45 protein-coding genes and 1 other RNA gene are annotated in these 57,532 nt (G+C 70.4%); 28 read left to right on the plus strand and 18 right to left on the minus strand.

What is annotated here, in order from left to right:
- Positions 1 to 183: 183 nt before the first annotated feature.
- The 7 genes from leuS to rlmH all read left to right on the plus strand — a co-directional run bounded on the left by leuS (position 184) and on the right by rlmH (position 7,608).
- Entirely contained in the window at positions 184 to 2,826 is a 2,643-nt protein-coding gene (gene leuS, locus J7357_RS16800) for a leucine--tRNA ligase (RefSeq protein WP_209248254.1), read from the plus strand.
- Positions 2,827 to 2,953: 127 nt separating this feature from the next.
- Positions 2,954 to 3,568 carry an LPS assembly lipoprotein LptE gene (lptE, locus tag J7357_RS16805; protein WP_209248256.1) on the plus strand — a complete coding sequence of 205 codons (615 nt, stop codon included), beginning with the start codon at positions 2,954 to 2,956 and terminating at the stop codon, positions 3,566 to 3,568.
- 101 nt (positions 3,569 to 3,669) lie between these two features.
- Positions 3,670 to 4,704, plus strand: coding sequence for a DNA polymerase III subunit delta (gene holA / locus J7357_RS16810; RefSeq protein ID WP_209248258.1), 1,035 nt, complete (start codon positions 3,670 to 3,672; stop codon positions 4,702 to 4,704).
- A 23-nt stretch (positions 4,705 to 4,727) separates the two neighbouring features.
- Positions 4,728 to 5,492, plus strand: coding sequence for a nicotinate-nucleotide adenylyltransferase (gene nadD / locus J7357_RS16815; protein WP_209248260.1), 765 nt, complete (start codon positions 4,728 to 4,730; stop codon positions 5,490 to 5,492).
- A gap of 56 nt (positions 5,493 to 5,548) precedes the next feature.
- Positions 5,549 to 5,965: a ribosome silencing factor gene (gene rsfS / locus J7357_RS16820; RefSeq protein ID WP_209248262.1), complete on the plus strand. Its 417-nt coding sequence runs from the start codon at positions 5,549 to 5,551 to the stop codon at positions 5,963 to 5,965.
- On the plus strand, positions 5,958 to 7,115 hold the full coding sequence (locus tag J7357_RS16825) for a J domain-containing protein (protein ID WP_244667616.1): 1,158 nt from the start codon (positions 5,958 to 5,960) through the stop codon (positions 7,113 to 7,115). The genes rsfS and J7357_RS16825 overlap by 8 nt, the downstream gene beginning before the upstream one ends.
- 22 nt (positions 7,116 to 7,137) lie before the next feature.
- Positions 7,138 to 7,608: a 23S rRNA (pseudouridine(1915)-N(3))-methyltransferase RlmH gene (gene rlmH / locus J7357_RS16830; RefSeq protein WP_010340439.1), complete on the plus strand. Its 471-nt coding sequence runs from the start codon at positions 7,138 to 7,140 to the stop codon at positions 7,606 to 7,608.
- A gap of 136 nt (positions 7,609 to 7,744) precedes the next feature.
- Here rlmH and J7357_RS16835 read toward each other — a convergent pair whose 3' ends face one another.
- Together J7357_RS16835 and J7357_RS16840 are read right to left on the minus strand one after the other, a co-directional pair.
- The gene (locus tag J7357_RS16835) at positions 7,745 to 10,510 is read right to left on the minus strand and encodes a TonB-dependent receptor (protein ID WP_209248264.1); all 2,766 of its coding nucleotides are present in this window, start codon (positions 10,508 to 10,510) and stop codon (positions 7,745 to 7,747) included.
- A 162-nt stretch (positions 10,511 to 10,672) separates the two neighbouring features.
- The gene (locus tag J7357_RS16840; RefSeq protein WP_209248266.1) at positions 10,673 to 11,350 is read right to left on the minus strand and encodes an energy transducer TonB; all 678 of its coding nucleotides are present in this window, start codon (positions 11,348 to 11,350) and stop codon (positions 10,673 to 10,675) included.
- A 107-nt stretch (positions 11,351 to 11,457) separates the two neighbouring features.
- Here J7357_RS16840 and J7357_RS16845 point away from each other — a divergent pair.
- A non-coding RNA gene (locus J7357_RS16845) (sX9 sRNA) lies at positions 11,458 to 11,533 on the plus strand.
- 198 nt (positions 11,534 to 11,731) lie between these two features.
- Here J7357_RS16845 and J7357_RS16850 read toward each other — a convergent pair.
- A complete protein-coding gene (locus J7357_RS16850; protein ID WP_209248268.1) occupies positions 11,732 to 12,469 on the minus strand; it encodes an SIMPL domain-containing protein in 738 nt (245 codons plus the stop codon).
- A 132-nt stretch (positions 12,470 to 12,601) separates the two neighbouring features.
- Here J7357_RS16850 and J7357_RS16855 point away from each other — a divergent pair, with 132 nt between their 5' ends.
- The 4 genes from J7357_RS16855 to tldD all read left to right on the plus strand — a co-directional run bounded on the left by J7357_RS16855 (position 12,602) and on the right by tldD (position 20,334).
- Positions 12,602 to 13,168 carry a Maf family nucleotide pyrophosphatase gene (locus tag J7357_RS16855; protein ID WP_209248270.1) on the plus strand — a complete coding sequence of 189 codons (567 nt, stop codon included), beginning with the start codon at positions 12,602 to 12,604 and terminating at the stop codon, positions 13,166 to 13,168.
- Complete coding sequence (rng, locus tag J7357_RS16860) at positions 13,168 to 14,658, plus strand: ribonuclease G (RefSeq protein WP_010340444.1); 1,491 nt, start codon at positions 13,168 to 13,170, stop codon at positions 14,656 to 14,658. The genes J7357_RS16855 and rng overlap by 1 nt, the downstream gene beginning before the upstream one ends.
- 157 nt (positions 14,659 to 14,815) lie before the next feature.
- A complete protein-coding gene (locus tag J7357_RS16865) occupies positions 14,816 to 18,709 on the plus strand; it encodes a YhdP family protein (protein ID WP_209248271.1) in 3,894 nt (1,297 codons plus the stop codon).
- Between the two features lie 182 nt (positions 18,710 to 18,891).
- Entirely contained in the window at positions 18,892 to 20,334 is a 1,443-nt protein-coding gene (gene tldD / locus J7357_RS16870; protein ID WP_209248273.1) for a metalloprotease TldD, read from the plus strand.
- 156 nt (positions 20,335 to 20,490) lie between these two features.
- Here tldD and yjgA read toward each other — a convergent pair whose 3' ends face one another.
- Positions 20,491 to 21,087 (minus strand): ribosome biogenesis factor YjgA, encoded by a 597-nt coding sequence (gene yjgA, locus J7357_RS16875; protein WP_209248275.1) that lies wholly within the window; start codon positions 21,085 to 21,087, stop codon positions 20,491 to 20,493.
- Positions 21,088 to 21,182: 95 nt separating this feature from the next.
- Between yjgA and pmbA the strand changes: the two genes are divergently transcribed.
- From pmbA to J7357_RS16900, 5 genes are all read left to right on the plus strand, one after another.
- Complete coding sequence (gene pmbA / locus J7357_RS16880) at positions 21,183 to 22,547, plus strand: metalloprotease PmbA (RefSeq protein ID WP_209248277.1); 1,365 nt, start codon at positions 21,183 to 21,185, stop codon at positions 22,545 to 22,547.
- 37 nt (positions 22,548 to 22,584) lie between these two features.
- On the plus strand, positions 22,585 to 22,983 hold the full coding sequence (locus tag J7357_RS16885; protein WP_209248279.1) for a DUF4870 domain-containing protein: 399 nt from the start codon (positions 22,585 to 22,587) through the stop codon (positions 22,981 to 22,983).
- A 176-nt stretch (positions 22,984 to 23,159) separates the two neighbouring features.
- Positions 23,160 to 23,537 (plus strand): DUF4870 domain-containing protein, encoded by a 378-nt coding sequence (locus J7357_RS16890; protein ID WP_010344465.1) that lies wholly within the window; start codon positions 23,160 to 23,162, stop codon positions 23,535 to 23,537.
- Positions 23,538 to 23,709: 172 nt separating this feature from the next.
- Complete coding sequence (locus tag J7357_RS16895) at positions 23,710 to 25,137, plus strand: DUF1800 domain-containing protein (protein ID WP_209248281.1); 1,428 nt, start codon at positions 23,710 to 23,712, stop codon at positions 25,135 to 25,137.
- A gap of 37 nt (positions 25,138 to 25,174) precedes the next feature.
- Positions 25,175 to 26,308 (plus strand): DUF1501 domain-containing protein, encoded by a 1,134-nt coding sequence (locus tag J7357_RS16900; protein ID WP_209248283.1) that lies wholly within the window; start codon positions 25,175 to 25,177, stop codon positions 26,306 to 26,308.
- A gap of 93 nt (positions 26,309 to 26,401) precedes the next feature.
- On the opposite strand, the gene J7357_RS16905 is transcribed toward J7357_RS16900, so the two are convergent.
- Positions 26,402 to 27,496: a M35 family metallo-endopeptidase gene (locus tag J7357_RS16905; protein WP_209248285.1), complete on the minus strand. Its 1,095-nt coding sequence runs from the start codon at positions 27,494 to 27,496 to the stop codon at positions 26,402 to 26,404.
- 257 nt (positions 27,497 to 27,753) lie between these two features.
- Here J7357_RS16905 and J7357_RS16910 point away from each other — a divergent pair, with 257 nt between their 5' ends.
- The gene (locus tag J7357_RS16910; protein ID WP_244667617.1) at positions 27,754 to 29,310 is read left to right on the plus strand and encodes a beta-xylosidase; all 1,557 of its coding nucleotides are present in this window, start codon (positions 27,754 to 27,756) and stop codon (positions 29,308 to 29,310) included.
- Positions 29,311 to 29,510: 200 nt separating this feature from the next.
- Here the strand turns inward: J7357_RS16910 and J7357_RS16915 are convergent, their stop codons facing one another.
- From J7357_RS16915 to J7357_RS16935, 5 genes are all read right to left on the minus strand, one after another.
- Positions 29,511 to 30,392 (minus strand): polyprenyl synthetase family protein, encoded by an 882-nt coding sequence (locus tag J7357_RS16915; RefSeq protein ID WP_209248287.1) that lies wholly within the window; start codon positions 30,390 to 30,392, stop codon positions 29,511 to 29,513.
- Positions 30,382 to 30,645: an exodeoxyribonuclease VII small subunit gene (locus J7357_RS16920; RefSeq protein WP_160947972.1), complete on the minus strand. Its 264-nt coding sequence runs from the start codon at positions 30,643 to 30,645 to the stop codon at positions 30,382 to 30,384. The genes J7357_RS16915 and J7357_RS16920 overlap by 11 nt, the downstream gene beginning before the upstream one ends.
- Before the next feature lie 31 nt (positions 30,646 to 30,676).
- Positions 30,677 to 31,993, minus strand: a complete 1,317-nt coding sequence (gene tilS / locus J7357_RS16925; RefSeq protein ID WP_244667618.1) for a tRNA lysidine(34) synthetase TilS — start codon at positions 31,991 to 31,993, stop codon at positions 30,677 to 30,679.
- A 460-nt stretch (positions 31,994 to 32,453) separates the two neighbouring features.
- Entirely contained in the window at positions 32,454 to 33,029 is a 576-nt protein-coding gene (locus J7357_RS16930) for a WG repeat-containing protein (RefSeq protein ID WP_343237426.1), read from the minus strand.
- Positions 33,026 to 34,732 carry an alkaline phosphatase gene (locus J7357_RS16935; RefSeq protein WP_209248291.1) on the minus strand — a complete coding sequence of 569 codons (1,707 nt, stop codon included), beginning with the start codon at positions 34,730 to 34,732 and terminating at the stop codon, positions 33,026 to 33,028. The genes J7357_RS16930 and J7357_RS16935 overlap by 4 nt, the downstream gene beginning before the upstream one ends.
- Before the next feature lie 152 nt (positions 34,733 to 34,884).
- Here J7357_RS16935 and J7357_RS16940 point away from each other — a divergent pair, with 152 nt between their 5' ends.
- Both J7357_RS16940 and J7357_RS16945 read left to right on the plus strand, forming a co-directional pair.
- Positions 34,885 to 36,225 carry a dicarboxylate/amino acid:cation symporter gene (locus tag J7357_RS16940; RefSeq protein ID WP_209248293.1) on the plus strand — a complete coding sequence of 447 codons (1,341 nt, stop codon included), beginning with the start codon at positions 34,885 to 34,887 and terminating at the stop codon, positions 36,223 to 36,225.
- Positions 36,226 to 36,232: 7 nt separating this feature from the next.
- On the plus strand, positions 36,233 to 37,069 hold the full coding sequence (locus J7357_RS16945; protein WP_209248295.1) for a class I SAM-dependent methyltransferase: 837 nt from the start codon (positions 36,233 to 36,235) through the stop codon (positions 37,067 to 37,069).
- A gap of 315 nt (positions 37,070 to 37,384) precedes the next feature.
- Here the strand turns inward: J7357_RS16945 and J7357_RS16950 are convergent, their stop codons facing one another.
- Genes J7357_RS16950 through J7357_RS16960 form a run of 3 tightly spaced genes read right to left on the minus strand, consistent with a single transcriptional unit; the run spans position 37,385 to position 41,606 of the window.
- Positions 37,385 to 38,431 carry a substrate-binding domain-containing protein gene (locus tag J7357_RS16950; protein WP_209248297.1) on the minus strand — a complete coding sequence of 349 codons (1,047 nt, stop codon included), beginning with the start codon at positions 38,429 to 38,431 and terminating at the stop codon, positions 37,385 to 37,387.
- A 5-nt stretch (positions 38,432 to 38,436) separates the two neighbouring features.
- Positions 38,437 to 39,468 (minus strand): substrate-binding domain-containing protein, encoded by a 1,032-nt coding sequence (locus J7357_RS16955; RefSeq protein ID WP_209248299.1) that lies wholly within the window; start codon positions 39,466 to 39,468, stop codon positions 38,437 to 38,439.
- 20 nt (positions 39,469 to 39,488) lie between these two features.
- A complete protein-coding gene (locus J7357_RS16960; RefSeq protein WP_209248301.1) occupies positions 39,489 to 41,606 on the minus strand; it encodes a TonB-dependent siderophore receptor in 2,118 nt (705 codons plus the stop codon).
- Positions 41,607 to 41,855: 249 nt separating this feature from the next.
- Between J7357_RS16960 and J7357_RS16965 the strand changes: the two genes are divergently transcribed.
- Positions 41,856 to 42,335, plus strand: a complete 480-nt coding sequence (locus J7357_RS16965; RefSeq protein ID WP_010341292.1) for an acyl-CoA thioesterase — start codon at positions 41,856 to 41,858, stop codon at positions 42,333 to 42,335.
- Between the two features lie 9 nt (positions 42,336 to 42,344).
- On the opposite strand, the gene J7357_RS16970 is transcribed toward J7357_RS16965, so the two are convergent.
- The 3 genes from J7357_RS16970 to J7357_RS16980 all read right to left on the minus strand — a co-directional run bounded on the left by J7357_RS16970 (position 42,345) and on the right by J7357_RS16980 (position 44,856).
- Positions 42,345 to 43,094, minus strand: a complete 750-nt coding sequence (locus tag J7357_RS16970; protein ID WP_209248303.1) for a nucleotidyltransferase domain-containing protein — start codon at positions 43,092 to 43,094, stop codon at positions 42,345 to 42,347.
- A gap of 278 nt (positions 43,095 to 43,372) precedes the next feature.
- A complete protein-coding gene (locus J7357_RS16975; protein ID WP_209248305.1) occupies positions 43,373 to 44,206 on the minus strand; it encodes a C40 family peptidase in 834 nt (277 codons plus the stop codon).
- Positions 44,207 to 44,313: 107 nt separating this feature from the next.
- Positions 44,314 to 44,856 (minus strand): C40 family peptidase, encoded by a 543-nt coding sequence (locus tag J7357_RS16980; protein WP_209248306.1) that lies wholly within the window; start codon positions 44,854 to 44,856, stop codon positions 44,314 to 44,316.
- 109 nt (positions 44,857 to 44,965) lie between these two features.
- On the opposite strand from J7357_RS16980, the gene J7357_RS16985 reads away from it, so the two are divergent.
- The 6 genes from J7357_RS16985 (at position 44,966) to J7357_RS17010 (ending at position 51,125) form a co-directional block, all read left to right on the plus strand.
- Positions 44,966 to 45,445: a peptidylprolyl isomerase gene (locus J7357_RS16985; protein WP_209248308.1), complete on the plus strand. Its 480-nt coding sequence runs from the start codon at positions 44,966 to 44,968 to the stop codon at positions 45,443 to 45,445.
- Between the two features lie 160 nt (positions 45,446 to 45,605).
- A complete protein-coding gene (locus J7357_RS16990; protein ID WP_209248360.1) occupies positions 45,606 to 46,829 on the plus strand; it encodes a DUF418 domain-containing protein in 1,224 nt (407 codons plus the stop codon).
- Positions 46,830 to 46,986: 157 nt separating this feature from the next.
- Positions 46,987 to 48,348, plus strand: a complete 1,362-nt coding sequence (gene gorA, locus J7357_RS16995; RefSeq protein WP_209248310.1) for a glutathione-disulfide reductase — start codon at positions 46,987 to 46,989, stop codon at positions 48,346 to 48,348.
- Between the two features lie 88 nt (positions 48,349 to 48,436).
- Positions 48,437 to 49,375, plus strand: coding sequence for a DMT family transporter (locus tag J7357_RS17000; protein ID WP_209248312.1), 939 nt, complete (start codon positions 48,437 to 48,439; stop codon positions 49,373 to 49,375).
- Positions 49,372 to 49,758: an MGMT family protein gene (locus J7357_RS17005; RefSeq protein ID WP_209248314.1), complete on the plus strand. Its 387-nt coding sequence runs from the start codon at positions 49,372 to 49,374 to the stop codon at positions 49,756 to 49,758. The genes J7357_RS17000 and J7357_RS17005 overlap by 4 nt, the downstream gene beginning before the upstream one ends.
- Before the next feature lie 710 nt (positions 49,759 to 50,468).
- Positions 50,469 to 51,125, plus strand: coding sequence for a rhomboid family intramembrane serine protease (locus J7357_RS17010; protein WP_209248316.1), 657 nt, complete (start codon positions 50,469 to 50,471; stop codon positions 51,123 to 51,125).
- Between the two features lie 160 nt (positions 51,126 to 51,285).
- On the opposite strand, the gene J7357_RS17015 is transcribed toward J7357_RS17010, so the two are convergent.
- Together J7357_RS17015 and J7357_RS17020 are read right to left on the minus strand one after the other, a co-directional pair.
- Positions 51,286 to 53,298: a M13 family metallopeptidase gene (locus tag J7357_RS17015; RefSeq protein ID WP_209248318.1), complete on the minus strand. Its 2,013-nt coding sequence runs from the start codon at positions 53,296 to 53,298 to the stop codon at positions 51,286 to 51,288.
- A gap of 237 nt (positions 53,299 to 53,535) precedes the next feature.
- A complete protein-coding gene (locus J7357_RS17020; RefSeq protein ID WP_209248362.1) occupies positions 53,536 to 55,635 on the minus strand; it encodes a M13-type metalloendopeptidase in 2,100 nt (699 codons plus the stop codon).
- Between the two features lie 202 nt (positions 55,636 to 55,837).
- Here J7357_RS17020 and J7357_RS17025 point away from each other — a divergent pair, with 202 nt between their 5' ends.
- Positions 55,838 to 57,430 (plus strand): NAD(P)/FAD-dependent oxidoreductase, encoded by a 1,593-nt coding sequence (locus J7357_RS17025; protein ID WP_209248320.1) that lies wholly within the window; start codon positions 55,838 to 55,840, stop codon positions 57,428 to 57,430.
- The last annotated feature ends 102 nt before the right edge of the window (positions 57,431 to 57,532 follow it).

A 57,532-nucleotide genomic window follows, 5' to 3' on the forward strand; every position in this document is an offset into this window, starting at 1 on the left:
CTGCCGTGGCCGGGGCCGCCGCGCTCGCCCGCGGCGCCGAAGCCGCTGCAGCGGCGGTTCCTGCGCCTGCCGGCACGCGCGCGGGCGTTGCGCGCCAGTGCCGTCCGTCGCCGGGATTGGAGCGGCTTGCCGCGCTACGGTACCCTTGGCCGCTTTGTTGCCGCCTGGCCCTTGCCCGTTTCCATGTCCGCCGTCGAGCCCACCGCCTACGACCCGCAGCAGGTCGAATCCTCCGCCCAGCAGTTCTGGGACGCCACCCGCGCCTTCGAGGTCGACGAGACCTCCGACAAGCCCAAGTTCTACTGCCTGTCGATGCTGCCGTACCCGTCCGGGGCGCTGCACATGGGCCACGTGCGCAACTACACCATCGGCGACGTGATCAGCCGCTACCAGCGCATGATCGGCAAGAACGTGCTGCAGCCGATGGGCTGGGACGCGTTCGGCCTGCCGGCCGAGAACGCGGCGATCAAGAACAAGACCGCGCCGGCGAAGTGGACCTACGCCAACATCGACCACATGCGCAGCCAGCTCAAGTCGCTGGGCTACGCCATCGACTGGTCGCGCGAGTTCGCCACCTGCCGGCCCGAGTACTACGTGCACGAGCAGCGCATGTTCACCCGGCTGATGCGCAAGGGCCTGGCCTACCGCCGCAACGCGGTGGTGAACTGGGACCCGATCGACCAGACCGTGCTGGCCAACGAGCAGGTCATCGACGGCCGCGGCTGGCGCTCCGGCGCGCTGGTGGAAAAGCGCGAGATCCCGCAGTGGTTCCTGCGCATCACCGATTACGCGCAGGAGCTGCTGGACGGCCTGGATCAGCTGCCGGGCTGGCCGGAATCGGTCAAGACCATGCAGCGCAACTGGATCGGCCGTTCCGAGGGCCTGGAGATCCAGTTCGACGTGCGCGACGCCGACGGCAGCGCCCTGGACCCGCTGCGCGTGTTCACCACGCGCCCGGACACGCTGATGGGCGTGACCTTCGTGTCCATCGCCAGCGAGCATCCGCTGGCGCTGCATGCTGCCAAGTCCAATCCCGAGTTGGCTGCATTGCTGGCCGAGCTGAAGCAGGGCGGCGTCTCCGAGGCCGAACTGGAAACCCAGGAAAAGCGCGGCATGGACACCGGCCTGACCGCGGTGCATCCGATCAGCGGCGAGCAGGTGCCGGTGTGGGTCGCCAACTTCGTGCTGATGGGCTACGGCACCGGCGCGGTGATGGCGGTGCCCGGCCACGACCAGCGCGATTTCGAATTCGCCAGCAAGTACGCCCTGCCGATCCGCCAGGTGATCGCGCTGAAGGCGCCGAAGAACGACGACGAGCGCCAGTACGATCCGAGCCGCTGGCAGGACTGGTATGGCGACAAGACCCGCGAACTGGAACTGGTCAATTCCGCCGAGTTCGACGGGCTGGACTTCCAGGGCGCGTTCGAGGCGCTGGCCGAGCGCTTCGAGCGCAAGGGCCAGGGCCAGCGCCGGGTCAACTACCGCCTGCGCGATTGGGGCGTCAGCCGCCAGCGCTACTGGGGTTGCCCGATCCCGGTGATCTATTGCCAGAGCTGCGGCGCGGTGCCGGTGCCGGAGGACCAGTTGCCGGTGCTGCTGCCGGAGAACGTGGCCCTGAGCGGCACCGGCTCGCCGCTGAAGACCGACCCGGAATGGCGCAAGACCACCTGCCCGCAATGCGGCGCGGCGGCCGAGCGCGAGACCGACACCTTCGACACCTTCATGGAGTCGAGCTGGTACTACGCGCGCTACACCTCGCCGGGCGCCAAGGACATGGTCGACAAGCGCGGCAACTACTGGCTGCCGGTGGACCAGTACATCGGCGGCATCGAGCACGCGATCCTGCACCTGATGTACTTCCGCTTCTTCCACAAGCTGCTGCGCGACGCGCGCCTGGTGGACAGCGACGAGCCGGCGACCAACCTGCTGACCCAGGGCATGGTGATCGCCGAGACCTTCTACCGGCAGAACCCGGATGGCTCCAAGGACTGGATCAACCCGGCCGACGTGGACGTGCAGCGCGACGACAAGGCGCGGGTGATCGGCGCGGTGCACCGCGGCGACGGCCAGCCGGTGCTGATCGGCGGCACCGAGAAGATGTCCAAGTCCAAGAACAACGGCGTGGATCCGCAGGCGATGGTCGGCAAGTACGGCGCCGACACGGTGCGCCTGTTCTCGATGTTCGCCGCGCCGCCGGAGCAGTCGCTGGAGTGGAACGAGGCCGGCGTCGACGGCATGGCGCGGTTCCTGCGCCGGCTGTGGGCGCAGGTGCACAAGCATGTCGCCGACGGCGCCGCGCCGGCGCTGGATCCGGCCGCGCTGAATGCCGAGCACAAGGCGCTGCGGCGCAAGACCCACGAGACCATCGGCAAGGTCGCCGACGACTACGGCCGCCGCCACAGCTTCAACACCGCCATCGCCGCGGTGATGGAACTGACCAACGCGCTGGCCAAGTTCGACGACGCCGGCGATCAGGGCCGCGCGGTGCGCCAGGAAGCGCTGGAAGCGGCGGTGCTGCTGCTCAACCCGATCACCCCGCACGCCAGCCACGCGCTGTGGCAGGCGCTGGGCCATCCGGCGACGCTGCTGGAAGACGTACCGTTCCCGCAGCCGGACCCGGCCGCGCTGGTGCGCGACGCGGTGACCCTGGCGGTGCAGGTCAACGGCAAGCTGCGCGGCACCATCGAGGTCGGCGCCGACACCCCGCGCGAGCAGATCGAGGCACTGGCCCAGGCCGAGCCGAATGCGGCCAAGTTCCTGGAAGGCCTGAGCATCCGCAAGATCATCATCGTGCCGGGCAAGATCGTGAACCTGGTGGCGGCGTGAGCCGGCGCACCGCGGCGGCCGCATCGCGGCCGCACGGCGTGGCATCAGGTCTCAACCCGCGTTCACGCGGCGTACGGCAGGCTAGCGGCCTGTTGCCGCGCCCAGCCGGCTCCTCCAGACTGTGTCCATGACCCGACTCCTGCTCGCTCTCGTCTTCGCGGTGTCCCTGACCGCCTGCGGTTTCCACCTGCGCAACAAGCTGACCCTGCCGGCCGACACGCCGTCGGTGAAGGTGGTGTCCTCGGCGCCGTACAGCGAGCTGGCCAAGCTGCTCGAACGCGGCCTGCGCGCGGCCGGCGCGGAGATCGCGCCGAAGGACGTCAACACCGGCGTGGCCCGCCTGGAAGTGCTGTCCGAACGCTGGGGCGACCTGCCCATCGCGCTCGACGCCGAAGGCCGCGCCCAGGAGTACAGCCTGCGCTACGCCGCGATCTTCGTGTTCCGCCGCGCCGACGGCAGCGTGCTGGTGCCGCAACAGGTGATCGAGCTCTCGCGCGACTACGTGTCGCCGCCGACCGACGCCACCGGTACCTCCACCGAGCGCGAGATCCTGGCCGACGAACTGCGCCGCGAGATGTCGGCGTCGATGCTGCGCCGGATCGACAGCGTGGTGCGCGCGCAGGTGCGCGACGGCAAGGACGTCAACGCCGCGCCGCCGTCGACCGACGGCACTCCGGTGGAAGGCAAGCCGGTCGACGGCACGCCGGCCGCAGACAAGCCGGCGACCACGCCGCAGCCTTGAGCCTCGCCCTGCTGCCTTCGCCGCCGCACGCGGCGGCCGCGCCGTTCGCCGCAGGCGCGCGGCGTTCGCCGCATCCGCCTGCAGCAGCGTAGGCTGTCGCCATGGAACTGCGTCCCGAACAACTCGCTACCCAGCCGGCGTCGCAGCCGCTGCAGCCGGTCTACCTGATCGCCGGTCCGGAAACCCTGCGCGTGCTCGAAGCCGCCGACGCGGTCCGCGCCCGCGCGCGCGCGGCCGGCATCGGCGAGCGCGAGGTGTTCGACGCCGACGGCCGCGACTTCGACTGGGGCCAGCTGTATTCCAGCTTCAACGCGCCCAGTCTGTTCAGCGCGCAACGGCTGATCGAACTGCGCCTGCCCAGCGGCAAGCCCGGCAAGGAGGGCGGCGAGGTCATCAGTGCGTTCTGCGCCGATCCGCCGCCGGACGTGGTGCTGCTGATCACCTGCAACGAATGGAGCAAGGCGCACCAGGGCAAATGGGCCGACGCGGTCGCGCGCATCGGCACCATCGCCGTGGCCTGGGCGATCAAGCCGCACGAGCTGGGCGACTGGATCGAGCGGCGCCTGCGCAGCAAGGGCCTGCGCGCCGACGCCGGCGCGGTGCAGCGCCTGGCCGAGCGGGTGGAAGGCAACCTGCTGGCGGCGGCCCAGGAGATCGACAAGCTGGCCCTGCTGGCCGACGGCCAGGGCCTGGACGTGGCGGCGATGGAGTCGCTGGTCGCCGACGCCGCCCGCTACGACGTGTTCCGCCTGGCCGAGGCGACCCTCGCCGGGCAGGCGCCGGCGGTGCGACGCATGCTCGCCGGCCTGCGTGCCGAAGGCGAAGCGGTGGCCGCGCTGCTGCCGATCCTGATCAAGGAACTGCTGCGCACGGCCGCGCTGGCCAAGGTACAGGCCGCCGGCGGCAACCTGGCCGCGGAGATGAAGGGGCAGGGCATCTGGGAGTCGCGGCAGGCCCCGTTCAAGCGCGCCCTGCAGCGCCACGCCGAACCGCGCCGCTGGGAACGCTTCGCCGCCGAGGCCGGCCGCATCGACCGCATCGCCAAGGGCCGCGCCGACGGCGACGCCTGGATCGCCCTGGAGCGCCTGCTGCTGGCGATCGCCGAGGCGCGGGCGGTGCGGCTGTTGGTGGTATGACGGCCGGGAGCCGGGAATCGGGAATGGGGAATGGGAACAGCGGTGCTGGGGTCCCGCCAGAGACCTCGCAGCCCGCGGCTGTTGCTTCTTCCCCATTCCCCATTCCCGATTCCCCACCACTGCACCTCATCTACGGCGGCACCTTCGATCCCATCCACAACGGCCATCTGGCGATCGCGCGGGCGGCGCGGGAGGCGTTCGGGGTGTCCGTGCGGCTGATGCCGGCGGCCGATCCGCCGCATCGGCCGGCGCCCGGCGCCGATGCGCAGCAGCGCTGCGCGATGCTGGCGCTGGCCATCGCCGACACGCCGGGGCTGGTGCTGGACCTGCATGAAGTGCGCCGTGCGCAGGCCCGACCCGGGGTGGCGTCCTACAGTATCGACACGGTGCGCGAGCTGCGCGCCGAGCTCGGCGCCGACGCGCCGCTGGCGCTGCTGATCGGCAGCGACAGCTTCGTCGGCTTCAACGGCTGGCGCGAGTGGCGGGCGCTGCTCGAGGCCGCGCACCTGATCGTCGCCGACCGCGCCGGCAGTGGCTGGGAGCGGGCGGTGCCGGCGGAACTGGCGCAGGCGGTGGCCGGACGCTGGGCCGATACGCCGCAGGCGCTGACCCGCTCGCCGGGCGGCCGGCTGTGGTGCCTGCGGCAGCCGCTGCGCAGCGAATCGGCCAGCCTGGTGCGGGCGCGGATCGCCGCCGGCGAGGACTGGGCGGCCTTGCTGCCGCCGGCCGTGGCCGCCTATATCCGCGACCACTGCCTGTATGCGTCCGGTGCCGCCGCCGCTGGCTGAATACGCGTCCTGCCGGGGTCGCCTATAATTCGCCCCATTCCATCGAGTTCGCCGCTTTGTCCAGTCAAGCCCACGTCATCAAGACCCAAGTCCCCAATCCGCCGCCGCCGCTGCCGGTCCTGCTCGCCCACGTCCGCGAGGCAGTCGAGGAACTCAAGGCCAAGGACGTGGCGGAAATCGACGTGCGCGGCAAGTCCAGCGTCACCGACTACCTGGTCATCGTCTCCGGCACCTCCACCCGTCACGTCAAGTCGATCGCCGACGAAGTCATCAAGTACGCCAAGCGCCTTGACGTGATGCCGCTGGGCGTGGAAGGCGAGCGCGAGGCCGAGTGGGTGCTGGTCGATCTCGGCGACGTGGTGGTGCACGTGATGCTGCCGCGGGTGCGCGAGTTCTATGCGCTGGAGCGGCTGTGGACGGTCGGCGACCAGCCGCCGGGCGACGACGACGACGACTCGGCACGCGATGCCTAAGCGGCGCAATCCCGCGCGCAGCGTCGGCAGCGAGGCGTTGCCGGTCAGCAAGCGTGTCGGCGCGACCGAATCGACACCCGCGACGCCGGCACGCAAGCGCTTCGACTCGCTGGTCAAGCGTCTGGAGCGCGCCCGTGCGCAGTTGCATGCGTGGCAGGACGCGCTGCCGCGCTGGGAGCAGCGTTTCCACGAGCAGGTCGATCCCTTGCTGCAGGAGCGCGATGCGGCGCAGGTACAGTTGGTGCGGGAACTGGACGCAGCGCATGCCACCTACAAGCTGAGCAAGCGCGATCGCGCCGATCTGTCCGAGCTCATTTGCGAGTTGGCTGCGCTGTTGATCCGGGACGGTGACAACGACGGGCTGAAGGAGATCTACGACCGCCATAGCCCGCTCGGATTCGACCAGGATCTGGCCGAATCCGAGGCATTGCTGACCTCGGTCATCGGTGAGGAATTCGGCCTGACCGAAGAGGAAATGGCGCATATCCACTCCCCCGAAGCGCTGTATGCGCAGATCCAGGAGCGGCTGCACGCGCAGCAGGCGCATGCGGCCGGGCGCGCCCAGCAGCGCGACAAGCGCCGCCGTGCCGGTGCCGGCAAGGCCGCGCAGGTCGCCGCCGATCCGCAACAGACGCGTCGCGCGCTGTACCGCAACCTAGTCGCCGCATTGCATCCGGACCGCGAACCCGATCCGCAGCAGCGCGAGCGCAAGACCGCCTTGATGCAGCGGCTCAACCAGGCGTATCAGAACGACGACCTGCTGGCACTGCTGGAACTGCAACTGGAAATCGGCCAGTTGGATCAGGCCGGCATCGCGGCGATGGCCGAGGAGCGCATCCGTGACTACAACGACCTGTTCGCCGCGCAACTGCGGCAGGTCGAGCAGACATTGGCCGGACTGGTCGATGACTTCATGGGGCGTTATGGTCTTCAAGACGAGCGCGCGCCGCAGCCGCAGCGCCTGGATGCGCTGTTGGCGCAGATCAAGCGGCAGGTGCAGGAGGAGATCCGCTCCTGCGCCGACGATCGCGCTGCGGCGCGGCAGGTCGACACGCTGAAGCAATGGTTGAAGCGGGAGCGTGCCCGGCTGGCCGAGCAGGAACTGGACGACGCGATGTACGACCCCCTGCTGCTGGGCGAGCGTTGGTGATGCGCGCCTGCCGCGCGCAGCGATGAAGGCGCGCCTCATCGCCACCGGCGAGCGCGCCCCGGCCTGGGTGGCGCAGGGTTTCGCCGAGTACCGCAAGCGGCTCTCGCACTGGCTGCCGCTGGACCTGGTCGAGATCGAACCCGGCCTGCGCGGCAAGGGCCGCGATGCGCAGCGCGCGATCGAGGACGAAGGCCGCCGGGTCCTGGCGGCGCTGCCGAAGAACGCGCTGGTGGTCGCACTGGACGTGCCCGGCAAGCAGCACAGCTCCGAGCAACTGGCGCAGCGCATGGAGCACTGGCGCGGACAGGGACGCGATCTGGCGTTCCTGATCGGCGGTCCCGAGGGCCACTCGCCGGAGGTGCTGGCGGTGGCCAGCGAATCCTGGTCGCTGGGGCCGCTGACCCTGCCGCACATGCTGGTGCGGCTGGTGGTGGCCGAGCAGTTGTACCGTGCGGCGGCGATGCTGGCCAATCATCCCTACCATCGCGCCTGATCGCTGATCGCTGATCGCTGATCGCGTGTGCGTGGCGGCAATGTGTGCGTGATGCCGAAGCTGGCGCGCCGCTCAGGCAACAAAAAAGCCCGGGCTTGCGCCCGGGCTTTTTCTTATCGCTGTGCGACGCTCGCGATCAGTTGAACGTGTACTTCGCGCCCACCGTGAAGTAGCGGCCGATCGCGCCGCTGACGTGCAGCGGGTTGTAGTTGACCGCACCGTAGGTGGTCGGATCCAGCGGGGCGATCCGGTCGAACACGTTCTCCACCGATGCGCTGAGTTCGAACGCCTCCGTGATGTTCCAGCGGCCCGACAGGTCGAAGGTGGTGAACGAGGCGATCTTCTTGACCGGCGTACCGTCGGCGTAGAACGCCTGGTACTCGCCTCCGCGGCTGTCCTTGTTCTCGATGCTGTCGATGTAGTTCAGCACGCCGCTCACGCTCCAGCTGCCCTGTTTCCAGGTGGTGCCGAAGTTGATGCGGTCCTGCGGGGTGCCGATGCAGTTGGTCACGTCGCAATTTCCATGCGTGCCCACATACTCATAGGTCGTTGTGCCTTGGGTGCTTTCGAACTTGAGCAGATGGCTCCACTGTGCGTCCAACTCCAACTGGCCAGGACCGATTTCGAAAGTCTGACGGATGTCGGTGTCGATGCCACGCACCCGCGAAGAGTTCGCGTTCACGTAGGAAGTGTTGACCGCCAGGATGGTGCCGCTGTTGGGAACGCCACCGATGTTGTTGCTGTCGCGCAAGACGTTGCCCGCGAGAATGGCGTCTCGCGTGTTGCCCTGGGCGATTTCGTTGGTGCGCTTGATCTCCCAACCGTCCACTGTTAGCGATGTCGTCGAGGTCGGCTGCAGTACGAAGCCTACCGAGTAGCTCTTGGATTCCTCGGGCTTCAGCGCCGGGTTCGGCCGGGTGATGATTGCTACCGAACGCGTCCCGCACTCGCTGGCACTGATCGCGCAGCGTACCGGATCGGCCGCATTGGAGAACGCGGCCAGGCCGCCGTTGCCGTTCTCGGCCGGGTTCGGCGCACGGAAGCCTTCGGCGTAGCTGGCACGCAGCGCAATCCATTCGGCCGGGGTCCACTTCACCCCCAATTTCGGCGTGGCCTTGCCGTCGCCGCCGTCATACTTGTCGTAGCGGAGCGCCGCCGACAGTTCCAGTTGCTCCAGTACTGGTGCCGACAGTTCGACATAGCCGGCATACACGTTCTGGGTGCCGTCGTAGGCCGAGTAACCCAGTCCGATGATGTCGCCGATGTCGGTATAGGTCTGCGGCGTCAGGCTGTTGCTGGTCTTGCGCCACTCCGCACCCAGTGCCAGGCCCAGCGGGCCACCCCTGAGGTCGGCCAGGCTGCGCGAGACGGTGAAGTCGAACATGTCCAATGCGGACTTGGCGCGCGCGCTGATGGTCGGCGAGATGTAGTCGTACAACGCCTGCGAGTTGAGATTGGCATTGTCGCCGATGCGCCAGGTGCCGGCCGGGCAGGCCGGGTTGCCCAGCACGCAGCGAACCGCGCTGTAGCGCAGGAAGCCGGTGCGCTTGCTGGTCAGATCGGTACCGGAATGCAGATAGGCGGTGTCGTAGCTCCACTCGCCCCAGTTGCCCTTGACCCCAACCAGGACGCGATTGAATTCGTTGGTGTTGTCGGTGATGCGCGGGCCCACGTCCCAGGCGCTGTAGCGCACGCGCGCATCGTATGGGAGCGGGTTGTCTGGATGGCCGGCATAGAGCACGGTGGCGCCGGCGCCGCTGTTGGCGTTGACCGGGCCGCCCGGGTAGCCCCAGCCGCCGGACACGTTGGACGGCGTATTGGAAAAGACGGTGTTCTTCTTCGAGTAGCCGATCTCTGTGTAGATTTCGCCGCCTTCGCCAAAGGCGAAGCTGGCGCGGCCGAACACGTTGACGTACTTCTCTTCGGGGGACAGGTCGCGGAACTGCTGTACCGGATCCCAAAGACAGCCCTGCGCCTGCGAGGTGGCTTCGTTCTGCCCCGGGATGGTGGTCAGGCCGGCGCAGCCGGGGAGCGCCACCAGTTGCCCGGTGGTATCGAATACAGAGCCGTTCGGACCGTTCAGGCTTCCGATGTTGGTACCGCCACTGCGGTAGGCGCCGCCGAGAAACTGCGCATCCTGCGCCGCGTAGCCCCAGCGACGGATGTCGCCAGTCCCGATCCACTTACGGTCCTTGCGGTCGCCGATCTTGATTGCGTCGGTCTTGCCCACGTCCAGGCTGAAAAACGCGTTCCAGCCGTCGCTGGAGAGGTCGCCGGTTCCGGCGGTCAGGGTCGCCTTGCGCGCATCGCCGTCGCCGTCGCCGGAAATGCCGTAGGAGCCGCGCAGGATCGCGCCCTGGAAATCGCTGCGCAGGATGATGTTGACCACGCCGGCGATGGCGTCAGAGCCGTAGATCGCCGAGGCACCGTCCTTCAGCACTTCGACCCGCTCGACCGCGTCCAGCGGAATGGTACTGAGGTCGGTAAAGACCTTCTGGCCGTCGTCGGCCAGGCCATAGGTGGCCATGCGCCGGCCGTTCAGCAGCACCAGGGTGGAACCGGCGCCCAGGCCGCGCAGCGAGATGCCGGAGCCACCGCCGGCGAACCCTTGACCGAAGCTCTTCGGCACCGCACCGGCGCCATTGGCGGTCAGCGTCTGCAGGTACTCGCCAAGCGAGGTTTTGCCGCTGCGATCGATTTCCTGGCGGCTCACCACCTGCACCGGTGCAGGTGTTTCGGTATTTGTGCGCGGGATGTTGGAGCCGGTGACGGTGATGCGGTCGAGATTGGTGGCCGCTTCCTGGGCGAAGGCGGCGGGCCCTGCGAGGGAGGCGAGAACGCCAGCGACGGAGGCACACAGCAGCGTACGGCGGGTTGCACGCCGTTGGGTCGAGATGTTCACAGTTTCTCTCCTAACTGGAAACGCAGATTGTGTCTTTCTGACGAAAGTGCCGACGTTTTGACGGTCGGCTGGTTTCCATCTAGGTGTATCTGCCGTGAACAATCGGTGAATTTTTGCCTGATGCGCACGGTCAGGTCCGCCTGGCCGTGCGCATGGCAGTCCTCAGCGGTCCATCGAAAAATCGACCGGCACCAGCCCGTACGCCTGCACCGGCGTGCCGTTCTGCAGCGCCGGCTTGAAGGCCCAGCGCTTGAGCACCTGGTCGCGGGCGGCCTGGTCCAGCACCCGGTGGCCGCTGCTCTTCTCGACGCTGACCTGCAGCGGCTGCCCGTCGGTGCCGACCAGCACCCGCAGCAGCACGCTGCCCTGCAGGCGATCGCGCAGCGCGTCGCGCGGATACGGCGGCGCCGGCGCGCGCAGGTACTGCAACTGCATGCCGTCCACCGGTGCGCTCACGCTCGCCGGCGGCAGGCTGGGCGCGGCGATGCTGGGCGTGGGGTCGACGTTGGGCGCGCTGTCCAGCGCCACCGGGCTGCTGTCGGCCGCTGGCGCTGGCGCCGGCGTCGAGGTCGGCACCGGCACCGCACTGGGCGTGCGCGGCTGCGTCGGCACCTGTTTCTCGACGGTGGGAATGGTCGGCGGCGGCGGCGTGACCTTGACCACCACCGGTTGCTGCCAGGGCGGCTGCACCTGCGCCGGTTCCGGTGGCGCGGTCACGTGCGAGAGCGGAAGCAGCAGCAACAGGGCGGCCAGCACGTGCAGGGCGATCGCGGTGCTGTAGGCCAGGACCCGGGACAGGTCGATGCGGAAGGACGGGGCGGGGAGTTGCGTGCGAACCATGGATCCACCTCTGCGATAGGAGTGTCGTGGACTGCGGTACGGCTAAGAGCGGCTAACAAACCTACTGCGCAGCCGCCAGGCGGGCGCGGACGGTGCTCGGAATCCTCATGTACCACTCGTACACTGCGGTTCCTCCGCGCCGCCCGCACCCGCCTGGCGGCTGCTCGCGACGTTTTGTCAGCCACTCTGAACGCACGGGCGCGGCGGATGGGGTCAGCGCGCCCGTCCGCGTTTCGACAGTGCGCCGGTCGCGGTGGCTTTGGCAAGAGGGGCGAGGGCCAGCGCTGGGCGCGATCGCGACGAGAGCAGGGGGCCGCCGCAGCCGGACACGACGACGGCGCCCGCAGGCGCCGTCGCGAGGTGTTGCCTGGGACAGCTCGCTTACTTGCCCAGTTCGAACACCACGTCCAGGTTGACCGAGACGCTGCTTTCGCCCGGAGCGACCGGGGTGTCGGCCTCGGCCTTCATCGCCATTGCGCGCATCATCGGCATCGGCGGACGCACCCCGCCGCTGCTGCCCTCGGAAATGCTGACGATCCGCCGCACGCGCAGGCCAAGCGCCTTGGCGTAGCTCTGCGCCCGCGCCTGCGCCTTCTTCAGCGCATCGACCCGGGCCTGGTCGTACAGCGGTTCGGGGTCGTCGATCTCGAAGGTGGGGCCGTTGATCTGGTTGGCGCCCTGCGCGGCCAGCGCGTCGAGCACCTTGCCGAGCTTGGCGATGTCGCGCACCTTCAGGTTGACCGAGTTGCTGGCCTGGTAGCCGATGATCTGCGGGGCCTGGTTCTCGGCGTACTTGTACTGCGGGTTGAGGCTGACCCCGCTGGTCTGCACGTCCTTGTCGGCGATGCCGGCGGCGCGGATCGCGGCCAGCACCTTGGTCATCTGCTCGGCGTTCTGGCGCATCGCCGCGGCGCTGTCGGTGGCCTGGGTGACCACGCCGGCCGAGATCGCGGCCACGTCGGGCGCGCGCTTGGCCTCGGCCTGCGCGGCGATGTTGAGCAGGGTGCCGTCGGCGGGCACGGCGTAGCCGGGCGCGGCGGATTGGGCGTGGGCGGTCATCGTGCCTCCTAGGGCGAGGGACAGGGCCAGCAGCAGCGGGCGGACGGACAATGCGCGCATCGGGGTTCTCCTTGAAGAATGGGGCGAGGGTGTTGCCGCGACGATGAACGCGTCGTGATCTTCACCGGGGTCGAAGCGATCGTCCCGCAATTGGCGATCGTTCAGTTAGTCGGCTCGGGTTATCCTTCGGACATGCTGTATCTCGCGTCCCGCTCCCCTCGCAGAAACGAACTGCTGACCCGCCTCGGCGTGCCGTTCCGGATCCTCGATCTCGAGGTGCCGGAAGTGCGCGCGGCCGACGAGTCGGCGCAGGCCTACGTGCGCCGCGTGGCGCTGGACAAGGCCCGCGCCGGGTGGGCGCAACTGGCCGATGCCGCCGATGCGGTGGTGCTCGGCGCCGACACCGAAGTGGTACTGGACGAGCGCGTGTTCGGCAAGCCGGCCGATGCCGGCGACGCTGCGGCAATGCTGGCGGCCCTGTCCGGACGCACCCACCAGGCGATGACCGCGGTGGCCCTGGTCGCCGCCGGCCGCGAGCAGGTGCTGCTGGTGCCGACGGCGGTGACCTTCGCCGAGTTGTCCGCGCGCGACATCGCCGACTACGTGGCCAGCGGCGAGCCGATGGGGCGGGCCGGTGCGTATGCGATCCAGGGCGGCGCCGAACGCTTCGTCAGCCGTCTCGACGGCAGCTATTCCGGGGTGATGGGCCTGCCCCTGCACCAGACCCACCACCTGCTGCGCACCTTCGGAGTGCTGTGATGTCGCAAGAGATCCTGGTCAACGTCACACCACGCGAGACCCGGGTGGCCGTCATCGAGAACGGCATGCTGCAGGAGTTGCACATCGAGCGCGGCTGGCGCCGCGGGGTGGTCGGCAACATCTACAAGGGCCGGGTGCAGCGGGTGATGCCCGGCATGCAGGCGGCCTTCGTCGAGGTCGGGCTGGAGCGCGCGGCGTTCCTGCACGCCAACGACGTGGTGCGGCCGGCGCCGGTGGGCAACGGCGACACCGAGGAGGCGACGCCGCTGCCGGTGTCGGCGGCGGTGCCGATCGTGGAACTGCTGCGCGACGGCCAGGACATCGTGGTGCAGGTGGTCAAGGACCCGATCGGCAGCAAGGGCGCGCGGCTGACCACCCAGATCAGCATCCCGTCGCGCTACCTGGTGCTGCTGCCGCAGTCGCGGGTGATCGGGGTGTCGGCGCGGATCGAGGACGAGGCCGAACGGCAGCGCCTGAAGACCCTGGTCGCCGACCTGGCCGCCAGCCACGGCGGTTTCGGCTACATCATCCGCACCAATGCCGAGGGCCAGCCGGCCGAGGCGCTGGCCGAGGACATCGCCTACCTGTCGCGGGTCTGGAACGTGGTCGAGCGGCGCGGCCGCGACGGCGCCCCGGCCAGCATCATCTACGAGGACCTGAGCCTGCCGCTGCGCGCGGTGCGCGACCTGATCCGCAAGGACGTGGAGAAGGTCAAGGTCGATTCGCACGAGACCTTCGAGCGGCTGCAGGCCTTCGTCGCCAAGTACATGCCGGTGCTGGCCGAACGCCTGGAGCTGTACACCGGCGACCGCCCGATCTTCGACCTGTACGGGGTCGAGGACGAGATTGCCCGCGCGCTGGACAAGCAGGTGCCGCTGAAGTCCGGCGGCTACCTGGTCATCGACCAGACCGAGGCGATGACCACCATCGACGTCAACACCGGCTCGTTCCTGGGCCAGCGCAACCTCGAGGAGACGGTGTTCCGCACCAATCTGGAGGCGGCGCAGGCGGTCGCGCGGCAACTGCGGCTGCGCAACCTCGGCGGCATCATCATCATCGACTTCATCGACATGGACGACGCCGAGCACCGCCGCCAGGTGCTGCGCACGCTGGAGAAGGCGCTCTCGCGCGACCATGCCAAGACCACGGTGTACGAGTTCTCGCCGCTGGGCCTGGTGGAGATGACCCGCAAGCGCACCGTGGAGAGCCTGGAGCGGCAGCTGTCCGAGCCGTGCCCGGAATGCAGCGGGCGCGGCTCGATCAAGACCGCCGAGACCGTGACCTACGAGATCTTCCGCGAGATCACCCGTGCGGTGCGCCAGTTCGACGCGGCGCGGCTGCTGGTGATCGCCTCGACCAAGGTGGTGGCGCGCATCACCGACGAGGAATCGGCGGCCGTGGCCGAGCTGGAAGAATTCCTTGGCAAGACCATCCGCTTCCAGGCCGACGAACAGTACCTGCAGGAGCAGTTCGACGTGGTGTTGTTGTGAGGCTGGGAGTGGGGAATCGGGAATGGGGAATGGGGGAAGAGCGCGCTGTCGGCGCTGACGCGTCCCTGGATTCCTTGGTCGAATTTCACGCGGCAATGAGCGGTTCGCGTGCTGCTTTTGCGATTCCCCATTCCCGATTCCCCACTCCCCGCACCTGATGCATCCCCCCCTGCGCCGCCGCCTGCGCCTGGCTCGCCGTTTCGCGTTCTACGCGGTGGCGATCGGGCTGGTGTGCGTGGCCCTGGCGGTGGGGGCGCTGAGCCAGGCGCTGCCGTTCGTGGAGCAGCATCCGCAACAGGTGGCGGCGTGGCTGAGCGAACGCGCCGGGCGGCCGATCCGCTTCGACCGGCTGGAGACCGCCTGGACCCGGCGCGGTCCGTTGTTGCGCCTGGACGGCCTGCGCATCGGCGCCGGCGAGGGCGTGCGCATCGGCCAGGCCGAGGTGCTGGTGTCGATGTACGCGGGGCTGCTGCCCGGACGCTCGTTCACCGAACTGCGCCTGCGCGGGCTGGCGCTGACCCTGCTGCGCGCCGACGACGGCAACTGGAGCGTGCAGGGCCTGCCGACCTCGGGGCAGGGCGGCGATCCGCTGGATGCGCTGCAGGGGCTCGGCGAACTGCAGGTCATCGACGGCCGCCTGCGCGTGCACGCGCCGTCGCTGGGCCTGGAAGCGCAGGTGCCCAAGATCGACCTGCGGATGCGCGTGAACGGCGAGCGCCTGCAGGTGGGCGTGCAGGGTTGGAGCGACCTGCAACAGGCGCCGCTGACCGCGGTGCTGGATCTGGACCGCCGCAGCGGCGACGGCCAGGCGTATCTGGCGGTGCGCCCGGCGGAGCTGGCCGGCTGGGCCGGCCTGCTGCATGCCGCCGGGATCGAACTGCAGGGCGGCGTCGGCGAGGTCCAGGGCTGGCTGGACCTGCAGCAGCGCCGCGTCGCCGGAGTGACCGTGCAGGCCACGCTGCGCGATCTGCGGCTGCGCGGCGCGCCGCTGGCCGACGGCCGTACCCGGCCGTCGCTGGCCTTCAGCACGTTCCGTGCGATGGCGCGCTGGCGCCAGATCGACGGCGGCTGGCGGCTGGATGCGCCGCAGCTGCAGTTCGGCCAGGCCGGACAGCCGCTGCAGCGCCTGGATGGGCTGACCGTGGCCGGCGGGCGCCGCTTCGCCCTGTTCGGCGAGCATCTCGACGTGGCGCCGCTGATCGCGGTGGCCGGACTCAGCGACCGTCTTTCGCCCAGCCTGCGCAGCTGGCTGGCGGTGGCGAAGCCGCGCCTGCAACTGACCGAAGTGGCGGTGAACGGGGTTCCGGGTGGGCCGCTGTACGGCCAGGGCCGCCTGGCCGAGCTGGCGTTCGCGCCGGCCGGCGGCGCGCCGGGTGTCAGCGGGCTGCGCGGTCGCTTCGACGGCGACGCGCAGGCCGGCGAACTGGCGCTGGAGGCCGGCAGCCCGGTCCGCGTCGACTGGCCAACCGGCTTCGGTGTGGTCCACCAGGTCCAGCTGGCCGGGCGCATCGTCGCCTTCCGCGACGGCGACGGCCTGCGCGTGGCGACCCCGGGGCTGCGCGTGCAGGGCAGCGACTACGGCGCCGACGTGCGCGGCGGGCTGCGCTTCCAGGACGACGGCTCGCGGCCGTGGATCGACCTGGCCGCCGACCTGCAGGACGCGCCGGTGGTGGCGGCCAAGACGTTCTGGGTCCATTCCAAGATGAGCAAGGCCGCCACCGACTGGCTCGACGCCGCGTTGCAGGGCGGGCGCCTGCGCGACGGCCATGCGCTGGTCTCCGGCGACCTGGACGACTGGCCGTTCGCCGACCACAACGGCCGCTTCGAGGCGACCGCGCGGCTGGAGGATGCCAAGGTGCGCTTCCAGCACGACTGGCCGGCGGTGGAGAACGTGGACGCCAGCGTCGCCTTCATCGGCAACGGCTTCGAGGTGCACGGCCGCGGCAGCATGGGCGGGGTGCCGGTGGAGCAATTGTCGGCGGCGCTGCCCGACTACAAGGAAGGCCAGCTCAGCGTGCTGGCCAGCACCCGCGCCGAGACCGGCAAGTTGCTGGCGATGCTGCGGCAGAGCCCGCTGCGCGCCCGTTACGGCGACACCCTGGATGCGCTCAGCGCCTCGGGGCCGGCGGATGTCACCTTCGACCTGCTGCAGCCGCTGCGTGCCGGTGTCGGCACCCACCACCTGCGCGGCACGGTCGACCTGCTCGGCGCGCACATCGCCGACAAGCGCTGGGACCTGGCCTTCGACGACATGCGCGGCAGCGCCGATTACAGCGATACCGGATTCGCCGCGCAGAAGCTGAGCGTGGCCTATCAGGGGCACCAGGGCGAACTGGCGCTGCGTGCCGGCGACGGCGTGCAGGATCCTCAGCAGGCCTTCGAGGCCGCGCTGAGCGCGGCGCTGGACGCCAATGAACTGCTCGACCGGGTGCCGGAAATGGCCTGGCTCAAGCCCTACGTGCAGGGCCGCTCGCGCTGGAACATCGGCGTCGGCCTGCCCAAGACGCCCGACGGCGGCGCGCAGCCGCCGACCCGGCTGCAGCTGCGCTCGGACCTGGTCGGCACCGAACTGTTGATGCCGGCGCCGATGGACAAGGCGCCGGCGACACCGCTGGCGACGTCCGTCAACGTGCCGCTGCCGGTCGGCAGCGGCCGCATCGAGGTGGCCTTCGGCAAGCTGATGGCGCTGGCCGCGCGCAGCCAGGGCGGCAAGACCGGCGTGCGCGTGGTGATGGGCAGCGACCACGTTGCCGACGAACCGCCGGCCAGCGGCCTGGTGGTGAGCGGGCGCACCGCGGCGCTGAACGCCATCGACTGGATCGGCGTGGTCAGCCGCCCCGATCCGAACGCCGCCGCGGCCAACGGCGGCGAAGACCCGATGCCGCTGCGCCGCATCGACATCCTCGCCGACCACCTGCTGTTGCTGGGCGGGGTGTTCGACAGCACCCGCCTGCGCCTGCTGCCGCAGGCCGACAGCATCGACGTGCACCTGGACGGCCCGGCCCTGGCCGGCGACCTCAGCGTGCCGACCAAGGACGGCGGCGTGCTCGGCGGGCGCCTGGCGCGGGTGCACTGGCGCTCGGCCACGGCCGCGTTGCCGGTGGCGGACGGCACGCCGACCGCGGTGGTCGCCACGCCCGCCGACAGCGGCGTGGCCGGCAGCGCCGGCCCGGTCCCGGCCGGCCCGTTCGCCGACAGCCTGGACCCGGCGGCGATCCCGGCGCTGGCGCTGGACGTGGACGACCTGCGCTTCGGCGCGATGACGCTCGGCGCGGCTTCGCTGCGTACGCGCAAGCTCGCCGACGGCATGCAGGTGGACCAGCTGCACCTGCGCTCGGACAAGCAGAAGATCGACATCAGCGGCGACTGGCGCGGCAAGGGCGCCACCGCCCGCACCCGGCTCAACGCCAGCGTCGACAGCCGCGACCTGGGCGAGTTGATGCAGAACCTGGACTTCGGCGGGCAGGTGCGCGGCGGCGAAGGCCAGCTGACGCTCAGCGCCGCCTGGCCGGGCACACCGTCCGGTCTGCAACTGGCCACGGTGCAGGGCCAGCTCGACGTGGCCGCGCGCAACGGCCAGCTGCTGGAACTGAACCCGGGCGCCGGGCGCGTGCTCGGCCTGCTCAGCGTGGCGCAACTGCCGCGGCGGCTGATGTTCGATTTCCGCGACTTCTTCTCCAAGGGGTTCGCCTTCAACCGCATCGACGGCCAGATCCGCTTCGGCGACGGCATGGCGCGCAGCGACAACCTGGTCATCGATGGTCCGGCTGCGGAGATCAAGGTGCGCGGCGAGGCCGACCTGCGCGCGCAGCAGTTCGACCAGACCATCGACGTCAATCCCAAGTCTGGCAACCTGCTGACCGTGGTCGGCGCGGTGGCCGGCGGGCCGGTCGGCGCGGCGGTCGGCGCCGCCGCCAACGCGGTGCTGGGCAAGCCGCTGGGCAACATCGGCGCGCGCACCTACCGGGTCACCGGGCCGTGGAAGGACCCCAAGGTGGACGTGATCGAGCGCGAATCGGCGAGGCCGCCGGCGCCGTCGGGTACGCCCTAGATCGCGCGCCGTCCGTAGGAGCGGCTTCAGCCGCGAGGGGCATGACCGGTAACGCCCCTCGCGGCTGAAGCCGCTCCTACGCAAGGGACGTGGTGATGACAGAGACCCACGGCGCGCTGTCCATTCCCGTGCGGTGGCGCCCGCCGCTTGCGCTGCGCGCCTTCCTCCCCCATGTTGAGCCCATGAACGATCACGCCCTGAGCCTTGCCGAAACCCGCCTGTTGCTTCCCGCCGGCCTGGATGCCACCAGCCTGGAGCGCGCCTTCGGCACGCTGCTCGGCCCCGGCATCGACTTCGGCGACCTGTATTTCCAGCATTCGCGGCGCGAGAGCTGGAGCGTGGAAGACGGCATCGTCAAGGACGGCGCCCACTCCATCGAGCAGGGCGTGGGCGTGCGCGCGATCTCCGGCGAGAAGACCGGCTTCGCCTATTCCGACGACATCCACCGCGACGCGCTGCTGGCCGCGGCGCAGTCGGCGCGGGCCATCTCCCGCGACGGCGGCGCGCAGCCGGCGCACGCGCTGCAGCGCGGCGGCGGCCGTGCGCTGTACCCGGCGCTGGACCCGGTGGACGCGATGGACAACGCGCACAAGGTGGAGCTGCTGCGGCGGCTCGACCAGTACCTGCGCGCCGCCGATCCGCGCGTGCAGCAGGTGATGGTCAGCCTGTCCGGCGGCGTGGACACGGTGCTGGTGGCGCGCAGCGACGGCGTGCTCGCCGCCGACGTGCGCCCGCTGGTGCGGCTCAACGTACAGGTGATCGTCGAACAGCAGGGCCGCCGCGAATCCGGCTATGCCGGCGGCGGCGGCCGCTACGACTACACCACGCTGTTCGCCGACGGCCGTCCGGAAGCCTTCGCCCGCGAGGCCTTGCGCCAGGCGCTGGTGAACCTGGAGGCGGTGCCGGCGCCGGCCGGGGTGATGCAGGTGGTGCTGGGCCCGGGCTGGCCCGGCGTGCTGCTGCACGAGGCGGTCGGCCATGGCCTGGAAGGCGACTTCAACCGCAAGGGCACCAGCGTCTACGCCGGCCGCATCGGCCAGCGCGTGGCCTCGCCCGGCGTCACCATCGTCGACGACGGCACCCTGGACGGCCGCCGCGGTTCGCTCAACGTCGACGACGAGGGCACCGCGACGAACTGCACCACCCTGATCGAGGACGGCGTGCTGGTCGGCTACATGCAGGACACGCTCAACGCGCGGCTGATGGGCGTGGCGCCCACCGGCAACGGCCGCCGCGAATCGTTCGCGCACCTGCCGATGCCGCGCATGACCAACACCTACATGCGCGCCGGCCAGCACGACCCGCAGGAGATGATCCGCTCGGTGAAGAAGGGCCTGTACGCGGTCAACTTCGGCGGCGGCCAGGTCGACATCACCAGCGGCAAGTACGTGTTCTCGGCCACCGAGGCCTACCTGATCGAGGACGGCAAGGTCACCGCGCCGGTGAAGGGCGCCACCCTGATCGGCAATGGCCCGGAGACCATGCAGAAGGTGCGGATGATCGGCCACGACCTGGCACTGGACGAAGGCGTCGGCGTCTGCGGCAAGGACGGGCAGAGCGTGCCGGTGGGCGTGGGCCAGCCGTCGCTGCTGATCGACGGGCTGACTGTGGGCGGGACGGCTTAGGGGCCGGTAGTGGGGATTCGGGAATTGGGAATCGGTAAAGCGGGCGCCGCGATGCGCTGCGGCAGTGCCGGCCTGGCGGGTAGGTTCATCGCGCGCCGCGCTCGCTGGGCTGGGAGTGTGGCGGAGGCCGTGCGTGGCAGCCGGCTGCCACGCGCCTCAGTCGCGCGTGTCGTCGAACGCCGCGTCTTCGTCGGCTTCTTCGGATTCCGATTCTCCATTCCCCATTGCCGACGCACCACCCAGGATCATTTCGCGCAGTTCCCGGAACAACTCGCGGTAAGCATGCGGCGGCTTGTTCTTCAGCCGTTCGTCCTTGGCGTTGCGGACCAGCTGGCGCAGCCGCTGGCGGTCGGCGTCGGGGTGTTCGGCCAGCAGCTCGGCCAGCGCGGTGTCGCCTTCGGCGAGCAGCCGTTCGCGCCAGTCCTCGACCCGGTGCATGGCCGCCACTTCGCGGCGCGCGCTGTCGCTGTTGACGTCCATCGCCTCGCGGATCGCTTCCAGCACCGCCTCGTCCTCGCGCCGCATCTGCTTGGCCAGGAACGCCAGTTGCCGCTTGTGCGCGATGTGCGAGGTGATGCGCTTGGTCTCGGCGATGTGCGGCAGCAGCGACTCGGGCACCGGCAGCTTGGCCAACTGCGCCGGGGTCAGCGCCACCAGCTTCTCGCCCAGGCTCAGCACTTCCAGCGCCTCGCGGCGTTGCTGGCTGCGGCTTTCGCCGCGGAATTCACCGGTGTCTTCGTCGCGTCCGCGCATGCTCGTACTACTCGATCGGGCTGGAAATCAAATCAACACATCCGGCCAGGACGGCCGGACAGGGGCGAAGGGATTCGCACAACAAGGATAAAGCATTGAACGCGATCACCCCCGATTTGCACCGCGACGACAGCCAGCAGCGCCTGGAGCGCCTGTCCGACATCGCCGAACGGCTGCTGGCACGCGCCCGCGCGCTCGGCGCCAGCCAGGCCGAGGTCAGCTGCAGCGAAGACCGCGGGCTGGACGTCAACGTGCGCCTGGGCGCGGTGGAGACCGTGGAATCCACCCGCGACCGCGGCATCGGCGTCACCGTCTACTTTGGCCAGCGCAAGGGCAGCGCCAGCACCGCCGACCTGCACGAGTCCAGCCTGGAGGCCACCGTGGCCCAGGCCTGCGCCATCGCCCGCTACACCGAGGACGACGTGGCCGCCGGCCTGGCCGAGGCGGCGCTGATGGCGCGCGAGCAGGCGGATTTCGACCGTTGGCATCCGTGGCCGCTGCAGGCCGAGGAGGCGATCGACCTGGCGTTGGCCTGCGAGGCCGCCGGCCGCGACGCCGATGCGCGCATCAGCAATTCCGACGGCGCCTCGGCCGGCACCAGCGAGAGCCTGTCGGTGTACGCCAATTCGCATGGTTTCATCGGCTGCGAGCGCAGCACCCATCATTCGCTCGCCTGCACGCTGATCGCCGGGCAGGGCGACGGCATGCAGCGCGATGGCTGGTACAGCAGCGCGCTGGCGCGCGAGGACCTGGAGCGCGCCTCGGCGATCGGCCGCCGCGCCGCCGAGCGCACGGTGGCGCGGCTGCAGCCGCGCTCGCTGCCGACCGGCGAGGTGCCGGTGCTGTTCGCGCCGGAAATGGCGCGTTCGTTGATCGGGCATCTGCTCGGCGCCGTGTCCGGCGGCGCGCTGTACCGTCGCGCCAGCTTCCTGCTCGACAGCGCCGGCACCCGCCTGTTCCCCGAGTGGTTCGCGATCGACGAACGGCCGCACCTGCGCCGCGGCCTGCGCTCGGCCGCCTTCGACGGCGAGGGCGTGGCCACCCGCGAGGCGCCGCTGGTGCGCGACGGCGTGCTGCAGCGCTATGTGCTGGGCAGCTATTCGGCACGCAAGCTGGGCCTGCAGACCACGGCCAACGCCGGCGGCGTGCACAACCTGCAGGTGGCGGCCAACGCGGCTGACCTGCAGGCCATCCTCAAGGGCCTGCCGCGCGGCCTGCTGGTCACCGACCTGATGGGCAACGGCGTCAACCCTGTGACCGGCGATTACTCGCGCGGCGCCGGCGGGTTCTGGATCGAGAACGGCGAAATCGCCTATCCGGTGGACGAGATCACCATCGCCGGCAACCTGCGGCAGATGTTCCAGGACATCGAGGCGGTGGGTGCCGACATCGACGTGCGCTCGCACGTGCACATCGGGGCGGTGCTGGTCGGCCGGATGACGGTGGCCGGCAACGACTGAGGGCCGCAACGCAGGCAGCGCGCAAGGACGCACAGGCATGCAGGCAAGCGCCACCGAGCACACGATCGCCGACGGCCCCGCGCCGGCGTGGCAGCGCGCGCCGGCGGCATTTGCGCATCTGTCGATGTGGATCGGCTTGTTCGCCGCCTGCAATGTGCACCTGGGCTATGCGCTGTGGTGGCTGCTGTTGCTGTGGCTGTTGCCGGGCGCGCAATGGTGGGCGATGCGGGGCAGGCAGCCGTTCGTCGCCGAACACGCGCGCCAGGCCATGCGGATGGGCCTCGGCCTGTCCCTGCTGAGTGCGGTCTTGCTGGCGCCGAGCGTGCTGATCTTCGGTGCCGTGCTCGTGTTCGGGTGGCTGCTGGTCCTGATGCTGCTTGTGGCGATGGGCGTCAGCCTATACGCGGCGGCCAAGGCCATGCTCGGTCTCCGCTAGCGCGATCCGCTGCCGTATGGGGCGTCGAATCAGCGCCGCGGTTGCCGAGGGGGCGATCCTTGAGCCCGTGGAGGCGTCTTCCCGCCTTGCCGGCTTGGCTTGACAGCGCTGCGCCAGCCGCCGAGAGTGACGCGCCAAACGTCTTGTCCCCTCACCACCAAAGGAACGGAATACCGATGAGCGAATTCGACAACGTCACCGCCCCGCCGCCGCCGCCGGCCTCGGCAGGCCCCCAGGAAGACCGCACGGTCGCGCTGATCACCCATCTGTCGGGGATCCTCCTCGGGTTCATCGTGCCGCTGATCATCTGGCTGGTGAACAAGGACAACCCGGCCAAGTCCTTCCTCAACGATCAGGCCAAGGAAGCGCTGAATTTCCAGATCACCATCGCCATCGCCTACGTGATCTGCATGGTGCTCAGCGTGATCATCATCGGCGGCTTGCTCGCGCCGGTGGTGTGGGTGGTGAACCTGGTGCTGTGCATCCTGGCCGGCATCAAGGCCAACGAAGGCGTCGCCTACCGCTACCCGTTCGCGCTGCGCCTGATCAAGTAAGCGCACCTGCGAGGCATCTCCGAAGGCCCGGCCGTTGCGCCGGGCCTTTTTTGTGCCCGCACTGCGCTCCGGCGGGAGACCGCAGGGCGGCCGAGCGTAACGCCGCCGCCGGCCGGTCAACCGCGGCCCGAGCGGTGCGTTTGCAAGGCTGTCGCCATCACCGGAGCGCCGCATGATCCGCCGCGAGAGCTTGAGCGCCGCCAACCGCTTCGGTCTGGGTGCCCGTCCCGGGGAACTGGCGGCCATGGGCGAGCCGCGCGACTGGCTCGCCGCGCAGTTGCAGTCGCCGCCGCTGGCGGCGGAGTTGCAGGGCCTGCCCGACAGCCTGGCCTACCTGCGCCGCGAGGCCGATTACCAGCGCGAGCGCCGCCAGGCGCGGCAGCAGGCTGCCGGCGATCCGCAGCAGGCCGCCCTGCAGGCGCAGCAGGCCGCGCGCGGGCTGTACCGGCAGGCACAGGCGCAGGAACTGGCGGCGCGCTACCGGGTCGCGGTGTCCACCCCGGCCGGATTCGCCGAGCGCCTGGTGCAGTTCTGGTCCAATCATTTCGCGGTCTCGGTCGACAAGCGTGCGGCCGCGCTGTACGCGGCGCCGATGGAACGCGAGGCGATCCGCCCGCACTGCATGGGCCGCTTCGCCGACCTGCTGCTGGCGGTGGAGCGGCACCCGGCGATGCTGCGCTACCTGGACAACGCCAATTCGGTCGGCCCCGACTCGCTGCTGGCGCAACGCGCGCAGCGCCGGGCCATGCGCATGGATCCCGAACGCCCGGCGCGCCGCCTGGGGCTCAACGAGAACCTGGCGCGCGAGATCCTGGAACTGCACACCCTCGGCGTGGACGGCGGCTATATCCAGGCCGACGTCACCGAACTGGCGCGCGCGATCACCGGCTGGGGCGTGCCGGCCCCGCGCGATGTCGAGCAGGGCATGCCCGAGACCGCCTTCGTGTTCCGTGCGCCGGCGCATGCCGCCGGCAGCCGCCTGGTGCTGGGTCGGCGCTATGCCGAGGACGGCGTGGCGCAGGGCGGGGCGATCCTGACGGCGCTGGCGCGGCACCCGGCCACCGCGCAGCACGTCTCGTTCAAGCTGGCTAGGCACTTCGTCCGCGACGAGCCGCCGCCGGCATTGGTGCAGCGCATGGCCGACGCGTGGCGGCGCAGCGATGGCGATCTGCGCCACGTCTACCGCGCCCTGATCGACAGCCCCGAGGCCTGGGACGCACAGGCGCGCAAGTTCAAGCCGCCGCAGGATTTCGTGGTGTCGGCACTGCGCGCCGGAGGTATCTGGCCCGAGGCGCCGCCGCAGCAGAAGACCGTGCTGACCCTGCTGGCGCGGATGGGGCAGCCGCCGTTCACCCCGCGCTCGCCGGCCGGCTATGCCGACGTCGCGGCGGAATGGAGCGGTGCCGACGCGCTGTGGAAGCGCGTGCAGGCCGCCGAGGCGCTCGCGGGGATGGCTCCGGGGGATCCGCTGGCACTGGCCGCGACCGCGTTCGGCGACGGTCCGGATGCGGACACGCTGACCGCGGTGCGGCGTGCCGAATCGCCGCGCGAAGGCGTGGCGGTGCTGCTGGCCAGCCCGGCCTTCCAATGGCGCGCCTGAGCGGCGTGCGGTCCGATCCGCGATGGGAGAAGCTCCGATGCAACTGACACGCCGTCGTTTCCTTGCCGCCAGCGGTGCGGCCACCGTGTTGAGCCTGTGGTCGGGCAACGGCCTGGCCGCGCCGGGCGCCGACACGCGCCTGCTGGTGGTGCTGCTGCGCGGCGCGCTGGACGGGCTGCACGCGCTGGTGCCGACCGCCGATCCCGACTACGCACGCCTGCGCGGCGCACTGGCGCCGCAGCAGACCCTGGCCCTGGACGGCAGCTTCGCGCTGCACCCGGCGCTGGCGTTCGCGCACGAACTGTACGCGCGCAAGCAATGGCTGCCGGTGGTGGCGGTGGCGCCGCCGTACCGCGAGCGCTCGCACTTCGAGGCGCAGGATTGCCTGGAGAACGGCACCGCGCGGCCCAGCGGCGCCTCCAGCGGCTGGCTCAACCGCTGCGCGCTGGCCCTGCACGGCGCCGAGGCGGTGTCGGTGAGTGCGGTGACGCCGCTGATCATGCGCGGCCCGGGCGCAGTCACCAGTTGGTCGCCGCCGCTGCCGAGCGCGGTCAATCCGATCCTGCTGCAGCGCCTGCAGCCGCTGTATGCCGCCGATCCGCAGCTGGCCGGCGATTTCGCGCGCGCGCTGCGCGAGCAGGGCATGCAGGTGGACAGCGTCAAGGGCGGGCAACTGCCGCAGGCGATGAGCGCGGCGGCCAGCTTCATGGCCAAGCCCGACGGGCCACGGATCGGCTTCGTCGAGGATGCCGGCTGGGACACCCACGGCAACCAGGCCGCGGTGCTGCAGCGCAAGCTGGGCGAACTGGATGCGGGGCTGCGCGCGTTCCACGATGGCGCGCAGGCCTGCTGGTCGCGCAGCGTGGTCGCGGTAGTGACCGAGTTCGGCCGCACCGCGGCGGTGAACGGCACCGGCGGGACCGACCATGGCACCGGCGGCGTGGCCTTCCTGGCTGGCGGCGCGGTGCGTGGCGGGCGCATCGCCGGAGACTGGCCCGGGCTGTCGCCGCGGGCCTTGAACCAGGGCCGCGATCTGCGTGCCACCAGCGACCTGCGCAGCCTGTTCCGGCACGTGCTCGCTGCGCATCTGGGCGTGTCCGAGCGCGCGCTGGACACCCAGGTGTTTCCCGGCAGTGCGGGATTGTCGAGGTTGGAAGGATTGGTGGCCTAGGCCACCCCGGCCACCAAGGCGTGCGGCACGGGCCGCACGCGAACCGGGCGCCGACGGCGGGTCGGCGCCCGGGCACTCACCGGCGCAGCGGACTCAGTTCTGCGACGGATTGTTCTCGGCGAAGTACTCGTGGCTGTCGGCGTTCTTCACCGCGCGCGCCGGATTGCTGGTAGCCAGGCTCTTGGCCGCGCTCTGGCCGTAGGCGTAGTCCTGGGTGCCGGCGACCACGCTGAAGTGGCTCATTTCGTGGATCAGGGTGCCGGCCTTGGAGTCGGTGCCGGTCACCGGCGCGCTCCAGAACGCGTTGCACACGTAGATCTGGTACGGCTGATCCGGATAGACGTAGGCGTAGGAGCTGTCGCTGCAGCCGCAGTTGATGGTGATCTGCCCGTTGTTCTGGTCGATCGCCGAATCGATGTTGACGAAGTTGGAGGTGGCGGTGCTGTAGCGGCTGGCGTTGTAGGCGCCGAACCAGGTGGTGTAGCGCGCGCCGGTGCTGCCGCCGTTGAGGTAGGTCTTGGCGTTCTGCGAGTAGGTGCGCGCCGCGCTGACCGCGCTGCCGATGGTGCTGATCTGGCTGGTGCTGCACGAGGCGTAGTTGATGCCATTGACTACCGCCTGCGGGCCGACCATCAGGTCGTTGCGCACGGCGCGGCCGCGGCCGCCGTCCAGCCACACCGTCAGCGGCGCGCTGGACAGGGTCTGCGGCTCGCCGTCGGCGCGCAGCATGCGCGCGCCATCGGCGAACGCGGCGCCCTGCAGCGGCGCGTCGAGGCGGATGCTGTAGGTGCCGCTGCGGGTCAGGTCGTAGGCCTGGCCGAGATCGATCTGCGCCTGACGCGTTTCGCCCGGCTGCAGCACCACCATGTCCTCGGCACGCGGCGCGGCGCGCTTGACCAGGCGCCCGACGTAATCCACCGGCTTGCCGTCGCGCTGGACCTGGAACAGCGCGTTGTCGAGATCGCCCAGCGGCAGTTCCCACTTGGGCACGCGCGCGACCTGCGCGCCGGTGTTGCGGACGGTCACCGCCATCTGGCCGCGCTGCTGGCCGTCGGCGTCGGCGACCGGGGTCAGTTCGACCTGCAGCGGTGCGGGCGTGCGCGTGAGTTGCGATTGCGCGGTGGCTGCCGAGATGATGCCGACCAGGCTGAAGCCGATCGCTGCCGAGATCCGGGATGCGTGTTTCATGCAGTCTCTCTCCGTCGAAGGTGGGCGCCCCATGACAGGGGCCGAAGCAAACTAGCCCGGTGTCGCGCGCGTGCGCGCCCGACGCGCGTTTGTCTTCGATTTCGTCCAGCGAAGCGCGCGCCAGGTCTCAATATCGGCGTCACCGAGGCACGCGGCGCCACATCCGCTGCATCGCGATGACGCGTTGCCTGAGCGTCGATGAACGCACCGTCGCGGCGATGCTAGAGTCGGCGTCCACCTCATGCAGGGGAACCGCCATGCGATGTCTGCGCCTGCTCTCGGCGGTTGTGGTGGCCGCGTGGTCGTGCGTGGCCTTCGCCGCGTCGGTCACGCCGCGCGCGATCGTGCTGGACGTGCAGGGGCCGACCACGCCACGCGATCGCTTCTACGATCTGTCGGTCGGCGCGGACTATCCGGGCACGCTGCAGCGCGAGGACAGCCTGGCGCAGCTGCGCACCGCGCGGGACGAACTGGGGTTCCGCTACGTGCGCTTCCACGCGATCTTCCATGACGCGCTGGGCACCTACCGCGAGGTCGACGGACAGCCGCGCTACGACTGGAGCGGGATCGATCGTCTGTACGACCGCCTGCTCGGCATGGGCATCCGCCCGTTCGTCGAACTTGGGTTCACTCCGGAGGCGATGAAGACCTCCGACCAATACATCTTCTATTGGAAGGGCAACACCTCGCACCCGCGGCTGGACCGGTGGACCGGGCTGGTGGATGCCTTCGTGCGCCACCTGCGCCAGCGCTACGGCGAGGACGAAGTGCGCCACTGGTATTTCGAGGTCTGGAACGAGCCGAATCTCGCCGGCTTCTGGGAAGGCGCCGATCAACCTGCCTATTTCGCGCTGTACGCGGCGACCGCGCGCACGCTCAAGCGCATCGATCCGCAGCTGCGGGTGGGCGGTCCGGCCACCGCGGGCGCGGACTGGGTGCCGGCCTTCATCGCCCAGGCGCATGCGACGGGCACGCCGGTGGACTTCATCACCACCCACACCTATGGCGTGGACGGCGGCTTCCTGGACGAGCAGGGCCAGAGCGACACCAGGCTGTCGCCTGCGCCGGATGCGATCAGCGGCGACGTGCGCCGCGTGCGTGCGCAGATCCAGGACTCGGCAATGCCCGGGTTGCCGTTGTACTTCACCGAATGGAGCAGCAGCTACACGCCGCGCGACCCGGTGCACGACAGCTACCTGAGCGCGGCCTACATCCTGAGCAAGCTGCGCGCGGTGGAAGGACTGGCGCAGGGCATGAGCTACTGGACCTACAGCGACCTGTTCGAGGAACCGGGGCCGCCGACAGCGCCGTTCCAGGGCGGGTTCGGGCTGCTCAACCCGCAGGGCCTGCGCAAGCCGGCGTACTTCGCCTATCGGTATCTCAACGCGCTGGGCGAACGCCAATTGCGCAATGCCGACCCGCAGAGCTACGCGACCTACGACGACGGCGTGCTGAAGGTGCTGGCCTGGGAGTTCGTCGCGCCGCACCAGGACAAGAGCAATCGCCCCTATTTCACCCAGGTGCTGCCGGCCGCGCCGGCGCCGCCGCTGCGCCTGCAATTGCGCGGGCTTGCGCCGGGTGCCTACCGCGTGGCGATCCGCCGCACCGGTTTCGACGCCAACGATGCCTACAGCGCCTACCTGCGCATGGGCGCGCCGACGACGCTGAGCGCGACGCAGTTACGCCGCTTGCAGGCGTTGACCGCCGATGCGCCGGCGCTGCGACAGTTGCGGGTGCGCCGCGATGGCCGCGCGCAGCTCGACGTGCCGATGCGTGCCAACGATGTGGTACTGCTGGAGCTGCGTCCGCGCTGAGCGCGTGCCCTGTCTGTCGTGGGCACGGTGCGTGCGCCGATTGGCGCGGGAGCAGCCTCGGCCGCGCTTGCAGCCACGCATTCGTGGCGTGGGCGTGCGCTGCGCTCCGCCGGCACAGCAGCCTGCTGGCGTCGTGTGTGTGTCCGTGCGGCTTGCGCGAGACACGTGTCGCACGCCGGCACGCGTGCAGGCGCAGTGCGCTAGTGCGCGCGATCGACCGCGAGCCGCGCCAGTGCCGCCAGCGCATCGGCGGCGTCGCCGTAGCCGTGCAGGCTGTCGCGCATCGCCTGCGCCAGTTCGGCCAGCTTGGCCTTGGCGCCGTCCATGCCGAGCAGGGCCGGGTAGGTGGATTTGGCCTGTGCCGCGTCCTTGCCGGCGGTCTTGCCGAGCTGTTCGGAGCTGGCTTCGACGTCGAGGATGTCGTCGCGCACCTGGAAGGCCAGGCCCAGCGCGGTGGCGAAGGTATCCAGCTGCGCGAGCGCATCGGCATCGGCGCCACCGCCGAGTGCGCCCAGGCGCACGCTGGCGCGGATCAGCGCGCCGGTCTTCAGCGCATGCATGCGTTGCAGGTCGGCCAGGGCCTGCACGCGGCCGGTGGCGTCGATGTCCAGCGCCTGCCCACCGCACATGCCGGCCGCGCCGGCGGCCTCGGCCAGGGTCTGCAGCCACTGCACGCGCAGTGTCGGCGCCGCGTCCTCGGCATTGGCCAACAGCGCGAACGCCAGGCTCTGCAGCGCATCGCCGGCGAGGATCGCGGTGGCTTCGTCGAAGGCGATGTGCACGGTCGGCTGGCCGCGGCGCAGGGCGTCGTCGTCCATCGCCGGCAGGTCGTCGTGCACCAGCGAATAGGCGTGGATCAGTTCCACCGCCAGCGCCGGCGCATCCAGGCGCGCGGCATCGGCGCCGAACAGCGCGCCGCTGGCGTAGACCAGCAGCGGGCGCATGCGCTTGCCGCCGCCGAGGGTGGCGTGGCGCATCGCCGCGTGCAGGCGTTGCGGCGCCAGCGTGGCCGCCGGCAACTGCGCCTGCAGCCCGGCTTCCACCCGCTCGCGCCAGCGTGCGAACGCCGCCTCAGCCGCCATGGGGCGGCACGGGGTCGAAAGGTTCGGCGCTGTCGGGCTGTTCGGGATCGCTGAGCAGGCGCACGCGCAATTCGGCCTGCTCCAGCGCCTGCTGGCATTGCCGGTACAGGCCCACGCCGCGCTCGTAGGCGCTGAGCGACTGTTCCAGGCTGAGGTCGCCGGCTTCCATCTTCTCCACCAGCACTTCCAGTTCTTCGAGCGACTGCTCGAAGCGGGCGACTGGGGAGGCATCGTCTTGGGGCTTCTTGGGCATGGCGAAAGTGTGCGCGGCGGCGGCAGCAGGGTCAATGCGAGCCGCGCGCCGGCGCCGGCAGCGGATCCAGCTCCAGGCGTGCAGCGTGCGCCTGCAGCCAATCGTGCAGCGGCGCGGCCAGCAGGTCCGGTCCGGCGGCCAACAGTTGCGCGGCATCGAACAGCAGCGGCAGGCGCATGCGCTGCCACGGCGGCAGCGCATGCGCCTGCAGCAGGTGCTTGAGCGCCTGCGACTGCGTGCGTCCGGGCAGGCGCAGGCGTTCGCCGCCGCGGCGCGCGCGCACCAGCAGTGGCGTGTCGAAGGCCAGTGCGGTCTCGGCGCGCAGGTGCAGGCGGCGGCCATCGGGCAATGGCAGCGGCGCGCGGCCGTCCCACTGCGCCTGCCAGTCGGCAGGCCATGGCGCGCGTGCCTGCTCGGCGTACAGCGTGTCGCGCCAACTGCGCACGCAAGCGTCGCGCCAGGCGAACTGCGCCGCGGCGTCGGCGCGCGGTTGCAGCAGGTCGTGTTCGATCGCGGCCAGGCCGGCCGCCGGCAACGGCGGCAGGCCCGCCTGCGCGACCCAGTGGCGCAGCACGCGTGCGCGTCGCGCCGCGGGCAGGGCGCGCAGCGGGGCGAGCGGCAGCGGAGCGCCCGGGGCGTCCTGCAGCGCATCGAGCGCCGTGCGGTCGTCCGCCTCCAGCAGTGCACTGGCGTCGGCGCATAGCTGCGCGCTGCGGGCGAGGGCGGCGTCGGCATGCGGCCAGCGCTGCCGCAATAACGGCAACACCTGCAGGCGCAGGAAATTGCGATCGAAGCCGGGATCGGCGTTGCTGGGGTCGTCGATCCACTGCAGGCCGTGCTGCTGCGCATAGGCATGCAGCGCAGTGCGCGGCTGCGCCAGCAGCGGCCGCCACAGGCGGCTGCCGGCGAAATCGGACAGCGCCTGCATCGCCGCCAGGCCATCCGGGCCGGAGGCGCGCAGCGCACGCAGCAGGAAGGTCTCGGCCTGGTCGTCGCGGTGTTGCGCCAGCGCCAGCCACTCGCCGGGCTGCAGCGCCTGCGCGAAGGTCTGGCGCCGTGCTTGCCGCGCGGCCGCTTCCAGGCCATCGCCGCTGTCGCGCGGCACCTGCACCCGCACCACCTGCAGCGGCACCGCCAGCGCCGCGCATAGGTGCGCGCAATGCGCGGCCCATGCATCGGCCTCGGCATGCAGGCCATGGTGCACGTGCAGCGCACGCAGGCCGGCATCTCGGTAGGACGCTTGTTGCGCGAGCAGGTGCAGCAGCACGGTCGAATCCAGCCCGCCGCTGAGGCCGAGCAGCAGCGGCGCCGGCGCCGGATCGGGCAGTGCGGCGGCGAGTGCGGACAACGGGGACGGAGAGGCATGCGACGGCATCGCGTCACTGTAGACGCAAGCGCAGGTCAGCGCGAAGCGTGGCATGGCGACGTCTTGGAGCTTGGCAGCATTGTGGGAGGGACTTCAGTCCCCACGCCTTTCAGCTAATCGCGTCGGGACTGAAGTCCCTCCCACAAGAGCAGGTGTCGACACTCGGGGCTGTCCCGGATGCTTGGTCAGTCCGGTGCCCGCTCGATGTTGGCCGTCTGCACGCGACGCCCAGCCTGTGGTCGGCGCGAGACGGCGTCTGAAACAGCGCAAACGTTGGCTGGCGCCCTGTGGGAGAGGCTTCAGTCCCGACGCGGGGATGTCTCACTTTGCGGAGGATGCGCTTCCCGCGACATCGCGGGAAATTCAAAGAGACGCGTTGCAGAGGAGCAGCCTTGGCCAAGTTCTCCGCGACAACGCGGCGATGCCGCATACGATCATCGGCTCAGCGCTTGGGCGCCGGCACTTCGCGGTTGTGGCGATCGATGGAGTACCAGCGGCCGCCCTGCATCGGCGTGTGCCCATCGGCGTCGGGCGTGCCGGCGCGGCAGCCGTCGCAGACCTCGGCCACGCCGTGCTCGAACGGCCAGGCGAAGTCGTGGACCGGCGCGATCACCTCGCGCAGTCGCCGGTCGTAGAAGCCGATCCTGCCCTTGAAAATGCCGCGGGTCAGGCCTTCAGTGAAACCATCCGGGCCGTTGTCCCAGGTGATCACCGGCAGGCTGCGACCATCGGCGCGGACGTAGTAGAACCGCGCGCCGACGCTCAGCAACGCCAGCCCGTCGCGATCGAAGTGCAGGTGCCGCAGCGCCTGCGGCGTCAGTGCCAGGCGTCCGTCGGCGCCAACCTTGCAGCCCGGCACGACGTCGCGGTCGGTGGTCGGATCGCCGAGCCGGCAGGCGTCGTCGGGCTGCGCCTGCGCCTGCGCCTGTGCAGCGGCTGCGATTGTCGCCAGCGCGAGCAACGCCGCTGCCGCACGCAGGCGGCCACGGCGCCACGGCCGGGGCTGGAGGCGGCTCACTGCGCGGTCGCGGCGCTGGTCATGAACGCCGTCGGCTTGGGCAGTTCCACCGGCACGCCGTCGCCGTTGCAGGTGCCGGCCTGGCACAGCCGTGCGCGCAGGGTCGGGGTGGCCTGCACGATCACGTGGTAGATCACGTTCTCTTCCAGGCTGCCGCGGAACGCGTTGCTGCCGGGGCCGCGCGCCCAGATGCCGACGTCGTCGCCGCCGTGGGTCTCGGCCTTGGTCGGCACCAGCGCTTCCTGCATGAAATCCGGGCTTTCGGTGTCGACATGGGTCAGGTCGGGACGGCCGTTGGCCGGCTCGAAATTGCTCGGTGCATGCGGGAAGGTCTTGATCCCGGCCGGCTGCTGGTTGCTGGCGCCGGTGTAGCCGGGGCCGTTGGCGTAGCTGAGCGTGGCGTAGGGCTGGCCGTTGCCGTCCAGCGCCAGGTCGCCGGTGTTGGCGTCCTCGCCGCTGGTGCCGCGCACCTTGCCCAGGATCGGGTTGCCGCGCTGCGGGTAGCCGACGAAGTTCAGCGTGTGCGAGTGGTCGGCGGTGACGATGATCAGCGTGTCCTCGGCCGAGGTCGCCTCCGCCGCGGCCTGCACCGCCTGCGACAGGGCGATGGTCTCGTCCAGCGCGCGGTAGGCGTTGCCGGCGTGGTGCGCATGGTCGATGCGGCCGCCTTCGACCATCAGCACATAGCCGTTCTTGTCCTGCGACAGGGTGCGGATCGCGGCCTTGGTCATCTCGGCCAGGCTCGGGTCGCCATTGGCGCTGCGGTCGCGGTCGTGGTCGAACTGCATGTGGTCCGGCTCGAACAGGCCCAGCAGCGCCGGTGCGTTCTGCGCCGCTTCCAGTTGTCCGCGGGTCCACACGTAGGCGCCCTGCGGATGGCGCTGGCGCCATTCGCCGACCAGGTCGCGGCCGTCCAGGCGCAGGCCGACCTTGTCGTCGTACTCCGGGTCGCGCTGCTCGACGGTGGTGAACTGGCCGCGGCCGCCGGCCAGCATCACTTGCGGGCCGCGTCCGAAGCGCGCGCTCACCATCTGCTGGGCGATGTCGCGGCAGCCTTCGGCCACTGCCTTCTCCGGCAGGTCGGCATCACTTTCCCAGTTGCGCTCGGGCACGTGCGCATAGGTCGCGGCCGGGGTGGCGTGGGTCAGCCGGGTGGTGGTGACGATGCCGGTACCCATGCCGGCGCTGTCGGCCAGTTCGAGCCAGCTCAGCAACTGCTTGCCGAGGCTGTCGGCGCAGGCATCGCGCTTGCCGGCGGACACGCCGATCGCGCCCATGTGGGTCTTCACCCCGGTGGTGATCGAGGTCATGGTGCCGGCCGAGTCGGGCGTCTGCGAATCGGTGTTGTAGGTCTTGCTCAGCGCGGTGGCCGGGAACGCCTCCCACGACAGCTGGTTCTCCTCGCCGGAAGCGCCCTTGCGCTGGCCGTCGAGGATGCGCGCGGCGGCGACCGTGGTCAGGCTCATGCCGTCGCCCAGGAACAGGATGACGTTCTTGGCCTTGCCGCGCATCGCGCCGTTGTTGGCGGCCTTGGCGGCGCCGCTGCGGTACCACCAGGCCGGGGTCTCGCCGGCCGGATGGGCCACGGCGGGGACGGCGATCGGCGCGACGTTGGCGCTGGCAGCCGGCGCGTGCGGCGTGCTGGCGCAGGCACCCAGCAGCAGGGTGGAGGCGGCGGCGAGGGCGGAAACGAGAAGGCGCATACGCGGAACGGGTCCTGAACAACGAAGTCCCCCGCATTATGCCGGCTGCGACAAGGCACGCCGATGACATCGCGCCTTTCCAGCCATGGCGTCGTCGCTGCTGCCGGGGTGCGCTATCGTGCGAAACCCCCCGATCTCTCTGGACAGCGTCGATGAAACTGGTGACGGCCTGGTTACGCATTCCGTTCTGGCAGCGCGTGGTCGCCGGCTTCCTGCTGGGCGCCCTGGCCGGCTGGGCGCTGGGGCCGACCGCGGAGACCTGGTTCAAGCCGCTGGGCGATCTGTACGTCACCCTGATCAAGATGATCGCGGTGCCGCTGGTGTTCTTCGCGGTCATCAACGCGATCTCGGCGCTGCACGGGCAGCAGTCTGTGGCCAAGCTGGGCGGGCGCACCTTCCTGTGGTTCGTGGTCACCGCGGCGCTGGCGGTCGGCGTCGGCCTGGCCGTGGGCACCGTGCTGCAGCCGGGGGCCGGCCACCTGGGCCTGCGCGTGGACAGCGCCTGGACCCCGCGCGACGTGCCCAGCCCGGTGCAGGTGCTGCTGGACGTGGTGCCGTCCAATCCGTTCTATGCGCTCACCGGCATCGGCACCAAGACCAATGCCGCCGGCGAGACCGTGCTGGCGGCCGGACGCGGTTCGATCCTGCCGGTGATCTTCTTCGCCGCGCTGCTCGGCTTTGCCATGGTCAAGCTCGGCGAGCGCGTGGCCGAGGCGCGCAAGCTCACCAAGCAGATGAGCGAGATCATGATCCAGGTCACCCGCTTCGTGCTGGAGATGACCCCGCTCGGCACCTTCGGCCTGATCGCCGCACTGGTCGGCGGCTACGGCTTCGGCAAGCTGCTGCCGTTCGGCAATTTCGTGCTGGCGCTGTACCTGGCCTGCGCGATCCACATCGTGGTGGTGTACAGCAGCCTGCTGCTGGTGCACGGGCTCAACCCGTGGAAGTTCTTCCGCGGCGCGGCACCGGGCATGCAGGTCGCCTTCGTCAGCTCCTCCAGCTTCGCCGCGATGCCGGTGGCGCTGCGCTCGATCACCCACAACCTCGGCGTCAACAAGGACTACGCGGCGTTCGCGGTGCCGCTGGGTGCCAGCATCAAGATGGACGGTTGCGGCGCGATCTTCCCGGCGCTGTGCGCGGTGTTCATCGCCCAGTACACCGGCGTGCCGCTGACCGCCAACCAGTATTTCGTGGTGCTGATCGCCTCGGTGCTGGGCAGCTTCGGCACCGCCGGCGTGCCCGGCACCGCGGTGGTGATGGCCACGGTGGTGCTGAGTGCGGCCAACCTGCCGCTGGAGGTGATCGGCTACCTGTACGCCATCGACCGCGTGCTGGACATGATGCGCACCATGACCAACGTGACCGGGCAGATGCTGGTGCCGGTGCTGGTGGCCAAGGAGACCGGTCTGCTCGACCGCACCATCTACGAGGCGGCCCCGAGCAACGTCGGCCTGGAAGATCCGCCGGTCGACGGTTCCGGCCAGGTGCGTTGATGCTCCGGTGAGCGCGGCCGCCGAGAGCCTGCGCGCGCAGTTGCGGCAATTGCCGGGACTGACGCTCCACGGAGGCGTACTGGTGCACGACGCGCTGCCGGACGACCCGTTCGAGCAGCGCTACCTGGAGGTGCGCCGCCGCGAAGGCCGGCTCTACAGCGACGCGCAGGTGCGCACGCTGCCGCAGCCGCCCGGCGCGCTGGGCGCCAGCCACGAATGGCGGGTGCGTGCCGAATCGTGCCGGCGCCTGCTGCGCCACCTGCGCGCGCGCGGCGGCGACGGGCCGCTGCTGGAACTGGGCTGCGGCAATGGCTGGCTCTCGCATCGCCTGGCCAGCGGCCTGCAGCGCGAGGTCTGCGGCGTGGACGTCAATCGCACCGAACTGGCGCAGGCGGCGCGGGTGTTCGCCGACGCGCCACGGCTGAGCTTCGTCGCCGGCGACATCCTGCGTTTGCCGCTGCCGGCGCAGCGGTTCGATGTCGTGGTGGTGCCGGCCTGCCTCCAGTACTTCGCCGATCCGCGTGCGCTGATCGCACGCTTGCTGCAGCTGCTGCAGCACGATGGGGAACTGCACATCCTCGACAGCCCGTTCTACGCCGACGCCGAGCAGGCCCGGGCCAGCGCCGCGCGCAGCCTGCGCTACTTCAGCGACCTGGGCTGCGCCGAACTGGCGCAGCAGTACCACCAGCACACCGACGCGGTGCTGGACGGGATCGTGCTGCGCCGGTTGTTCGACCCCCGACGGCTGTCGGTGCGCTGCCTGCGCGCGCTGCGCTGGCGCCAGCCGCATTTCCCGTGGCTGTGCATCCGCAAGCGCGACAACCTGGCGCTGGCCGCGGCCTAGTCGACCATGCCGGCCGCAGCGTGCGGCCGCGGCGGCAGGCCATTGCGGCGGCGCATGGCAGTCTCGGCCTCCTCCGGCATGCTGCCGATCAGCGGCATGCAATGCGAATGTTCGTTGCCGCGAGGGTGGAGGTTCCGGCGGTGTCCCGCGTGGAGCGGTCGCTCGGCGCGACGCGGCACGGCACACGGCGGACGCGCTGGGCGGGCTGGCCGACCATTCTGTATGGGCGCGCGATCGCGGCGCTCACTGCCGGGCATCCGCCGGCGCGCCACTGTGGATGGCGCGACGCCGAGCGAGCCGGCCGTTCGTGCGCCGCTACAGCGCGTCCAGCTTGCGTCGCTCGTGCTGCAGGTCTTCGGCGCTGAGCGGCACGTAGCCTTCTTCCGAATCGCGCTGCGCCTCCAGGATCGCCTGGCCTTCCGGCGACAGCGCCAGCCGCAGGTATTCCTTGACCAGCGGCGTGAGCGGACGATCGGGAGCACGGTCCACATAGAACTGCACGGCGGCAGACAGCGGGTAGCGACCCTGCCGCACCGAGGCATGGTCCGGGCCATGGAAGGCTTCGCCAGGCGCGTCCGCCAGCGGCAGCACGCGCACCTGCGACGACACCGCGGTGGCGTCGATCCAGCCCAACAGGCCGATGCCGCAGAGGTCGCTGGCCACGGCGCGGATCACCGCCTCGCGCGAGGGCAGGGGCTCGTACTTGAGGGCGAACGGCTGCCCACCCAGGCGCGCGATGCGCAGGCCGGTGGCGAAGCCGCCATCGTCGCGCAGACCGTAGGCGTGGATCCGGCGCTCGGCGCAGGCGCCGCCCAGCCCGAGCTGCGACCAGGTGGTGAGGTCGCCACCGGCATGGCCGTCGGTGAAGATCCGCGCGACCTGCGCCAGGGTCAGCCCCGGCAATGGATTTTCCGCATGCACGTAGACGGCCGGCGGGGTCTTGTGCGGCGGGCGCGGTCCGTAGCCGTTGTAGCCGATGCGGACCGGCGTGGCGTCGTAGCCGTGCAACTGGCGGAACGCGGCGCGGTCGCCCGGCCACATGTCGCGGGTCAGCGGCGCGAACAGCGTGGCCCCGGCGGCCAGTGCCGGCATTCCGGTGGACGAGCCGCGCATCACGGTGGCGAAGCGCAAGTTGGGGTGGTGACGGACGAACAGCGCATTGAGACGGTCGATGACCTCCTGCATGCCGTCGTTGCCGACGATGGTGACCGCGCCGTCGCGGCTCAGGTAGGGTGCGTCCGCGGGGACCGCGATCGGGGTCGCGACCTCGGAGGGAAGCTCGCTGGCGATGGCGGCGACGGTCGACCCGAGCAGCAGCAACGGCAGCAGCAGGGACGGCAACGGAACACGGAGCGTGGGCACGGAAGTCAGTCGAGTTTTTCGCGTTCGCGGCGGGCTTGCTCGGCCGTCAGCGGCAGGTAGCCGCCCGACTGCGTGGCGATGATGGCCTGGCCCTCGCGCGACAGCACCATGCGCAGATAGTCCTGCGCCAGCGGATCCAGCGGCTGGCCGGGCACGCGGCGCACGTAGAAATGCAGCCACCGGCCCAACGGGTAGTCGCCGTCCACCACCTCCTGCGCCGTGCCGGCCAGCGCCCGCCCGCTGCGCAGGCCCAGCAGCGGCACCTGGCGCACCTGCGCATTCTCCAGCCCGATCGCCGCCACGGCGATGCCGTCGGGATCGGCCGCCACGCGCTGCAGCAGGCCTGCGCTGTCAGGCGCGTACTGGGTGCGCGGCGCCAGCGCCCGGCCGTGCAGGACTTCCCGCTGCAGCCAATCGCCGAAGCCGCTGTACTCCGGCGTGGCATAGGGCTGGATCGCGCGGCGGCCCCAGTCTCCGTCCAGGCCGAGCTGGCTCCAGTGCGACACGTCGCCGTCGGGATTGCCCGCCGCCAGCACCTGCGCCAGCTGCGCAAGACTTAGCTGCGCCAGCGGGTTGCGCCGATTGACGTACACCGCCAGCGTCGTGGCCAGGCCGCCGGCAGCACTGCCGGCGGTATGCGCCACGCGGATGTCCAGCGGATCGGTGCCGACGATCTTGCGGTACGGCACCTGTTCGATCGGATTGATCGCCCGCCCCATCGGCGCGAACAGGGTGCGCCCGAACATCAGCAGCGGCACCGCGCTGCTGGTGCCTCGGCCTTCGTCGGCGAAACGCACGCCGGGATGGTGGCGTGCGAACAGCGCGTTGAACCCCTCGACCATGGCCTGCACGTGTTCGGCCCCGGCGATGCGGACGGCGCCATCGGCACGCAGGTACGGCGCCGCAGCGTCGACACGCACGGCGCGCGGGACATAGGCTGGCAACGCGGCATCCGGCGTCGGCGCTGCGGCGGGGGCGGTGTCCGGCGCGGCCTTGGCGGCGCCCACGCTCGCGAGCAGCACGAGCAGCGCGCGCATGGGCCGGAGGCCGGCACGCGTCACAGGTCGACCTTGAGGGTGAACTTGAGCGTGCGCGGCGCGCCGGCGGCCAGGCGGGTACCGGCGCCGGCCCAGTAGCGCTTGTCGGCGAGGTTGTCGACGTTCAACTGCCAACTGGTGCGCCGCGCGAACAGCGTCGTGACGTAGCGGCCGCCCACGCTCAGCAAGGTGATGTCGCCGAGCCAGGCCTGGTTGAGGTCGTTCACCGGGCGGCGGCCGGTGTAGTAGGCGCCGCCGTTGAGCGAGAACCCGGGCAGCGCGTCGAAGGCATAGGTCAGGAACGCGCTGCCGGTACGGCGCGCGGCGTTTTCCGGCAACTTGCCGTCGTAACGCGGGCCGATCTGCGCGAAGCGCGGGTCCAGCCACTGCGCCGAGGTCTGCCAGCCGAGCTGGCGGGTGAGCTGGCCCTGGGTGGACAGCTCGATGCCGGTGTAGCGCTGCTCGCCGTCGGCGGTGAACACGTTGTCGCTGTTGGTGTAGTAGCCCGGGCGGCGGATGTCGAACAGTGCCGCCGAGAGCAGGGTGCCGCCCGGCGCCTGCCAGCGCAGGCCCAGTTCCTTCTGCTTGCTGACGCCCGGCGCCAGTCGCTGGTTCTCGTTGGCGCTCCCGGTGGGCGCGGTCTCGCCTTCCTCCAGGCCTTCGGCGTAGGAGGCGTAGAGCGACACGGTGTCGCCCAGTTTGTAGATGCCGGCGAGCATCGGCGTGGTCTCGCTGGCCTCATAGTGCGCGCTGCCCTGGTCGCTGCGGTAACGCGCATAGCGCAGGCCGGCGATCAACTGCCAGGCCTTGCCGAAACGCATGCGATCCAGCGCGTACAGGCCGGTGTCCTCGGTGTCCAGCGCCGCGGTGGTGGGCGTGGTCGGGCGTGCGCCGTAGCTGACCTTGGTGATCGCGCGCGGCGCGTAGAGGTTCTGCGAGGCGATGACGTAGTTGCTTTGGTAGATCGGGTCCTGGCCTTTGTCGGTACGGCTGGCGCCGAGCGTCAGTTCGTGTTCGATCGGGCCGCTGGCGAACGTGCCGAACAGCTCGGCGCGCAGCAGATCCGAATCCACCACATGGTGCTGCTGGTTGCCGCGGATCGAGCCCTCGCCGCTGGCGACGCCGGCATTGTTGGCGAAGCGGAAGATCGCCAGGCGGCGGTCCCGCGCCATCTCCGAATGGCCGGCTTCCACCGTCAGCGCCCAGCCGTCGGCCAGCGCATAGTCGGCGCGCAGCAGCGCGTTGCGCGTGGTGGCCTCGAAGTCCGCCCAGTCCGGGCCGACCAGGCGGGTGGGATCGACCGGGTGCGGCAAGGTGATCGTGCCGCCGACGGCGGTGGGCAGGTTGACCGCGGCCTGTTCGGTGACCCGGCGATGGTCGTACTCGACGTCGCCCTTGAGCAGCAGCCGATCGCCGATGCGCCAGTCCAGCGCGGCGGACAGGAAGCGGCGGCTGCCGTCGCCGACCCCGTCCAGGTACGAGCCCAGCGCACCGCCGGCGGCATTGACGCGCACCCCGACCTGGCGCTCGGCGCCGAAGCGGCGCGCCACGTCGACGCTCCCGACCGCCGTCCCGTACTGGTCCAGCGTCAGACCCACGCGGGTGACCGGGGTGGCGCCGGCGCGCTTGGTGACGAAGTTGACCACGCCGGCCGGCGAGGTGAAGCCGTAGTAGAGCGCCGAGGCGCCCTTGAGCACTTCCACCCGCTCCTTGTCCTCCAGCGGCACCTGCGAGAAGTTCATGATCGGCATCGCGCCGTTGAGCCGGTAGTTGGTGCGGTTCTCCACGGCGATGCCGCGGATCACCAACTGGTCCCAGGTATCGCCGCCGTTCTGTTGCCGGGTGACGCCGGCGGTGTTGCGCAGCGCATCGTAGAGGCCGGCGGCGCCCTGCAGGTCCAGCGCCTCGCGGGTGACCACGTTGACGGTGGAAGGCACATCGAGGATATCGGCGCCGCGGAAGCTGCCGGCCTCGACCGTTTGCGGGGTGAGCCCGGTCGCGCGGGCACCGGTCACCGTGATGGTGTCCAGCTTGGTGGCGCCGGCGTCGTCCGCGGACGCGGTCTGTGCGGCGAGCGCGGGGCCGAGCAGGCACAGGGCGCAAAAGGGAAGTGGGCGAGGCGAACGCGTACGGGGCATGGTGTCGAGAGGCAGTGTCTGCAGCGCGCGTCGGGTCCTGGCGACCGTCGAGGCGTTGCCGTGAGAGGGGAAGGGGGCGGCGACGCGCGCGATTGCGGCGATAGCTGAGTGGAATATTAATGATAACAATTATCAATTGCAATGTGATGCATTGCTCGTCACGCGCGGCGCCGTCTTCGACGCGATCGGTGCCGCTGGCGCTGCCCGCGCATGGCAGACTGCCGCCTCCTCCCCCTGCATGGATTCCCGATGAGCGGCACGCAACGCGAACTGACCTTCCGCTTCCTGGCCGAGCCGATCGACGTCAACTACGGCGGCAAGGTCCACGGCGGCGTGGTGATGAAGTGGATCGACCAGGTCGGCTACGCCGCCGCGGTGGGCTGGAGCGGCCACTACAGCGTGACCGTGGCGGTGGGCGGCATCCGCTTCGTCTCGCCGATCCGCATCAGCGACATGGTCACGGTCAGCGCCAAGCTGGTCCACACCGGCACCAGCAGCATGCATTTCGCCATCGAGGTGCGCGCCCGCGACCCGATGGGCGGCGAGCCGCGCCTGTGCACCCATTGCATCATCGTGTTCGTGGCCCTGGACGGCGTCGAAGGCCGGCCGACCGCGGTACCGGCCTGGCATCCGGATACCCCGGAAGACCATCGCCTGGCCGAGTACGCGCAGAAGGTGATGGAGCTGAGCAAGGGCATCGAGGACACCATCGCCCACTACCACGGCTGAGCGCGAGGCTTACGCGCGCCAGTCCGCCGGCGCGGTGCGGCAGTCGCCATCGAACAGGCGGCCGCCGTGCGCGGCCAGTTCCTGCTGCGCCAGGGCCAGCACCGGCGCGCAGTCGGCGCTGGCGAACAGCGTGGCGAAGGCCTGCTCGAAGCGCACGCCCACCGCCGGATCCATCCGCGCCAGCAGGCGCGGCACCCACTTGCCGCTGCCGTACCAGTGGCCGCGTCCGCGCAGTGCCAGTTCCGCCAGGCGCGGATGCAGCAGGGCGCCGATCGCGACGATCTCGGCGGCGCTGCGCTCGCCACACAGGTCGTCGACCAGGTCGGTGATCTCGTAGCGCAGCGCGTCCAGTTGCGCCTGCGTCAGTGGCGGTGGTCCGGCCTGCAGTCGCGCGGCGACTTGGTGCTGCAACGTCCGGGCTGCGTCCGTCGCGGTGCCGACGATGCGGCCCTCGGCGATCATGTGCAGCATGCTGGGGCGGCCGCGGGCCGCATCGTCATCGACGAACCAGGCCAGCGTACCCGGATCGTGCACAAAGGCTTCGACCGGCACACCCTTGGTCACGAACGATTCGCGACGTGCCGCCGGCAGGCTGTCATAGACCACGACCAGATCGAGATCGGACAAGTGTGTGCCTTCGCCACGCAGGATCGAGCCGGCGGAGAAGCCGAAGGCCGCGCCGGCATAGCGGGTGGACAGCAGCGACTGCGCGATCGCCAGCGCCTGCGCAGGCGTGGGCAGGGCGGGAGTGAGCAACATCAGCGCAGCGCCTGCCGGTGCGGCCAGTATGCGGCCTGGCGACAGTGGTCATGGGCGTGGCGGGGGCGCAGGGCGGGCGAGGGAGGTGGTGTCATCGACATTCCGGTGACGCGATCGAGGCGGGCCAGCGTATCGTGCAGTCGGGCAAGGCGGGGGGGCGGCGATGACGTAGCTGGTGGACAGCGCGGCATCGCAGCGGCAATCCTGCGACACCCAGGCGCAATAAAAAAGGCCGCTGTCGCCAGCGGCCTTCTTCGCATTGCGCACAGACGGGTGGCTTACATCGCCACGCGGCGCGCCTGCACGAACTTCTCGCCCCAGTAGCCGGAGGTCAGCGTGTCCACGCGCACGTCCTTGCCGCGGCTGGGGGCGTGCAGGAAGCGGCCCTCGCCGACGTACAGGCCGACGTGGTCGACGCGGCCCTTGCGGCCGAAGAACACCAGGTCGCCCGGGGCCAGCGCGTCGCGGTCCTTGATCAGCTGGGCGTTGGCCTCGCGGGCCATCTCGCGCGACACGCGCGGCAGCTCGATGCCCAGCGCGGTGCGGAACACGTAGCCGACCAGGCCGCTGCAGTCGAAGCCTTCGGTGTCCTCGCCGCCCCAGCGATACGGGGTGCCCAGCAGCGCCATGGCGCGCTTGAGCACGGACTGGACCTTGTCGCCGCCCGGGACCACGCCTTCGCGCGGGACCGGCTGGGACACGTCGTAGTTGGCCAGCAGGCGGCTGATGTCGCCGGCGAACATCGCCGAGCGGTCCATCAGCGGAATGGTGTCGTTGGCGGCCAGGTGCGGCAGCAGGGCGGCCAGCGTGGCGCTGGCGGCGGCGTCGGCCTTGCTGCGCGTCGGCGCGGGCGCCTGGGCGGCGGCCGGCTTGGCCAAGGCAACGGAAGTGGAGGTCTGTGCGGTCGCCGGGGCGGTGGTCGCCGCGGCGCCTATCTGGGCCGGGGCGGGGGCGACGGTCGCGATCGCTTCCGGGACGACGGTGTCGGCGGGAGCGGTCTGAGCCAGGGCCGGGAGGGCCGAGAAACAGAGCGAGGCGGTGCAGAAGAGGCGGAAAGCGGTCCGGCGGGGAACGGCGGGCTTGCCTGGAGAGGTCTGGGCTTCGGTCGTCACGCTTGGATCACAAAATAAAACGATGGGGGATCATGCCTTGTAGACAGAAATAGGAAGTTCAAATAAGGTTAAATTTTCGTAATTATGAATGTGGGTGAAATCACAATTCAGTGCAAAACCCGTTTTGCGCCGGTGTAATGGTCCCGCCAGTAGGCGCCATCCAGCGAATCCAGGCGGACGGTTCCGCCGGTGCTGGGGGCGTGCACGAAGCGGCCTTCGCCGACATAGATCCCGACGTGCGTCACATTCCCGGAACTGCCGAAGAACACCAGATCGCCGGTGCTCAGACGCTGCGGATCGATCCGCGGCCCCTGCACCGCGGCCAGCTCGCGCGAGGTGCGCGGCAGCCGCAGGTCGAGCATGTCGCGGTAGACGTAGGCGACCAGGCCGCTGCAGTCGAACCCGGACTCGGGGGTGTTGCCGCCGTAACGGTAGGGGGTGCCGACCAGGCCCAGCGCGCGCATCAGCACCGCGTTGGCCGCGCCCGGGTCGGCCGGTGCCACCTGCGGCCACTCGCGCACCGTCACCGGCGCCGGCCGGGTGTGGCGGACCTCGTGGCGTCCGCAGGCCGCCAGCGCCGCGGCGCACAGCAGCGGAAGCCACCACGGGAACGCGCGGCGGCCGCGCGGCGAAACTGGCGTGTTGTGCATGGAGCCGGGATAATGCGCGACCTCAGAAGGCCGCCATCATGGCGGCGCTCCCGGCGGCCGACAAGCCGCCCATCCCGTCTGCCCCCGGCAGCCACAGCGCAGAGTGCACATGAAGATCGAAAAAGACCGCGTCGTCCGTTTCCACTACACCGTTTCGGAAGTCGGTCAAGAGCCGATCGAAAGCTCCAAGGACCGCGATCCGCTGGTGATCCTGGTCGGCCACGGCAACATCATTCCGGGTCTGGAGAACGCGATGATGGACAAGGCCGCCGGCGACAGCTTCGGTGTCGACGTGGCGGCCAAGGACGCCTACGGCGAATACCGCGAGGGCCTGAGCCAGCGCGTGCCGAAGAAGCATTTCGGCGCGGCCAAGCTGCAGCCGGGGAGCCAGGTGGTGCTGCAGACCAACTTCGGCCCGCGCGCGGTCACCGTGCAGAAGGTCGGCATGAGCGTGGTCGACGTCGACCTCAACCACCCGATGGCCGGCAAGGAACTGCACTTCGACGTGGAGATCGTCGACGTGCGCGAGGCCAGCGCCGAAGAGATCGAGCACGGCCACGTGCACGGCGACGGCGGCCACCACCACTGAGTGCGTTGGCGGCGGTGCCGGTCGCGCCGGTGCCGCCAGCCCTGGCGCCGCATGCAGCGGCGTTGTCGCGCCGCCGCGGACGCCGGCGGCCTTCCTGATCGCGGCGAGGGGACATTCGCCGGCCTTCCGTCCGGTGCCCGCCTTGGCTTCCTCCGCCCCCGTGCTGCAGCCCGTCGCGCCCGCCGAGCGCATCGCCACGCTGGACGTGCTGCGCGGCTTCGCCCTGCTGGGCATCCTGCTGATGAACATCGAGGGCTTCGTCGGTCCGCTGGACGCGGCGATGACCGGCCTGGATCCGACGCTGCGCGGCGCCGACCGCATCGCCGACGCCATGGTCTACATCCTGGTGCAGGGCAAGTTCTACACCTTGTTCTCGCTGCTGTTCGGCATGGGCTTCGCGGTGATGGCGCAGCGCGCCGAGATCGCGCGGCGGCCGTTCGGTGGTTTCTTCCTGCGCCGCAGCGCGGGGCTGCTGCTGATCGGCCTGCTGCATGCCGTGCTGCTGTGGTCCGGCGACATCCTGGTCAGCTACGCGCTGCTGGCGTTCATGCTGCTGGCGTTCCGCGAGGCGCCCACGCGCTGGCTGCCCGGCATGGCGCCGGTGGTCTACCTGTTCGCGCCGGCGCTGTGGCTGTTGATCGGCGCCGCCGCCTGGGCGGCGCAGGCCGATCCGCACGGTGCGGCGCAGTGGCATCGGGACATGGCCGAGCAGGCGCAGCACGGCGCGGCGGCGCTGGCGCAGCAGCGTGAGGTGTTCGGCCACGGCAGCTACGCCCAAGCCACCGCGCAGCGCGCGCGCGACCTGGTCGAATCGCTGAGCGGGCTGCTGTTCAACGCGCCGACCATCTTCGGCATGTTCCTGCTCGGCGCCTGGTGCGTGCGCAGTGGCCTGGCCGCGCAACCGCAGCGCTTCCCGCGGCTGCTGGCGGTGCTGCGCTGGGGCGTGCTGCCGCTGGGGCTGGCGTTGATGCTGCTGAGCTTCCGGCTGGAGCCGTGGATGGACCCGGCGCGGCTGGATCTGCGTCTGACGTTTGCCTACGCCCTGGCCAGCGTCGCCGGGGGCCTGATGGCGCTGGGCTATGCGGCCTGGCTGGTGCGCGCCGCACCGGCGCTGCAATGGCTGGCGCCGGCCGGGCGCATGGCGTTGAGCAACTATCTGCTGCAGTCGCTGGTGTGCACCACGTTGTTCTACGGCTACGGGTTCGGCTATTTCGAACAACTGTCGCGCGCCTGGCAGATCCCGTTCGCGGTCGCGCTGTTCGCGCTGCAGGTGGCGTTGTCGCACTGGTGGCTGCAGCGGTTCCGTTTCGGCCCGGTGGAGTGGTTGTGGCGGTCGGCCAGCTACCTGCGCTGGCAGCCGATGCGCCGCCGCGACGCGGCCTGAGCGCAGGCGCTGCGGCGGCGTCCTCACATCTGCCGCGCGGCCGCCCATGGCATGCTCCGCGGCGACCGAGACATGCGACAGGACAGCCGATGGACGATGTGAGAAGCGGATACGGGTTCGCCAGCGACGCCACTGCAACGCGCGCCGAGCGTGCGCCGTGAGCGGGCCGATCCGCGATTACGACCTGCTGGTGCTGGGTGGTGGTTCGGGTGGCCTGGCCACCGCGTTCCGCGCCGCCAGCCACGGCGCGCGGGTGGCGATCCTGGAACCGAGCGCGCTCGGCGGCACCTGCGTCAACGTCGGCTGCGTGCCGAAGAAGGCGATGTGGCTGGCGGCGGACCTGGTCGAGCGCATCGACCTGGCGCGCTCGGTCGGCTTCGCCATTCCCGAGGCCACGCTGTCCTGGGCGGAACTGGTGGCGCATCGCCAGGGCTACATCGGCAACATCCACGCCAGCTACCGGCGACGCCTGGATGCCGACGGCGTGGTGCTGATCCCGCGGCGCGGGCGGCTGGTCGATGCGCACACGCTCGAATGCGACGACGGCGTGCGGGTCAGTGCCCAGCACGTGGTGATCGCCACCGGCGCGCATGCGGCGCGGCCGGACATCGAAGGCGCCGAACTGGGCCTGGTCTCGGACGACTTCTTCAACCTGTGCGAGGCACCGCCGCGGGTGGCGATCGTCGGCGGCGGCTACATCGCGGTGGAACTGGCCGGGCTGTTGCAGGCGCTGGGCAGCCGGGTGGAGCTGTACGTGCAGGGCGAGCGCCTGCTGGAGCGGTTCGACGCGGAACTAGCGCGGCAGTTGGCCGACAATTTGCGTCACCAAGGCGTGCGCCTGCATTTCGGCTATCGCGCCAGCGCCCTGCGCCGCAGCGACGATGGCTTGTGCGTGGTCGATGCGCAGGGGCGGTCTGGCGAGACCGTCGACAAGGTGTTCTTCGCGATCGGACGCCGTCCCAACACACGCGACCTCGGCCTGGAAGCGCTGGGCGTGCGCCTGGGCGACAAGCACGAGATCGTTGTCGACGATTACCAGAACACCGACGTGCCGGGGCTGTACGCGATCGGCGACGTGGCCGGCAAGGTCGGCCTGACCCCGGTGGCGATCGCCGCCGGGCGCAAGCTGATGGATCGCGTGTTCGGCGACCGGCCGCAGGCGCGGCTGGACTACGAGAACGTGCCCAGCGTGGTGTTCTCGCATCCGCCGCTGGGCCAGGTGGGGCTGGGCGAGGAGCAGGCGCGCGCGCGCTACGGCACCGACGCGGTGACCGTGTACCGCAGCAACTTCCGGCCGATGCTGCAGGCGCTGGCCGATTCGCCGCAGCGCAGCCTGTTCAAGCTGGTGTGCGTGGGTGCCGACGAACGCGTGGTCGGCGTCCATCTGCTCGGCGATGGTGCCGACGAAATCCTGCAGGGCTTCGCGGTGGCGTTGAAGCTGGGCGTGACCAAGCAGCAACTGGAGGACACCGTGGCGATCCATCCGACCTCGGCCGAGGAAGTGGTGCTGATGCGCTGAGGCCGCGGCGATCCGACGGCGGGTTGGCCGTCGCGCCGTAGAATGGCGGCATGTACGTGTCCTCTTCTCCCCGCCGCGGCGCTGCGCGATGAGCGCGCCCGGCACGTCCGCCCCCGTCGCTTCGTCCGCCACTCAGGCCAGCCTCGGCGGCGTGCTGCTCGCCGCGGGCGGCGCGATCGCGTTTTCCGGCAAGGCCATCATCGTCAAGCTGGGCTACCGCTACGGCGTCGATGCGGTGACCCTGCTGGCCTTGCGCATGCTGGTGGCGCTGCCGTGCTTCGCGGCGATGGCGTTGTGGGCGGCGCGGCGCGCGGCGCCGCTGCAGCCCGGCGACCGTTGGCGGATCGTCGCGCTGGGCGTGCTCGGCTATTACCTGGCCAGCTTCCTGGACTTCCTCGGCCTGGCCTATATCACCGCGACCCTGGAGCGGCTGATCCTCTACCTCACCCCGACCCTGGTGCTGCTGATCGGCGTGCTGCTGTGGCGGCGGCGTCCGCAGCGGCGCCAGTTGTGGGCGCTGGCGTTGAGCTATCTGGGCGTGTTGCTGGCGTTCGGCCACGACCTGCGTATCGGCGGCGCGCGCACCGCCTGGGGCAGCCTGCTGGTGTTCGGCAGCGCGCTGGCCTATGCGGCGTATCTGGTCGGCAGCGGCCAACTGGTGGCGCGGGTCGGCGCGGTGCGGCTGACCGCCTACGCCAGCCTGGTCGCCTGCGCGCTGTGCATCGCGCAGTTCCCGCTGCTGCGGCCGCTGCACGCGCTGGCCCTGCCGGCGCCTGTGTACGCGCTGTCGCTGCTCAACGGCACGCTGTGCACGGCGGTGCCGGTGCTGGCGACGATGCTGGCGGTGCAGCGCATCGGCTCGGCGCTGGCGTCGCAGATCGGCATGCTCGGCCCGGTCTCGACCATCGTGCTCAGCGTGCTGCTGCTGGGCGAGGCGATGGGGCCGTGGCAGATCGCCGGCACCGTTTTGGTGCTGGGCGGGGTGCTGCTGGTGTCGCGGCCGGCGCGGGCGGGGCCGGCGGCATGAGCCCGCGGCGGCCGCTCGCAGCGACGGCATCGCCGCCGGCCGCGACGACGGCAGCCGCCGAGGCGCATGCGCGGATCCTGGCGACGATCCGGGCGATCCCGCCGGGCCAGGTGCGCGGCTATGGCGAGGTGGCGATGCTGGCTGGGTTGCCGGGGCGCGCGCGCCTGGTGGCGCGCCTGCTCGGCGGCAACACCGACGCCGCGCTTCCCTGGCACCGGGTGCTGCGCAGCGACGGTCGCATCGCGTTTCCGGAAGGCTCGCGTGGCCATCGTGAACAATGCCAGCGCCTGCGCGCCGAAGGCGTGGTGGTGCAGGGGGGACGGGTGAAACGTGCGCCCAAGCCGGCGCGGGATCTCGATGCGGAGGTGTGGGGGCCGCGGTAGCGAGGCGTACCAGATTGCGGCGGTCCGTGTCTCGAAGAGCAGAAGAGGCCGGCTGTGAATGGCTTAGCCCCTCTCCCGCCGGGAGAGGGTTGGGGTGAGGGTCGGGGGCGCGAAGCGCATGCGGTGTTTCAACTGCGCCAGGCTGCGCCCGCACCCTCATCCGCCCCTTCGGGGCACCTTCTCCCGAGGGGAGAAGGGAAGTAAAAGCCCCTCTCCCTCCGGGAGAGGGGTTGGGGTGAGGGTTCGGGCGCGAAGCGCATGCGGTGTTTCAACTGCGCGAGGCTGCGCCCGCACCCTCATCCGCCCCTTCGGGGCACCTTCTCCCGGAGGGAGAAGGGAACGCCAAGCCCCTCTCCCTGCGGGAGAGGGGTTGGGGTGAGGGTAGGGCGCGAAGCGCATGCGGTGTTTCGACTGCACGAGGCTGCGCCCGTACCCTCATCCGCCCCTTCGGGGCACCTTCTCCCAAGGGGAGAAGGAAAAGCTAAGCCCCTCTCCCTGCGGGAGAGGGGTTGGGGTGAGGGTACGGACGCGTAGCGCATGCTGCGTGTTGACTGCGCAAGGCTTCTCCCGCGCTCTCCTCTGTCTCTTCGGCGCACCGCGCTCGCAATATTTCTTGGAAGAGGCGCGTTGGTCGTGGAATGCCGCCGCGCTGGTTGGAGTGCAGCCTCTAGCGACCGGCTATGATGGAGGCAGTTGCCACGGACCCGACCATGTTTCCCAGACTTCCGCCCGTCACCCAAGCGCTGCTGATCGGCAACGTCGTGGTGTTCCTGCTGCAGATGCTGCTCGGCATGAATACCTTCGAGCCCTTCATGCTGTGGCCGATCGGTGCGTTCGATGCGTTCTCGCCCGGGCAGAACTTCCAGATCTGGCAGTTGCTGACCTACGGCTTCCTGCACGACGACTTCATGCACCTGCTGTTCAACATGCTTGCCCTGTACATGTTTGGCGGTCCGCTGGAACAGACCTGGCGCGAGAAGCGCTTCCTGACCTACTACCTGGTCTGCGTAGCCGGCGCCGGCCTGTGCCAGTTGCTGGTCGGTTGGTGGATGGTCAGCAACGGCATGCAGGCGCTTCCGGTCGTGGGCGCCTCGGGCGGCATCTTCGGCCTGCTGCTGGCCTTCGGCATGCTGTTTCCGAACCAGCGGGTGGTGTTGCTGTTCCCGCCGATCCCGATGAAGGCGCGCACCTTCGTGATCGTGTTCGGCGCGCTGGAACTGCTGATGGGTTTTACCGGCTGGCAGCCGGGCGTGGCGCATTTCGCGCATCTGGGCGGCATGCTGTTCGGTTGGCTGATGATCCGCTACTGGCGCGGCCAGCCGCCGTTCGGCAAGCGCAAGCCGCCGCGTCCGCGCATCGTGCGCTGAGCCAGCGCCGGCGTCTGCGCGCAGGCATTGCCGCGCGCAACGCGTCGTCTGCGCACCGCAGGCGCTGGCCGCACGTTTTACCGACCCCTGAACGCAAGACGGCGCGGTTGCCCGCGCCGTCGTGCTGTGTGCCTGGCCGGCGCCTAGCGCCGGCACCGGCTCACGGCCACAGGTGGATCTGCTCGGCCTCGCTGCGCACCATCGGCTGGCCCGGCTTGCAGGTGAAGGTCGCGGCGAAGGCGGGCAGGTTGGCCAGCGCGCCGTTGGTGCGCCAGCGGCCCGGCGCGTGCACGTCGGCGGTGACCCGCTGCACGGCGTCGGTCGGCGATAGCTGCTGCGCCCACAGGCCGGCCCACGCCTTGTAGAACGCCTGCTTGCCTGCCTCGTTGGCCGTCGGCTGCGCGGCGCTGTAGGCCTGCCAGGCCAGTTCGACGCTGCCGATGTCGGTCAGGTCCTCGTCCTGGGTCAGCGGGCCGTTGACCTTGGCGCCCTTCACGCCGGGGAAGTCGTAGGCGCCGTACTGCGCGGCGGTGCGGGCCGCCAGCGCGTTCCAGGCGCTCTTGTCTTCCGGGGTCCACCAGTTGCGCAACTGGCCCTGTGCGTCGACCTGGCTGCCCTTGCTGTCGATGGCGCCGATCAGCTCGTGCGCGACCATCGCGCCGTAGGCGCCGTACAGCGCCGCGGCGTCGCCGCCGGCCGCGTACACCGGCGGCTGCAGCACCGCGGCGGTGACGATCAGGCGGTTCTGGGCGATGTCGTAGGTCAGCGCCGGCTGCTGCGGCAGCACGTCCCAGCGGCGGTCGGCGTTACCCTTGCCGATGCGCTTCATCTCTTCGCGGTGACGCCAGGTGGAGGCGATCAGCATGTTGCCGCCGAAGCTGCCGCGACCCATCGGCTGCAGGGTGTAGTCGAGGTCGCGGCGCGGCCCACCGACTTCGATCTTCAGCGCGGCCAGCTTGGCCTGCGCCTCGGTGCGCGCCGGCTCGCTCAGCCAGGTGCTGCGCTTGACCGCGGCGATCTGCGCGTCGCGCACCTGGTCGGCGATGGTCTCGGCCTGGCGGCGGGTGTCGGCCGACAGGTAGCGGGCCACGTACTCGCGGCCGAGCATGGGGCCGGCGGCGACGTTGATCGCGTCCAGCACCTGCGCCCAGCGCGGCGGCGGTGCGACCTGGCCCTGCAGCACGCGGCCGCGGAACTCGAAGCTGGCGTCGCGGAAGCTCTTGGACAGGTACGGCGCCATCGCATCGCCCACGCGCCAGCGCAGGTATGCCTTCCACTGCTCGGGCTTGATGCTGACGATCATGCCGTCGAGTTGCTTGAACATGTCCGGGTCGGCCATCGACACCAGGTCGTCGTTGACGCCCTGGGCCTTGAGGAAGGCGTCGAGCTGCAGGTTGCGGTACTGCTTGTTCAACTCCTTGGTCGAGATCGGCGAATAGTTGTTGAACGGGTTGTTGATGCCGGCCAGCGACTTGGCGCTGCGCGCAAGCGCGGTCTCGATCTGCAGCACCGATTGTGCGTCGGCCTCGAGGCGGTCGGCCGGGGTGCCGGTCAGGGTCAGGATCTGCTTGACGTAGGTGCGGTAGCGGCCCATCAGCGCCATGGTGTCGGCGTCGGTGCGGGTGTAGAAGGCCGGGTCGGGCAGGCCCATGCCGCCCTGCATGAAGTAGCCGATGTGGCGGTCCAGCGCCTTCAGGTCGACGTCGGCGCCGAAGTTGAACGCGACCGGGATGCCGATCTGGTGCAGCGCGGCGATCGAGGCCGGCACGTCCTTGGCCTTCTTGATCGCATCGATGCGGCCGAGCAGCGGCGCGATCGGGTTGGAGCCGTCCTTCTCCACCGCGGCCTCGTCCAGGCCGCTGGCCCAGAAGTCGCCCAGCGCCTTCTGCACCGCGTTCTGCGGCGACTGCATGGACGCATCGAGCAGGTCGCGCTGCTGTTGCTGCGCGCGCTCGGCGAGCTGGCCCAGCGCGGTGACCGCGCCGGTCTGCGGCACCGGGTTCTGCTTCAGCCAGTCGGCGTTGGCATCGTCGTAGAAGTCGCTGCAGGCGGCGCTGATCGGCGGGGCCTTGGGCGCGGCGGCACGCTTCTTCTTGGGCGCGGCATCGGCGGCGGAGGCGAGGGCGATCAGGCCGAGGGCGACGGCGAGGGCAAGCGGACGGGCATTGGGCATCGGGAACGCATCCGGTCAGGATTAAAGTCGGCGGAGTTTAACAAGCCGCGGTGTGCAACTGTGGCGATGACGTGCGTCCACCGCCCAACCGGATTCAGCGAGGGGCGCCGGCCGCTACGGATGCGGGCGGACTGGATGGGCGATCGGCAGCGCGGCCACTGTCGCAGGCCGGCAGCCGCGCAAAGAAAAGGCCCGGACATGCCGGGCCTTTTCGCGGGACGGCGGTGACGCCGTCGCTTACCAGATCACCACGCGCTTGTCGCCGCTGCGCACCATCGGCGCGCCCGGCTTGCACTGGAAAGCGGTGGCGAAGGCCTCCAGGTTCGACGGCGCGCCGATCGCACGGAACTGCGCCGGGGCGTGCGGGTCGGTGGTCAGGCGCACCATCGCGTTCTGCGGGGTGTACTTGGTGCGCCACACGGTGGCCCAGTTGATGAAGAAGTTCTGGTCGCGGCTCATGCCGCCGACCTTCGGGTCGTCCTTGCCCTCGGTGGCCTTCTTCATCGCGTCGTAGGCGGTGGTGATGCCGCCCAGGTCGGCGATGTTCTCGCCCAGGGTCAGCTTGCCGTTGACGTGCTTGCCGTCGACCTCGTAGCCGTCGAACTGCTGGACCAGCTTGCCGGTGAGCGCGGAGAACTTCTTGGCGTCGGCCGGGGTCCACCAGTTCTCGAAGTTGCCGGTCGGCCCGAAGCGCGCGCCCTGGTCGTCGTAGCCGTGGGTCATTTCGTGGCCGATCACCGCGCCGATGCCGCCGTAGTTGAACGCGTCGTCGGCCTTGGGATCGAAGAACGGCGGCTGCAGGATCGCCGCCGGGAACACGATTTCGTTCTGCAGCGGGTTGTAGTAAGCGTTGACCGTCTGCGGGGTCATGCCCCACTCGGTCTTGTCCACCGGCTTGCCGATCTTGCTCAGGTTGTACTTGTAGTTGAACGCGGTGGCGGCGCGCACGTTGTCCAGATAGCTGTCGCGCTTGGTGGTCAGGCTGCTGTAGTCGCGCCACTTGTCCGGGTAGCCGATCTTCGGGGTGAAGGTCTTCCACTTCTCCAGGGCCTTGGCCTTGGTCTCCTCGCTCATCCAGGTCAGCTTCTCCAGGCGCGCCTTCAGCGCCTGGCTCAGGTTCTCCACCAGTTGTTGCATCTTGGCCTTGTCGTCGGCCGAGAACGCGACCTTGACGTACATCTGGCCCATCGCCTCGCCGGCGCCGTTCTCGATGCTGCCGAGCACGCGCTTCCAGCGCGGCTTCATCTCGGCCTGGCCGTTGAGTTCCTTGCCGTAGAAGGCGAAGTTCTCCTGCGCGAAGGCATCGCTCAAGTACGGCGAGGCGCTGTCCACGGTGTGGAAGCGCAGGTAGGCGCGCCACACCGACGGGTCGGTGTCGCCCAGCGCCTTGCTCACTTCCTGGTGGAAGGCCGGGATCGCCAGCGAGAACTTCTCCGGCACGGCCACGCCCTGCGATTCGAAGAACTTGGTCCAGGGGAAGTTCGGGGTCAGCTTGTCGGCCTCGGCCGGGGTGACCGGGTTGTAGGCCAGCTCGGCGTCGCGCGAGAGCTGCTCGCTGGACTTGGACACCTTGGCCAGGCGGGTTTCCAGCGCCACCACGTCCTGCGCCTGCTTGGCCGCGTCGGCGGCCGGCACGCCGGCCAGCTCCAGCACCTTGGCCACGTGCGCCTGGTAGGCCTTGAGCTTGTCCTGCTTGTCGGCGTCGACGTAGTAGCTGCGGTCGGGCAGGCCGAGGCCGCCCTGCATGGCGTAGGCCATGTTCATCGTCGAATTCTTGAAGTCGGCTTCCGCGCCGAAGCCGAACAGGCCGTTCTCGCCCTTGGCCGCGCTCTGGCGCAGGTACTCGGCGATCGCCGGGCCGTCCTTGAGGCCGTCGATCGCGGCCAGGTCGGCCTTCAGCGGTTCGATGCCCTGGGCGTTGATCTTGGCTTCGTCCATGCCCGAGGACCAGAAGTCGCCGACGATCTTCTCCACGCCCTGCGCGTTGGCGGCGGCAGCGGCCTGTTCGGCCAACTGGTGCTGCACGGCCACCGAGCGCTCGTCCAGGATCGAGAACGCGCCCCAGCTGCTGCGGTCCTTGGGAATCTCGTTGGCGGCCAGCCACTTGCCGTTGACGTAGCCGTTGAAGTCGTCGCAGGCGTTCTTGCCGGCGTCCAGATCGTTGATGCTGAAGGCGTTGTAGGCCGGCAGCTTGCTGGTGTCGAGCTTGAGCTCGGCGGGCGCCGCGGCCGGGGCGGCGGCCGGCGCGGGCTTGGCGGCGTCGGCGGCGGGCGCGGCGTTCTCGGGCTTGTTGCAGCCGGTCAGCGCGGCGCTCACGGCCAGGGTCAACAGCAGCATCTTGGGATTGCGAAGGGTCACAGGCAGGCTCCAGGCCGACGTGGATAAAAAGGTGGCCCGTCCGGGCCGTGGCGAGACTCTACGCCGCTGCGGGAGGTTTCAGGGGTGTCGAAGGTCATGGGCGGCCGCGCGCGTTGGGCCGTGGGACGGTCGCGTCGCCTGCCGGTCGGCAGGCCCGCCGGCGCTGGCTTACCATGCGGCCATGACCCGTGAATCGCCATGCGATGCCCTGATCGTGGGCGCCGGCCACAACGGCCTGGTCTGCGCCGCCTACCTGGCGCGGGCCGGCTGGAAGGTGACGGTGCTGGAGCGGCGCGGCGTGGTCGGCGGCGCCGCGGTGACCGAGGAGTTCCACCCCGGGTTCCGCAACTCGGTGGCGTCCTACACGGTGTCGCTGCTGCAGCCCAAGGTGATCGCCGATCTCGACCTGGCCGGCCACGGCCTGCGCATCGTGCCGCGCCTGTGCAATAACTTCCTGCCATTGCCGGACGGACGTTTCCTGCTGACCGGCGCCGGCCACACCCAGGCCGAACTGGCCAAGTTCTCCGCGCGCGACGCTGCGCGCCTGCCGGCCTACGAGGCGCGGCTGGAGGGCATCGCCGACGTGCTGCGCGCGCTGGCGCTGCAGCCGCCGCCCAACGTCACCGACGGTGGCTGGCTGCAGGCGCTGCCCGAACTGCTGCGCGCCGGCCGCCTCGGCCGCCGCCTGCATGCGCTGGACGCGGAACTGCGCCAGGACCTGCTGGACCTGTTCACCATCTCCGCCGCCGAGTACCTGCAACGCTGGTTCGAGAGCGATGCGGCGCAGGCGCTGTTCGGCTTCGACGGCATCGTCGGCAACTACGCCAGCCCGTACACGCCGGGATCGGCCTACGTGCTGCTGCACCACGTGTTCGGCGAGAGCAATGGGGTCAAGGGCGCCTGGGGCCATGCGCTGGGCGGCATGGGCGCGATCACCCAGGCGATGGCGCGCGCCGCGACCGCCGCCGGCGCGCAGATCCGCACCGAGGCCGGCGTGCGCGAGATCCTGGTCGAGGACGGGCGCGCGGTCGGCGTGGTCACCGAGCAGGGCGAGCGGCTGCGGGCACGGCACGTGGTCGCCAACGTCAACCCAAAGCTGCTGTACGAACGCCTGCTCGGTCCGGCGCAGGTGCCGGCCGCCACGCGTGAGCGCATGGCGCACTGGCGCTGCGGGTCGGGCACGTTCCGCATGAACGTGGCGCTGTCGCGCCTGCCCAGCTTCAGCGCGCTGCCGGGGGCGGGCGACCATCTCACCGCCGGCATCGTGCTGGCGCCGAGCCTGGACTACATGGATCGCGCCTACCAGGACGCGCGCACGCACGGCTGGTCGCGCGAACCGATCGTCGAGCTGCTGATTCCCAGCACCCTGGACGACAGCCTGGCGCCGCCGGGCCAGCACGTGGCCAGCCTGTTCTGTCAGCACGTGGCGCCGCAGTTGCCGGACGGGCGCAGCTGGGATGCGCACCGCGAGGAGGTCGCCGACCTGATGATCGCCACCGTCGAGCGCTACGCGCCGGGCTTCGCCGCTTCGGTGCTGGGCCGACAGGTGCTGAGCCCGCTGGACCTGGAGCGCACCTTCGGGCTGATCGGCGGTGACATCTTCCACGGCGCGTTGAGCCTCAATCAGTTGTTCAGCGCACGGCCCATGCTCGGCCAGGCGGCGTACCGCGGTGCGATTCCTGGTCTGTTCCTGTGCGGCTCCGGCACCCATCCCGGCGGCGGCGTGACCGGCGCGCCCGGTCACAATGCGGCGATGGCACTGTTGCGCGGCTGAGCGGCGGCGGACGGTAGCGGCAAGAAAAAAAGAACCCTGGCATGGCGACCAGGGCGAGGGAAAGGCGCGGTGCGTGCAGTGCGCCGCGCGTGCCACGGCAGC

The organism is Xanthomonas sp. D-109 (assembly GCF_017746095.1).
Taxonomy (GTDB): domain Bacteria; phylum Pseudomonadota; class Gammaproteobacteria; order Xanthomonadales; family Xanthomonadaceae; genus Xanthomonas_A; species Xanthomonas_A sacchari.

Bases quoted from the DNA above. Each gene is read 5' to 3' on its own strand.
- leuS (WP_209248254.1), top strand. From the start codon at position 184: ATGTCCGCCGTCGAGCCCACCGCCTACGACCCGCAGCAGGTCGAATCC.
- lptE (WP_209248256.1), top strand. From the start codon at position 2,954: ATGACCCGACTCCTGCTCGCTCTCGTCTTCGCGGTGTCCCTGACCGCC.
- holA (WP_209248258.1), top strand. From the start codon at position 3,670: ATGGAACTGCGTCCCGAACAACTCGCTACCCAGCCGGCGTCGCAGCCG.
- nadD (WP_209248260.1), top strand. From the start codon at position 4,728: ATGGGGAATGGGAACAGCGGTGCTGGGGTCCCGCCAGAGACCTCGCAG.
- J7357_RS16825 (WP_244667616.1), top strand. From the start codon at position 5,958: ATGCCTAAGCGGCGCAATCCCGCGCGCAGCGTCGGCAGCGAGGCGTTG.
- rlmH (WP_010340439.1), top strand. From the start codon at position 7,138: ATGAAGGCGCGCCTCATCGCCACCGGCGAGCGCGCCCCGGCCTGGGTG.
- J7357_RS16840 (WP_209248266.1), bottom strand. From the start codon at position 11,350: ATGGTTCGCACGCAACTCCCCGCCCCGTCCTTCCGCATCGACCTGTCC.
- J7357_RS16850 (WP_209248268.1), bottom strand. From the start codon at position 12,469: ATGCGCGCATTGTCCGTCCGCCCGCTGCTGCTGGCCCTGTCCCTCGCC.
- J7357_RS16855 (WP_209248270.1), top strand. From the start codon at position 12,602: ATGCTGTATCTCGCGTCCCGCTCCCCTCGCAGAAACGAACTGCTGACC.
- rng (WP_010340444.1), top strand. From the start codon at position 13,168: ATGTCGCAAGAGATCCTGGTCAACGTCACACCACGCGAGACCCGGGTG.
- J7357_RS16865 (WP_209248271.1), top strand. From the start codon at position 14,816: ATGCATCCCCCCCTGCGCCGCCGCCTGCGCCTGGCTCGCCGTTTCGCG.
- tldD (WP_209248273.1), top strand. From the start codon at position 18,892: ATGAACGATCACGCCCTGAGCCTTGCCGAAACCCGCCTGTTGCTTCCC.
- yjgA (WP_209248275.1), bottom strand. From the start codon at position 21,087: ATGCGCGGACGCGACGAAGACACCGGTGAATTCCGCGGCGAAAGCCGC.
- J7357_RS16885 (WP_209248279.1), top strand. From the start codon at position 22,585: ATGCAGGCAAGCGCCACCGAGCACACGATCGCCGACGGCCCCGCGCCG.
- J7357_RS16890 (WP_010344465.1), top strand. From the start codon at position 23,160: ATGAGCGAATTCGACAACGTCACCGCCCCGCCGCCGCCGCCGGCCTCG.
- J7357_RS16895 (WP_209248281.1), top strand. From the start codon at position 23,710: ATGATCCGCCGCGAGAGCTTGAGCGCCGCCAACCGCTTCGGTCTGGGT.
- J7357_RS16900 (WP_209248283.1), top strand. From the start codon at position 25,175: ATGCAACTGACACGCCGTCGTTTCCTTGCCGCCAGCGGTGCGGCCACC.
- J7357_RS16905 (WP_209248285.1), bottom strand. From the start codon at position 27,496: ATGAAACACGCATCCCGGATCTCGGCAGCGATCGGCTTCAGCCTGGTC.
- J7357_RS16910 (WP_244667617.1), top strand. From the start codon at position 27,754: ATGCGATGTCTGCGCCTGCTCTCGGCGGTTGTGGTGGCCGCGTGGTCG.
- J7357_RS16915 (WP_209248287.1), bottom strand. From the start codon at position 30,392: ATGGCGGCTGAGGCGGCGTTCGCACGCTGGCGCGAGCGGGTGGAAGCC.
- J7357_RS16920 (WP_160947972.1), bottom strand. From the start codon at position 30,645: ATGCCCAAGAAGCCCCAAGACGATGCCTCCCCAGTCGCCCGCTTCGAG.
- J7357_RS16935 (WP_209248291.1), bottom strand. From the start codon at position 34,732: ATGCGCCTTCTCGTTTCCGCCCTCGCCGCCGCCTCCACCCTGCTGCTG.
- J7357_RS16940 (WP_209248293.1), top strand. From the start codon at position 34,885: ATGAAACTGGTGACGGCCTGGTTACGCATTCCGTTCTGGCAGCGCGTG.
- J7357_RS16955 (WP_209248299.1), bottom strand. From the start codon at position 39,468: ATGCGCGCGCTGCTCGTGCTGCTCGCGAGCGTGGGCGCCGCCAAGGCC.
- J7357_RS16960 (WP_209248301.1), bottom strand. From the start codon at position 41,606: ATGCCCCGTACGCGTTCGCCTCGCCCACTTCCCTTTTGCGCCCTGTGC.
- J7357_RS16965 (WP_010341292.1), top strand. From the start codon at position 41,856: ATGAGCGGCACGCAACGCGAACTGACCTTCCGCTTCCTGGCCGAGCCG.
- J7357_RS16970 (WP_209248303.1), bottom strand. From the start codon at position 43,094: ATGTTGCTCACTCCCGCCCTGCCCACGCCTGCGCAGGCGCTGGCGATC.
- J7357_RS16980 (WP_209248306.1), bottom strand. From the start codon at position 44,856: ATGCACAACACGCCAGTTTCGCCGCGCGGCCGCCGCGCGTTCCCGTGG.
- J7357_RS16985 (WP_209248308.1), top strand. From the start codon at position 44,966: ATGAAGATCGAAAAAGACCGCGTCGTCCGTTTCCACTACACCGTTTCG.
- J7357_RS17000 (WP_209248312.1), top strand. From the start codon at position 48,437: ATGAGCGCGCCCGGCACGTCCGCCCCCGTCGCTTCGTCCGCCACTCAG.
- J7357_RS17005 (WP_209248314.1), top strand. From the start codon at position 49,372: ATGAGCCCGCGGCGGCCGCTCGCAGCGACGGCATCGCCGCCGGCCGCG.
- J7357_RS17010 (WP_209248316.1), top strand. From the start codon at position 50,469: ATGTTTCCCAGACTTCCGCCCGTCACCCAAGCGCTGCTGATCGGCAAC.
- J7357_RS17015 (WP_209248318.1), bottom strand. From the start codon at position 53,298: ATGCCCAATGCCCGTCCGCTTGCCCTCGCCGTCGCCCTCGGCCTGATC.
- J7357_RS17020 (WP_209248362.1), bottom strand. From the start codon at position 55,635: ATGCTGCTGTTGACCCTGGCCGTGAGCGCCGCGCTGACCGGCTGCAAC.
- J7357_RS17025 (WP_209248320.1), top strand. From the start codon at position 55,838: ATGACCCGTGAATCGCCATGCGATGCCCTGATCGTGGGCGCCGGCCAC.